The sequence below is a fragment of the Psychroflexus sp. MBR-150 genome, from assembly GCF_053628795.1.
The window spans coordinates 1-57671 of sequence record NZ_JBRJHB010000015.1 but is presented as its reverse complement, the minus strand read 5'-3'; the positions used below and the strand labels follow the sequence as shown (position 1 = coordinate 57671).

The following is a 57671-nucleotide window of genomic DNA, read 5'->3' as shown; positions in this document are numbered from 1 at the left end:
GGGAACGTCTAATGGTACAACAACAGATTTTGATGGTAAATACTCAATCAGTGTAGAGCGAGGAAAAAAACTAATCTTTAGTTATGTAGGATTTAAAACTGAAAGTATCTTAATAGAAGACCAAACCACAATTAATGTATCTCTGGAAGATGATGTTCAATCTTTAGATGAAATAGTTGTAGTTGGTTATGGTGGTCAGAAAAAAGCTGATTTAACTGGAGCTATAACCACTGTAAAGTCTGATGTTATTGAAAAAACACCTGCCAACAATATTATGCAATCCTTACAAGGTAGAGTAGCTGGGCTACAAATTATCAGTAGCGGTTCTCCTGGATCAGGTCCATCAGTTAGAATAAGAGGTGTTAATTCTTTTGCTGCTGGTGGTAGTCCTTTATATGTTGTAGATGGAGTTTTTTATGACAACATAGATTTCCTAGACAGCAGTCAGATAGAGAGTATATCAGTTTTAAAAGATGCATCTTCGATAGCAATCTTTGGTCAAAAAGGAACAAATGGTGTTGTAATTGTAGAAACTAAAGGTGGCAAGACCAACAAAAAACCTACATTTACCTACAGTGGATTCACAGGACTTCAAAATGCTCAAAACATTGTACAAATGGCTAATGCAGAGCAATTTGTTACAATGGCTATGGAATCTGGTTCTCAAGCTGATATTCAATTTGTTGAAAATGCAATCCAAAGATTTGGACGAAGCAGAATAAATCCTAATCTACCTGATGTTAATACAGACTGGTATGATGAAATATTAAGGACTGCTCCTATTCAAAATCATAACATAGGTGTAACAGGAGGCACAGAAAAAACCTCTTATGGAGTAAATGCTAGTTACTTTTCTCAAGAAGGTATTTTAGATATGAAAAATGAATACGAACGTTTCAATATTCAATCAAATATTGATGTAGAAGTATCTGATAGGATAAAAGTAGGAGCTAATGCCTTATTTAGTAATGCTGAAAGATTTATCCCTGAAAATGGAGCTTGGTTTCAGGCTTATTTTGCTGTACCTATTCTACCTGTATTTGACTATCTTAATACTGAGGCAACACCTATTCCTTATTCAGATGCGACATTACTTGGTTATAGAGGTTCTCAAAACCCTTTTCCAGTTATGAGATTTAATGATAATAGAGAAAAACAAAGACGAACATTAACAAGTATATATGCCGAATATTCAATTATTCCAGACAAATTAACTTTTAGAACGTTTTACAGTCACGATTATTCAACATTTTCAGTTCGTAATGTAAGAAAACCTTATTTTATTTCAGAAAACTCACAAAGAGCTGTATCTTCTATTACTAGAGTAGAAAGAAACGTATCCAATCAATATTGGGATAATATTTTAACTTATAATGACTCATTTGGGGAACATGATTTAAAAGTTATAGCTGGCACATCATATCGCGACGAACAGTTTAATGCATTAACAGCAACTGGAGATGATATAACAGGAATAGATTTTGAAACTTCTTGGTTTTTAGATTTTGCAGACCCAAGCTCTTTTGCTAATCAGGTTAATGGCAATGGTGATAGATTATATTCCTTTGCCTATTTGGGAAGAGCAGAATATAGCTTTAAAGATAAATACTTAATTAATGGAACTTATAGATATGAAGGTGATGGAAGATTTCCTAAAGAAATATGGTTAGGAACAGGAAGTGTTGGTTTAGGTTGGGTCATCTCTGAAGAGAATTTTATGGAAAATAACAAAATATTTGATTTTCTTAAACTAAGAGGGAGTTGGGGACAATTGCCAAATGGGGCTCTAACTGGTAGTGCCGGAACTAGAACCATATCTACACTTACAACTGCAATAAACGATATGCTAGTTAATGGTATTATAAGCACAAACAATTTTACAGATTTAGAAAGAGAAATTTTAGAAGAAACTAATGTTGGTATTAGTGCCAAAATGTTTGATAACAAACTTTCTTTAGAATTAGACTATTTTAGAAGAGATACTAAAAAACTGGTCATCCCAGTTATTCAACCCATTGCTGGTAATACTGTATTAGAAAATGCTGGAGAAATGAGAAATACTGGTTTTGAGCTTGCTGCTACATGGTCTCAAGTTATTAATGATAATTGGAATTTTTCAGTAAGTGGTAATATTGGCACATTGGATAATGAAATGACTAAAATAAACAACGGTCTCGGATACATAGATACTGGCTCTGCAGAATTTAGACAGAGGTCTATTTTAGGCGAACCAGTAGAAGCCTTTTTCGGTTTAGAAGTAGCCGGTGTTTACCAAAATGCAGAGCAAATTGCAAATGATCCAATTGCTATTGAAAACAACTTAGAACCTGGAGATTTTATATATAAAGACCAAAATAATGATGGAATTATTGATGACCAGGATAGAACAGTAATAGGTTCCTATTTACCAGATATAACTTATGGTGGAAATTTTCAAGTTTCATACAAAAATTTTGACCTATCGGTAGCATTTGCAGGTCAAGCAGGTAATGAAATTTTGAACCGAAGACGGGGTGAAGTCATATTTACCAATGACACTAATATAGATGCTGATTTTGCTAAAAACAGATGGCATGGTGAAGGCACTACTAATTCTTACCCATCTTCGGCTGGGAGAAGAAAAGGCTGGAATCAAAGACTATCTACGTTTTTTATTGAAGACGGATGGTTTTTTAGAATACAAAATGCACAATTGGCTTACACTCTGAATTCAAAAACTTTCGGAGAAAAAATACCAGAAATAAGACTTACCCTAACAGCTGAAAGACCTTTAACAGTATTTGATTACAATGGGTTTAACCCTGAGCAACCAAATGGAGTAGATAGGCAAACCTTTCCTGTTCCAGCTATATACACTTTTGGAATAAACATTAAAATCTAAAATTTAATAAAATGAGAATTACAAAAAAATTTAAACAACTATTCAAAGCATTATTTGTTTTAGTGATTGTAGTTTGTACAACACTGACATCCTGCGATGATAAATTAGAACAGAATGAAGGACAACTTGCAGCTGATGATTTAGATTTTACCCAATCAGAAGATATGATTTTACCGCTAATAGGTGCATACAGTGTAACTTATTCAAGAGGTTGGGAAGATCCTCTACTTATCGGCGTTAGAGGTGATGATGTTAATGCAGGTGGCTTAGGAGATCAACCCCTTTTTACTGAGACTGACTTATACAATTACGACAGAGGGTTTTGGATGTATAATCAAGTTTGGGAAAATTTCTATGGAGATATTCTTGATATAAACAACACACGCGAGACAATTGAACAATATCAAGAATTTGCAACTGGAGACTTCATTGGATTAGCAGACCAGTATATTGCTGAAACTAAAGTATTGAGTGGTTTTCAACACTTACAAATGTCTAAACTTTGGGGTGATATCTTTATTATTACCTCGACAGACGTTAAGCAAGAAATAGACAACGGTGTATATACCAAAATGGAAGTTATGCAATATGTGTCAGACCTTATGGACGAGGCTATTCCTTTCTTGCCAGACATGAGACCAAACGAAAGAACAGATGTTCCTGGAGGTGTTACAAAATATACTGCTCTGGCAATAAAAGCTATGGCAAACTTAGAAATGGAAAATTATCAAGGTGTTGCAGATGCTACAAAAGAGATAATAGATTCTAACAAATTTATTTTATTTCCAGATTTTTATGAACTATTTAAAAAACCTGGAAAATTAGCTGATGAAAATATTTTTGAATTACAATTTTCAGACTTCAATTCAGCCACTGGACCAGTAAGCAATCATCTATTTGCTCCTTTTGGTCCCTCAAGTTGGGATCCTGTTGTTGAAACAGCTTCTGGAGGCTGGGGATTTTATGAACCTAGTCTTAAATACATAAAATTTATGTTAGACAGAAACGATCAAATAAGACTTGTAACTAGCGTTAATTTTACACCTCGTGGTATAGATAAAATCATGGAGGATCCAAATTATGCAACCCTTCCAAATTATATTTCTAACGTTACTTTAGATGGTGATGTCTTTAATGATTACTCAAGAGCAATGTTTGCTAGTGGTAAACACTATTTACCATCAAATCAGTTAACCCCAGGCAGAAATGACTATGGTTCTGGTAAAAACTTAATTGTTATCAGATATGCTGAAATTTTACTTATGTATGCTGAGGCTTTAACTCGTGGAGCAAGCGGAAGTAATATGACTGCAGATCAAGCCGTTAATATAGTCAGAAGTAGAGTTAATATGCCGGCACTATCAAATGTTACTACTCAAGATGTATTAAATGAAAAATATGCAGAATTGGCAATGGAATGGGGTATCCGATATTTTGACATGATCAGAGTGGACAATTATGACGAATTAAGCTATGGCGGTAGAACTTTTACTGCTGATAAAGAGCTTTTACCTTATCCTCAAGAACAATTAGACCTTTTACCATTAGAATAATTTAATAAAGAAAAATATGAAAACAATAAAAAAATATATATCCTTATTGCTTATATTGCTTTTAGCTACGGCATGTGATGATGGAATAGACCCGATTTCAAGAGTAGATCCAGGTCCAGACGCTGGTGCTCCATTGGTAACTATTGAGAGACCTATAAATGGTTTTTCAATTCAAGTTCCTGAACCAGTTACATCAGTTAATATTAAATTTAGAGCTGAAGATGATATTGAATTGCAATCAGTCAGTGTAAAGATTGACGGGGCTGAAATTGCTTTTTATGATGAATTTATTGACTATAGAGTTTTTATAGAAGAACTTGTTTATGATGAGGTTACAACTGGTAGTCATGTCTTAGAGGTTTCTGCCACAGATTTGTCAGGAAATACAACAATTGCAACTTCTAATTTCAGTAAGGAACCTCCATACACACCACTGTTTCCTGGTGAAACATTCTATATGGATTTTGATGGAAGTTTTACTAATTTAGTAACTGTAACAGACGCCACTGAAGTTGGTAATCCTGGCTTTGCACCTGAAGCTAGAGTCGGAACAGGAGCTTACGCTGGTGCAGCAGATTCTTATCTAACTTTTCCAACGGAGGGCTTGTTGGCAAATGAATTTAGTGCATCATTCTGGTTAAAAGTAAATTCAGTACCCGATAGAGCTGGGATTCTAGTTATTGGTCCACCTGACGAAGATAATCCAGATGCCCAAAATAACAGAACAGGTGGCTTTAGGTTTTTCCGTGAAAATGCAGGTGGTATGCAACGTTTTAAACTCAATGTTGGAACTGGTGATGGCGAGGCATGGTTTGATGGTGGAGCAGCTGCAGATGTAGATCCTTCGGTCGATGAATGGGTTCATTTTGCATTTACAATTTCAGACACAGAAAGCGTTGTTTACATAAACGGAGAGGTCGTTAGCCAAAATTCATTTTCAGGAGTTGATTGGACTGGCTGTGATATTCTTTCTATCATGTCTGGTGCACCTAGATTTACTGGTTGGGATCACTTATCTGATGAGAGTTTTATGGATGAACTTAGACTTTTCAATGTCGCACTTACACAAGAAGAAGTAATTGAGCAAATTGCCAAAGCAGATGAGGTATTCAAATTAGGTTTTAACGGTAGTTATACTGAGAGTTACAGTGATGAAGATGCTACAGTTGTCGGAAATCCTAGTTTTAGTTCTGATGCCGCTGAAGGTACAAGTTCTTATCAAGGTGCAGTAGATTCATATTTGACATTTCCAACGGAGAATATTATAAATAATGATGGATTCTCAGCAGTATTTAAATATAAACTCAACCCTTCTCCAGACAGAGCAGGCATTTTGGTTATTGGTCCACCTGACGAAAACAATCCAGATGCCCAAAATAACAGAACAGGTGGCTTTAGGTTTTTCCGTGAAAATGCGGGTGGTATGCAGCGTTTTAAACTCAATGTAGGAACAGGTGATGGTGAAGCATGGTTTGATGGTGGAGCAGCTGCTGATTTAGACCCTAATAATCCAGATTGGGTTCAAATGGCTTTTACTATCTCAGATACAGAAAGTGTAGTTTATATAAATGGTCAAGTAGTAAGTCAGAATACATTTTCAGGAGTTGACTGGACAGGTTGTGATATCCTTTCAATCATGTCAGGAGCACCAAGATTTACAGGTTGGGATCATTTATCTGATGAAAGCCTTATGGATGACTTAAGAATTTACAAAAAAGCTTTATCTCAAACCGAAATACAATCAATGCTTTAAATACCAATTTTTGATCTCTATTCACCTTTTTAATAATGTGTGAAAAATTTAAGAATTAGTCCTTAACTTTAGCTGTATTAGTTTATTAATACAGCTGAAGTTTATAATAGCTTTTTTTAATGAAATATTTAAAATCAATATTGTTTTTTGTTTGGAGTGCAATTTTATGTATTTCAATTAGCTGTAATAACAATAGCACAAAAAATAAAAATAATCCACCTAATGATAAGCCAAATAAAGGATTGTCAAACCAAGTTGATTTGCTTAATAAGGTTCAAAAGCAAACGATTAATTATTTTTGGGAAGGTGCAGAACCAAATTCTGGCTTAGCTAGAGAGCGTTTGCACATGGATGGTGTATATCCAACCTCTCCAAAAAACACGGTGACTACAGGTGGAAGTGGTTTTGGATTAATGGCTATTTTGGTAGGTGTTGAACGTGGTTGGATTTCAAGAGAAGAGGCATTAAATAGATTTATAAAAATCGTTAATTTTCTTGAAAAAGCAGATCGTTTTCATGGTGCTTGGCCTCATTGGATAGACGGAGAAACTGGAAAAGTATATCCTTTTAGCAAAAAAGACGATGGCGGTGATTTAGTTGAAACTGCATTTCTCATACAAGGTCTTCTGACTGTGGCTGAGTATTACAGAGATGGAAACGAACTTGAAAAAAATCTTGTCAAAAAGATAGAAAAACTTTGGAAAGAAGTAGAATGGAATTGGTACACCAAAGGCAACGAAGATGTCTTATATTGGCATTGGTCGCCTAAATATGGTTGGGATATGAATTTTCCAGTGGGTGGCTATAATGAATGTTTAATCATGTATATACTCGCTGCCGCTTCTCCTTCACATCCAATCTCTAAAGAGGTTTACGATAAAGGTTGGGCCAGAAACGGCAATATAGTTTCACAGGACAGCTTTTATGGTGAAGACTTGGTTCTTGATTATTATCAACACGATGATGCTCAGATTGGACCTCTGTTTTGGGCTCATTATTCCTTCATGGCTCTCAATCCTCATGGTCTTTCAGACCAATATGCAGATTATTGGAAGTTAACCCAAAATCAAGCAAAAATTCATTATAAATATGCTTTGGATAATCCTAAAGAATTCGAAGGATATGGAGATAGTCTATGGGGACTAACCTCTAGCTATTCCATAAACGGATATTATGGACACAGACCAGGAAAAGACATAGGAGTGATTTCTCCAACTGCAGCCTTATCATCATTTCCATATACACCAGAAGCCAGCATGAAATTTTTAAAAAATATTTATAAAAACCACGATTCCTTGGTTGGTAAATATGGTCCTTATGATGCATTTAGCTTCGAGCATAATTGGTATTCACCAAGATACTTAGCTATTGACCAAGGACCAATTCCTGTAATGATAGAAAATTATAGAACAGGATTATTATGGAATTTATTTATGAAAAATAAAGATGTGCAAGCTGGTTTGGATAAGTTAGGTTTTAAAATTGAATAAAAATAATTAAATGAAAAGATTCTATTACGTTTTAATGATAGCTGTTTTTACCAGTTGTGGTGGTGATGAAACCTCGGACTTACAAGAATCTGAAGACCCAAATGATGATCCCGTTGTGTCATTGACAGATGAGCAATTAATGGATTTAGTTCAACAAGAGACATTTAAATATTTTTGGGACTTCGCTGAAAGTAATTCAGGAGCAGCTCGGGAACGTTATCATCCCAACGATCCGTCTAACAGTGAAAATGTAGTGACAACTGGTGGAAGTGGTTTCAGTCTTATGGCTATTATTGTAGGTATTGAACGCGGTTACATTTCCCGTGCTGAAGGCGTAGGAAGATTAAATCAAATTCTTGATTTTTTTGAAAATGCAGATCGTTTTCATGGTGCTTGGCCACACTGGATAGATGGAACTTCAGGAAATGTTTTACCTTTTAGCACTCAAGACAATGGAGGTGATATAGTAGAAACTGCACTATTTGTTCAAGGTCTTATTTGTGTTAAAGAATATTTAAAAAACGGTACCCAAGAAGAACAGAACATTGCAAATCAAGCTGATATGCTTTGGAAAGACGTAGAATGGAATTGGTACACCAATGGACAAAATAAAATGATATGGCACTGGAGTCCTAATCATGGGTTTGCAATAAATTTAGAATTAAAAGGCTATAATGAAACGCTAATTACATTTATTTTAGGGGCAGCATCTCCAGACTATGCAATATCTACAGAAGTTTATAACCAAGGCTGGGCAAACAATGGTGCTATTGTGTCATCAGCGGTTCAGTTTGGTATCCCATTAATTTTAGATCATGTTGGTTCTGGCACAGGACCTTTGTTTTGGTCGCACTATTCATATCTAGGTCTAAACCCTACTAATCTTAGCGATCAGTATGCCAATTATTGGGATCTCAATGTCAACCACACCAATATTAATTATCAGCATTGTGTGAATAATCCCAATAATTACGAAGGTTATGGTCCAGATTGTTGGGGATTAACAGCAAGCTATACTAGAAATGCTGATGGTTCCGTTGGCTATACTGCTCATGATCCTGAAAATGATACTGGTGTCATCTCGCCGACTGCTGCCATTAGTTCTATCAATTATACTCCTGAGAAGTCTTTAGCAGCAATGCGTCATTTTTATGATAATAATCTCATGGGATCTGCTGGTTTCTACGATGCTTTTAGTCCACATTTCAACAATTGGGTAACGGAACGTTATTTGGCCATCGATCAAGGTCCACAAATTATAATGATCGAAAATTATAGAACAGGACTGTTGTGGGATTTATTTATGCAGAATGATGATGTCCAAAATGGATTAGATACTTTAGGATTTACGTATTAGAAGATAATTATGAAACATTTAAAATCAGTTTTGGTACTTGTGTCTGTTATTTGTTGCTCTGTTACAATGGCTCAAAATGAATTGTATGAAGAAGAGTTTTATATATTAGACAGTGATACGCTGCAATATAGAATCATGTATCCCAACAATTTTTCAGAAGATCAGAAATATCCTGTCGTTCTATTTTTACACGGTGCAGGAGAACGAGGAAGTGATAACAAGAAACAATTAATGCACGGCAGTAAATTATTCTCAGATAAAACCAATCGTGGAGCATTTCCAGCAATCGTAATTTTTCCTCAATGTCCCAAAAACAGTTATTGGTCTAATGCGGAAGTTGATAGAAGTAGTTTTCCGATACGCTTAGTATTTCCAAAAGATAAGGAAGCCACTAAACCAATGCAATTAGTTGTTGATTTGATGAAAGATTTGACTTCAAAGCCTTATGTGAATACTAATAAAGTTTACGTTGGAGGCTTATCTATGGGCGGTATGGGAACATTTGAAATCCTTTCTAGACAGCCCAATATGTTTGCGGCTGCATTTGCCATTTGTGGAGATGGTAATGCAGAATTGACTAAAAATTATGCTGATAAAGTGGATATGTGGATTTTTCATGGTGCTCAGGATAATGTTGTAAACCCTAAAGGTTCGTTAAAAATGGTTGAGGCAATTTTAGAAAATGGTGGTAAACCAAACTTTACTCTATATTCAGATGCAAATCACAACAGTTGGGATTCTGCTTTTGCAGAACCAAATTTATTAACTTGGCTTTTTTCTAAATCTAAAAAATAAGGAATGTATAAACTTGAAATAAAATTGATACTTACAGTAATTGTTGCAACTATGATGTCTTCTTGTGAAACAAAAGACAGCAAAATATTATCAGATAAAACTAACAGTATTTATAGTGAAAAAGTAGATTCCATAATCAGTTTAATGACATTGGATGAAAAAATCGGTCAATTAAATCTTCCAGCAACTGGTCCTATTACTACTGGTTCTTCAAAAAGTACAGATGTTGTTGAAAAAATAAAAGAAGGTAAAATTGGAGGCCTTTTCAATTTGAAAGATCCAAAAAACATATATGAAGTTCAAAAAATTGCTGTAGAAAAAAGCCGATTAGGTATTCCTTTAATTTTTGGCATGGATGTGATTCATGGTTTTAAAACAACATTTCCGATTCCATTGGGATTGTCTTGCTCTTGGGATTTAGAGATGATTGAAAAAACTGCCAAAATAGCAGCATCAGAAGCAAGTGCAAATGGTATTAATTGGACGTTTTCACCTATGGTTGACATATCTCGTGATCCACGCTGGGGAAGAGTTTCAGAAGGAAATGGCGAAGACCCATATCTGGGAAGTGAAATTGCACGTGCTATGGTACGCGGTTATCAACAAAATGATTTAAGTGCAAATAACACATTAATGGCTTGTGTGAAACACTTTGCTCTCTACGGTGCAGTAGAAGCTGGTAGAGATTATAACACGGTAGATATGAGCCGTATAAGAATGTACAACGAATATTTACCTCCTTACAAAGCTGCTATAGAAGAAGGTGTTGGTTCTGTGATGGCTGCGTTCAATGAAATTGATGGTGTGCCAGCTACTGGCAATAAATGGTTGCTGACCGATTTATTACGTGATGATTGGGGATTTGATGGTTTTGTAGTGTCTGATTACACGGGAATTTATGAAATGATGGAGCACGGAATGGGAGACGAATATATGGTGACGTCTCTGGCATTAAAAGCTGGATTAGATATGGATATGGCAGGTGACTCGCCTCATATTGACGCTGCTTATATCAAACAACTTAAGGGAGCTTTGGATCAAGGAAAAATTTCAATGGAGCATATCGATAGAGCTGTAGGTCGCGTACTCAAAGCAAAATTCCAGTTGGGATTATTTGATGATCCATACAAATATTGCAGTCTTGAAAGGGCTAAACAAGAAACATATACTCAAAAAAACAGAGATTATGCTCGACTCGTAGGTGCAGAATCTATGGTTTTACTTAAAAATAAAAATCAACTGCTGCCTCTAAAAAAATCTGGGACAATTTCAGTTATAGGACCTTTAGCTAAAGCCAGCAATAATATGCCTGGAACATGGAGTGTTTCTACAGATCACGAAAAAGCCATTTCGGTTTGGGATGGTCTAAAAGAGTCTGTTGGCGATCAAGTTAATTTATTATATGCCAAAGGAAGTAACATCACTAAAGACTTAGATTTAGAAAAACGGGTTACGATGTTTGGCAAAGATATTCCAAGAGATGGTAGAACAGATCAACAACTTTTAAATGAAGCTATAGCTGTTGCCAATAAATCAGACGTTATTATTGCGACTATAGGTGAGTCTTCAGAATTTAGTGGTGAAAGTAGCAGTAGAACAAATTTAAAAATACCTGATGTGCAAAAAGATTTACTAAACGCACTGCTTAAAACTGGTAAACCAGTTGTATTGGTACTTTTTACTGGCAGACCCCTAAATATAGTAGAAGAAAATAAAAAAGTACCAGCAATTTTAAACGCTTGGTTTCCAGGTAGTGAAGCTGGCTTATCGATTTCTGATGTGCTGTTTGGGGATGTTAATCCATCGGGAAAACTAACAATGACATTCCCAAGAAATGTCGGTCAAGTACCATTATTTTACAATCACAAAAATACAGGACGACCTTTGGGTAATTCGGAAGGGAAGTTCGAAAAATTTAAATCTAATTACTTAGATGTTCGTAACGAACCTTTATATCCTTTTGGATATGGTTTAAGTTACACAACATTTAAATATGGGGATTTAACTTTAGATAAAACATCGATTACAAAAAACGACGAATTAAAAGTATCAGTAGATATTACAAATACTGGAGATTATGATGGCAAGGAAATCGCACAACTTTACATTAGAGATGTTGTAGGCACGGTCACTAGACCCGTTAGAGAGCTTAAAGGCTTCCAAAAAATATTTATAAAAAAAGGTGAAACTGTAACGGTTACCTTTAATATTTCGGTTGAAGATTTAAAATTCTACAACTCTAATTTAGATTTTGTTGCTGAACCTGGAGTATTCCAAGTAGCTATAGCACCGAGTTCAGATTTTGAATTTAAGAAATCCTTCGAACTAATAGATTAAATATAATTAGGGAATTCTCATCCTACTATAAGCTGATATTTCAGTAAAATTTTAATTGAAAAACTAAATGAAATTTGTAATAAACATATTTGTATTCTTGTTTGTGTTATCCCTTTCAGCACAAAACAAAGCCACATACACCTATGCCATAAAAGGAAAAGACACCTTAAAATTAGATGTTTACACACCAGAAAATATCAAAAAAACAGACACTTTACCTGTTTTGCTTTGGATGCACGGTGGCGGATTTGCTGTTGGTCATAGAGATTACATAGACGATAAAAATTTAGTAAAATATGTAGCCAAAGAGCAGAATTATATTGGTATTTCCATTTCATACAGATTACTAAGAAAAGGCACAAAGACAGGTTTTGGTTGCGATTGTAGCAAAGATGAAAAGTTAGAAACTTTTAAACAAGCAGCTATCGATTATATGGATGCTGCTAAATATGTGGTAGAACACGCTAATGAACTTCAAGTCGATACAACTAAAATCATTGCTGGTGGTAGTAGTGCTGGTGCCGAAGGCATCCTTAATGCAGTTTTTATGCGTGAGTATTTTATAGATAATGCTGAGGCGTATAGCAACGTAAAATTTGCAGCTGCTTTTTCTTGTGCTGGTGCCATTGTAGATGCTAGTTATATAACGCCAGACAATGCAGTACCAACAGTGTTGTATCACGGCACAAAAGACCAGCTGGTACCATACGGAAATGCACCACATCATTATTGTGCACCAACAAAAGATGGCTACCTAATGTTAGATGGTTCTAAGATTATTGCCGATAAATTAGAGGATTTTGAAACATCTTTCTATTTTAATATTGTGAAAGACGCAGGTCACGAAATTTCCAGAATTCCGTATGAAGAATTAGACATTGTGTTCAATTTTTTTGAACGTACAGTGCTTAATGATGAAGTGATTCAAACTATAATCATAAAAACTAAACAGTAATGCGATATTTTTTTTTCATACTAATCACATTTTTAACGCTTCAATCTTGTAAAGATACTAAGTCAGAAGCTGTGAGTTTGAGTGAAGTTGAGAGCTCAAAACGACCAAATATCATTTACATAATGGCAGACGATCACGCAGCACAAGCCATTAGTGCGTATGGTCATCCTATTGGGCAATTAGCACCAACGCCAAACATAGATAGATTAGCTACAAACGGTGCAATCTTTAAAAACAATTTTTGCACCAATTCTATTTGTGGGCCAAGTCGTGCTGTGGTTTTAACAGGAAAGCATAGCCATATTAACGGTTTCAGAATGAATGGCGAGCGTTTTGATGGCTCACAACAAACGCTTCCGAAATTGCTAAAAGAAGCTAATTACAACACTGCAATTGTGGGTAAATGGCATTTGCACGGTTATCCTGAAGGATTTGACCATTGGAATATTTTAAACGACCAAGGACACTATTACAACCCACAGTTTATCAAAATTCAGGATACGGTTCATATCAACAAAAAACACATTGATACCACAGCACATTGGACGACAAAATTGCCAGATACAACCGTTGTAAAAGGTTACGTAACCGACTTAATCACAGAATATGCAATAGATTATATTGATGAAAAGAAAAACAGTGACCAACCATTCTTTTTAATGGTACATCACAAAGCACCACATCGTAATTGGATGCCAGCATTGCGTCACATCAATAAGTACGATTCGGTTCAATTTCCATTACCAGACACCTATTTTACAACCCACGACAATTCTACAGCATCAAAAGAGCAATTACAAACTATATATCGTGATATGTACGAAGGTCACGACCTAAAAATGACCAAAAAGAAAGGTAGTCCAGAATTGGCTTGGAATCCTTGGAAAACTGATTTTGAACGAATGACACCAAAACAACGTGCCGCTTGGGATAAAGCCTATCAGCCAAAAAATGATGCCTTTCACAAAGCCAACTTATCTGGTAAAGCACTAGCTCAATGGAAAGGTCAGCGCTATTTACAAGAATATTTATCAACCATTGCATCTGTAGACGAAGGTGTTGGTGTGCTTTTAGATTATTTGGAAGCTAACGGATTAACCGAAAATACAATTGTAGTATACACTTCAGATCAAGGATTTTATCTAGGCGAAAAAGGCTGGTTTGACAAACGATTTATGTACGAAGAGTCTTTAAAAATGCCATTATTAATACAATATCCTGAAAAAATTAAACCAGGAACTGTAGTTGATGGTTTAACTCAAAATCTTGATTTTGCCGAAACGTTTTTAGATTTTGCAGGTGTCGAAATTCCAAACGATATGCAAGGTAAATCTTTTGTAGGCTTATTAGATGGATCAGAAAATGACGACGATTTTAGAGATGCGATTTACTATCATTATTACGATTATCCTGCATTCCATATGGTAAAAAAAATGTATGGTGTGCGTACCAAACGTTATAAGCTTATACACGTCTACGACGATATTGACGAATGGGAATTATACGATTTGCAAACCGACCCAAAAGAATTAACTAATCTTATTGATGACGCAAGTTACGACGAGATTGAAACAAAACTAAGAACACGTTTAGCCGAATTGCAACATCAATATAAGGTTACCGAAAAAGAGTTTGAAAAAGCACCTAAAGAAAAAATAGATAGAGCCTACAAGCAATTTGAAAAATTAAGAGGCAACACAGGTTCAGAATATCATCATCACTAAAATTGTAAATATGAAATATTTTAAAATCATCTTAATCATTTTACTTTTCATATCCTGCAAAGACACTTCTGATAGTGGCTTAGCTCATCAAGAGCAATCAGTTAAAACTGAGAAACGAAATTATAAAACCTATTGCAATCCTGTTGATATAGACTATTCATACATGTCGCACTACAGAGCTAAAAACAAGGTTTCCTATCGTTCTGGTGCAGACCCGGCAGTTGTAAATTTTAAAGGAAGATACTATATGTTCGTGACACGTTCTCATGGCTATTGGTCTTCTGATGATATGCTAAACTGGACCTTTATTAGACCACAAAGTTGGTATTTTAAAGGGAGTAACGCCCCAGCAGCCGCTGTAAAAGATGGAAAAATAATTGTCTATGGTGATCCCTCTGGTCGTGGGCCAATTATAGAAACAGACAATCCCGAATTAGGCGATTGGAAAACTAATTTCGCAGTGCTAAATCCACCTGGTGGCATTCAAGATCCCGACTTGTTTGTAGATGATGACGGGAAGGTGTACTTGTATGAAGAGTCTTCAAACAAATGGCCAATTCGGGTCGTAGAACTCGATCCAGACAATTATTATGTGCCTATGGGCGAGCAGAAAGATCTATTCACTCTTCATCCCGATAAGTATGGCTGGGAACGTTTTGGACAAAATCATAAATCAGATTTAGAGCCCTATTTAGAAGGACCTTGGATGGTAAAACATAAGGACACTTATTATTTGGAATATGGCGCACCAGGCACGCAATGGAATGTGTACGCCGATGGGGTTAGAACTAGTAAAAGTCCGTTTGGACCCTTTGAATATGCACCTTACAATCCAATTTCTTATAAGCCAGGCGGATTTTTAAAAGGTTCGGGGCACGGCAGTACAGTAAAAGACAACCAAGGTAATTATTGGCATTACGCTACTATGGCTATTTCGGTAAATTATAAGTTTGAACGCAGAATCGGTATGTACCCCGCAGGCTTTGAGGAGAACGGTCAGATGTATGTGAACACCGCTTATGGAGATTATCCACATTTTTTACCAGACACCAAAGTAGATAATCATAAAGAACGTTTTACAGGCTGGATGCTGCTATCGTACAATAAACCCGTAAAAACCAATTCGCCTTTAGTCACTAAAGAAATTAACGTGGTAGATGAAAGTGATAGCGGCTACATGTTGGAACAAATTAAAGAATTTGACATTGCTAAAATTAATGACGAAGAAATCCGATCTTATTGGGTGTCTGAAGCCAATAATGATTCTATCTACGTTAAAGTTGATTTAGAACAAAAAATGAAGGTAAAAGCCATTCAAATTAACTTTCAAGATTTTAATAGTGATATCTATGGAAGACCAGACGATTTAAAACAACAGTTTGTCATTGAAAGTTCTTTAGATGGAAAAGCTTGGGGCATCATTTCAGATTATTCTGAAAATACTCGCGATATGCCTCATGGTTATATTGAGTTGAAAAATCCGGTGGATGCGAGATATATCAGATACAACCATGTGTATTGTACCAACAAATATTTGTCTATTTCAGAATTTAGAATTTTTGGAAATGGTTATGAAGCGAAACCTGAAACACCTTCAAATTTTGCTGTGAAGCGACAAGCCGATCGAAGAAATGCCAATTTAACCTGGGATAAAGTTGAAAATGCTACGGGCTATGTGATTTATTGGGGTATTTCAAAAGATAAACTTAATCTTTCGGCCTTAATGTATGATACCCCAAATTACGAGCTTAGAGCACTAACGGCTGACCAATCCTATTATTACCAAGTTGAAGCCTTCAATGAAAATGGAATTTCAACAAAAAGCGACATTTTATACACCGAATAAAACTAATATCATGAAACATCTATTTATCATCTGTTTTGCCATTTCCAGTTTTGGATTTGCTCAAAATTATTCGATAATGTCTTACAACATTAAGTTAGATTATCCTAAAGAAGGTAAAGACAGTTGGACAAACCGCAAGCCTTTTATGACTAATCAAATTAAATTTTATGAACCAGATGTTTTAGGTGTTCAAGAAGCTCTGCCTAACCAAATGAAAGATTTAGATAGTTTATTAACTGACTATAGTTTTGTTGGTGTGGGTAGAGATGATGGGAAAGAAGAAGGTGAATTTTCGGCTATATTTTATAAAAATGATAAATTACAAGTTATAGAGTCTTCAACATTTTGGTTATCACAAACACCTAATCAGGTTAGTATGGGCTGGGACGCCGTTTGTAATCGTGTGTGTACTTATGCTTTGTTTCAACATAAAAAAACAAAAGAAAAATTCTGGGTTTTTAATACACATTTTGATCACGTTGGAAAAGAAGCTCGTTCAAAAAGTGCTATTTTGATTCTTAAAAAAATAAAAACCTTTAATAAAGAAAGCTTCCCTGTATTTTTAACTGGTGATTTTAATATGGAGCCAAATCACGAAAGTATTGATTATATCACTCAAACTTTAAAGGATTCTAAAACAATTTCCAAAATAGACTTTGGTCCAGAAGGTACCTTTAATGGTTTTAATTTTGACCAACCCGTAACTAAAAGAATTGATTATGTTTTCGTTTCAGATGACGTTAAAGTAAATAAATACGCAGCGTTAAGTGATAATTGGAATTTACAATATCCATCAGATCATCTGCCAGTTTATATAGAAGTTACCCTAACTAAACATCTGAATGGTGAATAAAAAATGCTTATAATTGAGGCATTTTTGCCATTATTCAATAGGAATTTTCCTGTTGGATAATTCGGGTTAATCTTAATCAGTCAAAATGTACTATCCTAAAGTAACTTTGATTTGTTTGATGCGTTTTTCGTCTATGACTTCGGCTACAAAACGAAAAGTTTCAAACTTAATTTCCTGATTTTTCTTCGGAAAGCCTTTTGTGATTTCTAACAAAAACCCAGCTATAGTTTCAGCATCGCCGCGTTTCTCTTCAAACATTTCAATTGTTTCTTCGCTTAATTTCAAAATTTGATAAAAGTCTTTCATCGAGGTCTTTCCTTCAAAGACATAAGTTTTGCTGTCAATTTTAGAATAAATAATGTCTTCATCATCAAACTCATCACTGATATCGCCGACAATTTCTTCAATGATATCTTCAAGCGTGATTAAGCCACTTGTCCCGCCGTATTCATCAACAACTATGGCAAGGTGATTTTTTTGTGCTTTGAACTCGTTGAGCAAGTCGTCTAACTTTTTGTTTTCAGGGACAAAATAAGGTTCGCGTAATAAGCTTTGCCATTTAAAAGAAGATTTGTCAAGGTAAGGCAGCAAATCTTTGATATATAAAATCCCGATGACATTATCTATATCGTCTTTATAAACTGGAATTCTAGAATAACCTTGGTCATTAATAAGTGCTATGATGTCTTTAAAACTTTCTTCATAATTTAAAGCAAAAATATCTAAACGCGGTTTCATCACTTCTTTGGCATCTATGTTTCCAAAAGAAACAATCCCTTTTAAAATCTTTTTTTCATCCGTTGAGGTTTCACTTTCTCTGGTAAGTTCTAACGCGTGAGAAAGCTGATCAACACTCAAATTGGGCTTTTGCTGACTTAATTTAGATTGAATGAGGTTGCTAAAACTGCGTAAAGGCAAACTTGCAGGACTTAAAATTTTGTCTAAAACCAAAAGCGGATACGCCATGAAATGAGAAAATTTTACACGATTTCGATTGGCATATACCTTTGGAAAAATTTCACCAAATAGCAATAATAAAAAAGTAACGATTACAATGTCTATTATAAACACTAAACTTACACCTGCAATATACAAATCATTTGACGGTCTAAATAAATGGCTTATAGAACTGTAAAGCAGAACAATAGCTATATTGATAAAGTTATTAGCAATGAGAATAGTGGCCAATAATTTTTTGGGCTTGTCAAGTAATTTGACTAAAATCTTTTCTTGACTGCTCATTTTGTTTTCGTCAACTTCAAAATCTGAAGGTTTTAGCGAAAACAAAGCCACTTCAGAACCTGAAATCAATGCTGAACATAAAAGTAATACTATGATTAGAACTATTCCTGTGATTTCAGGTAAGGTCAATTGAACGAAAAGTATTGAACTAAAGGGTTCGGATTCCAACAATTTGGATTTTAGAAATTAAAAGGGCAAATCATCATCCTGATTTTCATCAGGTTCAGCCACTTGTTGTGGATCTTTAGCTTGCGGTTTGGGTTGAGTAGCTTGCGTAGTGGTAGATTGCCCTGATTTATCTTTTGGGGTTAAAAAAGTAAAATCTGTGCATTGTATCTCAGTAGAATATCTGTCAATACCTTTGTCATCTGTCCATTTACGGGTTTTTATTCGCCCTTCAATATAAACTTTATCACCTTTTTTGAGATATTTTTCGCAAATTTCGGCGGCTTTATTACGCACAACGATATTGTGCCATTCAGTATTGCTTACACGCTCGTTGGTGTTTTTGTTGACATATTCTTCGTTAGTAGCCACTGGAAAACGACCTATACAATTGTTGTCATCAAAATAATGCATTTTCACATCATCACCTGTGTGTCCAATCAACATAACTTTGTTTAAGGTTCCTGTAGCCATAATATTTTATTTTAAGTAGTAAAAGTAATAAAATTTTAGTTTTCTAAAATATGTTCATTTAGAAATTTATCAATCAAAATTGATACAGCAAATTTACGAATAGATTTAGAATTGACCGCTTTATAATGTTTAAGATTAAATTTATCAAACTTCTCAGGGCATTTAATTAACCAAAAATCAGCATAAATATCTCGGTGGGTCAATATGTGTTTGTAGGTTTTTTGATTGATTTTTATCGGTTTGATTTGAGTAGAAATATTTAACCTTTCAAATAATTGGTGATTCAAAACGGCTTTAGAATTGGCTTTGTTTTGTGTTTCTACTAAGGGAAATTCATAAAGTTTTTGCCAAATATCATTACCCAAACGCTGATTGATTAATATTTCGCCGTCGGGAGATTGAAAAATGATATAGTTCAAATAACGCTTCCGACGTTTTAGTTTTTTAAGTTTTACGGGTAAGGATTTGATTTTTTTTTGCTGAAAAGCCACGCAAGATAAATTCAAACGGCAAAACATACAATCTGGCGACTTAGATTTGCAAACCATAGCTCCATATTCCATTATAGCTTGATTGTGTTGTGCTGGTTTTTTTTGGTCTAAAACTTCATTAGCTTTAGATTTAAATATCTTAATGCCTTCTGTTGAATTTACAGGGGTTTCTATACCAAAATATCTTGACAAAACCCGATAAACATTTCCGTCCAAAACCGCAACGGGTTCATCGTAAGCAAAAGAGGCAATAGCAGCGGCGGTATATTCACCAACACCTTTTAGTTTTAATAATTCTTTATAAATTTTAGGAAATTTGCCATCGCATTCATTTGAAATATATTTTGCTGTAAAATGAAGATTTCTAGCCCTAGAATAATAACCCAAACCTTGCCACATTTTCATAACAACATCTTCATCAGCTTCAGCCAATTGATGCACATTAGGGAATGTTTTTATAAACCTTTGGTAGTATGGCAAGCCTTGTTTGACTTGTGTTTGCTGTAAAATGATTTCACTCAACCAAATTTTATAAGGATCTTTTGTATTTCGCCACGGCAAATCACGTTTATGCTCTTGATACCAAAAGGTGATGGCTTCCGAAAAAAACTGATTTAAAGAAATAATACCACATTTAAAACTTATTATGCAAACATAATAAACTATTCAGTTGAATAATTGAATATTAAATGATTATATTTGCATCCTTAATTTTTTAAACAAAACACCTGAGTTATGACAAAAGCAGATTTAGTAAACACCATTTCGGAGAGATTAGGTTTAGAAAAAAATGAAGTTCAATCTACTATAGAAGCCTTTATGGACGAAGTAAAAGGTTCTCTCAAAAGCGGTGAAAACGTTTATTTAAGAGGTTTTGGAAGCTTTATTATCAAAACAAGAGCCGAAAAAACAGGTCGAAATATTTCAAAAAACACCAGTATCATTATTCCAGCGCACAACATTCCAGCGTTTAAACCCGCTAAAACATTTGTTGATAGTGTAAAAGAAAACGTAAAAGTTAAGTAAAAACGAATTAAAAAAAATTATTTATGCCAAGCGGAAAAAAAAGAAAAAGAGCAAAGGTTGCTAACCACAAAAGAAAAAAACGCAGCCGTGCCAACAGACATAAGAAAAAATAAATCTTATCAATTACAAGTTCTTTGACAACGATGCTATGTTAGTAAAACATTAAGCATCTTCATCCCGTTATGACTTATTAAAACTAAGTATAACAAAAAGTTTAACAAATTCTCAAACCATTTTGAGAGCTAAATCCAATACGCATGAACAAAGAATTAATTATTCAATCCAGTTCTAATGCTGTAGATTTTGCCTTACTCAAAGATGGCAAACTTGTTGAATTACATAAAGAAAACGAAGACACAAAATTTCTTGTTGGCGACATTTTTTTAGCTGATGTAAGAAAAGCCCTCGGTGGTCTCAACGCTGCATTTGTCAACGTAGGCTACGAAAAAGACGGTTTCTTACACTATCACGATTTAGGACCGCAAATCAAAACCATGATTCAATTTACCAAAAAATTAAAATCTGGTAAATTACGCAACTACGACCTAAGTGATTTTCACAACGAAAAAAATATCGACAAAAACGGAAGCATTACCGATGTTATTCACCCCAATCAATCTATATTAGTGCAAGTTACTAAAGAGCCTATATCAACAAAAGGGCCGAGATTGAGCAGTGAACTTTCTCTCGCTGGACGCTATATTGTGCTTGTTCCTTTTTCAGAACGTATTTCTATTTCTCAAAAAATAGAAAGTGCAGAAGAAAAAGACAGACTCAAGCGACTCATAAAAAGTATCAGACCTAAAGGCTTTGGTATCATAGTCAGAACAGTAGCCGACGGCAAGAAAGTAGCCGATATCGATAATGATTTACAAAATTTGATGAACCGCTGGAAAGCCATGTGCAAAAAAGTCAGTAGAGTTCAAAAACTTCCGTCAAAAGTTCTGGGAGAACTCAACAAAACTTCATCTCTTTTAAGAGATATTTTCAATGACTCATTCACCTCAATTTGTATTGACGATGAAGCCCTTTACACCCAAGTCAAAGATTATGTCGGTGAAGTTGCCCCAGACAAAGAATCTATCGTAACACTTTATAATTCTAAAGTTCCCATTTTTGAAAAGTATAATATTGAGCGTCAAATCAAAACCTCTTTTGGCAAAACGGTTACCATGACCAAAGGTGCCTATCTCGTCATAGAACACACAGAAGCTATGCACGTCATAGACGTCAACAGTGGCAACCGAAGCAATAAAGCCAAAAGTCAAGAAGACACCGCTTTGCAAGTTAACCTCATCAGTGCAGTAGAAATCGCCAGACAACTTCGCCTCAGAGATATGGGCGGTATCATAGTGGTCGATTTTATAGACATGCACGATGCCGAAAACCGCAAAAAATTATACAACACATTGGTAGATGAAATGAGTGACGACAGAGCAAAACACAAAATTTTGCCACCAACCAAATTCGGTTTGGTACAAATCACTCGCCAACGTGTAAGACCCGAGTTAGACATCAAAACCCGCGAAAAAAATCCTAATGACAATGGAGAAGTCGAAGCTCCAGTAGTTGTCCTCAACAAACTACAAACCGACCTTCAAAAACTCATTAAGAAAAATCACAAAAACCTCACCCTTTCGGCACATCCTTTTATAGCAGCTTATCTCACAAAAGGATTACCATCGCCGAGAAGCAAATGGTTTTTTGATTATAAACGCTGGGTCAAAATTCAACCTCGAGACGCTTACACTTATCTGGAATACCATTTTCACGATAAAGACGGCAACATCATCAATGCCTAAATCTACATACAAACCCTGTTCTACACAGAACGGGGTTTTTTTATGCCCAACTTTCAACCTGATTTCAAAAAAGCATCAGTATTTATTTGATTAGTCAAAATTGTGTTTCATACTGACCCAGCCGCACAAACAGCACATTTGGTTTTTGCCAACACTGAAAAACCAAAAGAGCTGTTTTTTGTCAACGCTCGAAAAAGAAAATATGGAAAAAATATTGTAATAAATTAGTGGAAAATAAATTTAAACTTCTAAATTTGACAAAAAACGACAAAATATGTTGGATACATTTGTTTCAATTGGCGATACTTTAAAGGAAATAAGGGAAACGAAAGGTTTTCATCTTCAAGATGTTGCTAAAAACACGTCTATAAATTACACGATATTAAGCCGAATTGAAACAGGAAAAAGACTTCCGACTAAACCGCAAGTACAAAATTTGGCGACTTTCTATAATTACAGCGAAGAAGAATTAATTAAACACCTTATTAGCGACAAAATATTGTATGAAGTTCAAAATGAAGATTTTGGACTTGAAGGTTTTCATCTTGCCGAACAAAAAATAAAATACGGATTATCACTTTTCAACGATTATAAACACCTAGAAAAGTTCGAGTTACACAGTCGAAGATATATCGGGAATAAAGCAAAATTAACTGATTGGATAATGGAAATTATTCAAAAAGAAACCACAGGAAACGATACTTTTATTGATATCTTTTCGGGAACGGCAATTGTTGCAAAAGAAGCAATGAAATCTTATAAAAATGTTATCTTAAACGATATTTTATATTCAAATAACATTGCTTATCAAGCGTTTTTTGAAAACAAAAAATGGGATTCAAAAAAGCTAATTGATATTGTAAATGAATACAATGTTTTAAAACCAAAAGACATTCAAGAAAATTACTTTTCTAAAAATTTTGGAGGCAAATTTTATGAAAAAGACATTTCAAAAATAATCGGACATATTCGCCAAGATATAGAAAATCGAAAAGACGAATTAAACTCAAAAGAATATGCAATCCTATTAACTTCGTTAATTTACACCATTGACCGACTTGCCAATACTGTTGGACATTTTGACGCATACATTAAAAAACCGATTACAAAAAGACCTTTGAATTTTCGCTTAATCCAAACCGAAGATTTTACAGGTGCAAAAATTTATTGTGAAGATTCCAACAATTTGGTTAAAAAACTAAAAGGCGACATTGCCTATATTGACCCACCGTACAATTCAAGACAATACAGTAGATTTTATCATATCTACGAAAATTTAGTACAATGGAAAAAACCAAAGTTGTATGGAGTTGCACTAAAACCTGAACCCGAAAATATGAGTAAGTATTGTACGGTAAAAGCAAAAGATGCTTTCAAGGATTTAGTTGAGAATTTGGACGTAAAATATTTAGCAGTTTCATATAACAACACGTATAAATCAAAAAGTAAATCTTCTAAAAATAAAATCAAATATGAGGAAATAATCGAGATTTTAAATAAAGTTGGAAAAACCAAGATTTTTGAACAATCACATAAATATTTCAACACAGGAAAAACCGATTTTAATGACCATAAAGAATTTTTATTTCTAACAAAAAAATATGAATAAACATAACAAAACATATCGTTCGCCATTATTTTACGTTGGAGATAAATACAAACTCTACCCAAAAATCAGTAAATACTTCCCTAAAACGATAAATCGTTTTATTGAGCCTTTTACAGGTGGTGGTTCAGTTTTTTTAAACATAAAAGCCAATGAATATTTATTGAATGACATCGACTCAAATGTTATTGATATTCACAATTTTTTGATTGACCAAGCTGAAAACCCAAAAGCATTTTTTGATGAAGTTTTTGAATTAATTAAAAAATACAATTTATCTCACTCTTACATCAAAGACGTTGTCCCACAGGAATTAAAAGACAAGTGGATAAAAACATATTACGCAAAATTTAACAAGCAAGGCTTTAACCAACTAAAAACCGACTACAATTCAAGCAAAGAAAAAAAAGTGTTACACCTTTACTTATTGTTGATATACGGCTTTAATCGTATGCTTCGCTTTAATTCAAAAGGTGAATACAATTTGCCTGTCGGTAATGTTGATTTCAATAAAAACACAGAAATAGCCTTAAATGATTATTTCCGTTTAACAAAACAAAAGAATATACAGTTTTACAATTTAGACTTTTTAGACTTCTTCAAACAAATAGAATTTCAAGAAGACGATTTTGTTTACCTTGATCCACCCTATTTAATCACATTTAGTGAATACAATAAACTTTGGAACGAAGAAACAGAAAAACGATTACTTGATTTTCTTGAATATTTAGATGCTCAAAATGTGAAATTTGCAGTTTCAAATGTTTCACATTACAAAGGGAAAATAAATCGTCAATTTTTGGAGTGGAGTGCACAACATAATTCTTTTGATATAAAAAGTAATTACATTAGTTATCACGACAATTCAAATAAGGAGTTTAAGGAAGTTTTGATTACAAATTATGAACCTGAAATTTTAACACCAACTCAAAAAACAATCAACTTTAAAGAATTTGAAACTGTAGAATAAATGGCAAAAAAAGAAGCAAAACCAAAGCACCTTTACTTCGATACAACAATAAGAAACCCTGTTAGAAATAAACATTTTTTAAGGATAGCTTATAAATATAGTGGCTCTATTTTAACTAATGAGCTTTGTGAAACAATGATAAAAGATTTGGTTAAAGAAAAAGTTTTTTATCCTCAAGAAGCATTAAAAATTATTGATGATAAATCTCTTACTGATAAATTCAAAAATGATGATTCAATTACTGAAAAAGAAGCTATAAAAATAATTAATGCTTGGAAACCTACACACGCAGAACCAGGTTTTAGAGCTTCAAAAAAAGATCCTCATTGGGCGGCAAGATGGTTTAATTATTATAAATTGAGTAGAACTTTTGGCTTAATTGATTTTACAGCTCCAGGTAAAGTCATTAGAGGTAAAGATTACACAAATAAGTTAGCTAAAAAGTTTCAAATAACAGAATTAGGCAAATTATTAATTGACTCCATTCCAGAAAATGATGATCCAAGAGAATCCGAATTTACAGCAAAAGAAAATATTATTTATGCTCATTGTTTAGCTAAATATAAATCTTCAAATCCTTTTATGAGGAGAAGTATTATTAATTCTCCACTTCCTTTACTCTTAAAAACATTACAGTTAATAGAAGCTGACTCTGAAATGAAATCATTCATTAGAATTAGAGAAATCCCTATTATTTTATTGTGGGACAATAATAATCCGAATGAATTACATAAATATATCAAAAAATTTAGAGAAGAAATACCTGAAAACGCATCACACGATAAAATTGAACAATATATTTTAAAGAGAACCAAATTTGAAAGTTGGACTGACGAAAAAACTATAAGAAGTATTACTGACGAATATTATAGAAAAATTTCTGCAACAGGTTTGATAGAGACTACTGTTTATTCTATAAAATTAAATAAACAACAAGAGGAATTGATTAATTACATAGTAAACTCTTATTTAAATTCGCCTACAGATATTTACTCCGATGAAGCCACGTATTTTTCATACGCTTCTAAAATTGATGAGAATATTTTAAAATTCGAAAGAGAAGAAATTTATGCAAGTGATAATCAATTGAATAATATCAATTCATTATTAACTTGGGATATAATAAAAGATGAATTATTAAAAGCATCATCAGGTAAAAAATCGATTCTTCCTTCGATTAAAGACGTAAAAGCATCAATCAGATATGAATTTTTTTGTGCTTTAGGTGTAAAGAAACAATTTAAAAACACAAAAGTGCAAGCTAATTGTAGAACAGACAGTATTGGTTGGCCAATTGGACACGCCAGAGGTCAAAGTGGTTCAAATACAGGAGCTGATATTGAATGTTTTGAAACGAATTTCAATTTTATTGTTGAGCCCACTTTAAGGAGAGATTCTTCAGGACAAATCAATGAAGGAGTTGCTATTTCAGATCATAGAAACGTAATGATAACAAGATTTGGAAAGGAAACTAAAATTATTTTTGTGGCTCCAAGAATTCATCAAAGAATGATAGAATTTGAAAAGTTTCTAAAATTTGAAAATGATAGTGTAAAGATAATGTACAATCAAAATACAAAGGAATACTTATCAAATTTAGAAATACTGAACTCTTTTGAAGAATTAATTGAAGATCCCTCCGCATAAAGCCATACACATTTGCAATTCGCACCAGCCGACACACAAGCCAAAAATTGCAAAAGAGTATGCCTTTGCCAACGCTACAAACAGGACGGAAAAAAGTACGAAAACACAACAACGTATATAAAAAATAGCGGTTTTAGTGCTTAATCAAAAATGAATTTTATAAATTTTATCTAATCAAAAGTGACATTATATGAGTTAGAATAGAAAAAAATGGATCTACAATAATTTATCATAAGATTTATATGCATAGCTTTTTTGTTGAAGCCTGTCCTGAGCACAGTTGAAGGGTTTTGGGCGATGCAAAAAAGAAAAGAATGAACCTTGTAATTATTTAAAAATGTGTATATTATAAAAACCGTCATCGGTAGTGTCTCAACATTTATCGTCAGGATGTATTGAGTTGTGGGCTTCCGCTGCTCCAAAGTCGCATCGGCGGGCTTTCGGCAGTCGCTTTGCCACACTTATAGCGTGGCAAGAGCTCCAACAATGCCTCAATCCCTAAGCCAAAGAAAAATCACCAAAAGCAGTGAGATTAGCCCTTAAAATTACCAATATTTTAATAAAGCATAAAGCTCTAAAGATTTTAAGATTGTATTTTTGCAACCACAATGAAAATTAATATGAGTTTATTTCATACCATCCCAATAAAAGCAATAAATCAACAGACCGATAAAGCCATTAAAATTACATTTGATATCCCTGATAACCTAAAATCAGAATTTCAATACAAGCCAGGTCAATACCTTACGCTATCGGCAAACATTGATAACGAAGATATTAGACGTTCATATTCTATCTGTTCAGCACCAAACGAAGACCTGAGTATTGTTGTTAAAGCTATACCTGATGGTGTGTTTTCAAATTATGCTATTAAAAACCTTAACGTTGGCGATAACATTCAGGTAATGCCACCAGAAGGTCATTTTACCCTATCATCTGATGCATCAGCAAATTATTGTGCCTTTGTTGCAGGTAGTGGTATCACGCCTGTGATGTCTATCTTAAAAAGCGTGCTACAAACTCAAAATGATTCTAAATTTCTTTTAGTTTACGGAAACAAATCACCTCAAGAAACTATTTTCTTTAATGAAATACTCGACCTTAAAAAAGACTATCCCGAACAATTTTTTGTAGAAAATATCTACAGCCAAACCCGTGAAGACGATGCTCATTTCGGTCGAATAGAAAAGCCAACAATCAATTATGCTTTAAAGAATAAATATAGCGGAATTGACTTTTCTGAATACTTTTTATGTGGTCCAGAACCTATGATTGAACACGTTCAAGAAGTTTTAAAAGAAAACGGCATCAAAGATCAGCAAATCAAATACGAATTGTTTTATTCAGAAAAAGAAGCCGAAACAATCGCTCATTCCGAAGGCAAAACTAAACTCAAAATCATCGTTGACGATGAAGAATACGAATTGGTAATGAATCAAGACGACGTGATTCTTGACGCAATATTAGAGCAAGATATAGACGTACCATATTCTTGTCAAGGTGGCATTTGTAGCTCGTGTCTTGCCAAAATCAAAACAGGTAAAGCACAGATGCGTAAAAACCAAATCTTAACCGACGACGAAGTCGCTCAAGGTCTTGTTTTGACCTGTCAAGCTCAACCTCAAACTCCAGAAGTGGTTGTGGACTATGATGATATTTGAAAATTTATAGTTACTTTTACAAAAAAGAAAATTTATGATTAGAAGTTTTTGGGACGAAGAATGGAAAACCATTGAATTTGACGATGATATAGCCGATGATGAACATTTTAAAATCTCTAATTATGGTAGGATTATCAATTGTAAAGGGAAAGAAGAAATATTGGTTAAAAGATCTTATATCAACGGTTATGAAAATTTAAGAGTCAAGCTAAAACGCAACGGCAAAAAATCAGGTCGGTATGTGCACAAGCTTGTCGCTCAACATTTTTTAGAGCAAGGTGATGGTGTTTATGTTATACATCTGAATTATGACAAAACAGACAATCACGTTAGAAATCTAAAATGGGCTACCAAAGAAGAAAAAGAAAATCACCAGTTTAGCAATCCCGAGCATAAGAAAAGACCTATATCTAAAAAAATAAGAAACTCAAAACTTACCGAAACCCAAGTTATCCGACTTAAACGAAAAATTCACGACCCCAACCGACGTACCAGAATTAAACTGATAGCTAAAGAATTTGGTATTTCAGATATGCAGCTTTACAGAATTAAAAATGGTGAAAACTGGGGTCATGTTGATTATTAGTCTAAAACAAAAATTATTGGTAATCCATACAGCACATTGACATTTTTGCCACCAACTTGTCCAGGTATCATTTGTGGTATGCTTTTGATAACGCGTATAGCTTCTTCTTCAAGTTTTTGGTGTGGTGCTCTAGCTCTTACATTTACTATTTTACCCGTTTTATCAATGGTAAACTGAACGCTCACTCGTTGCTTGCCAGATAGACCAAGTTCTTTGCCTAAACCTTTGTCAAAGTTGGTATTGACATGAGTTGCGATAAATTCACTGACACATTCTTTTAATGCTTTATTGGTTTTACCACTACAGGATGACGGATGTGGAACTTTGTCTAACGAGGCGAATGGGACTTTTGAGCTTTCTCCACCAAGCTCTTGAACCTCAGTTCGCTTTTCAATTCTACTATTTCTCATGATGTCTTCAAGTGTTAAAGCCACTTTTTTTAAACCCTCAGATTGATTAATTTCTTGATCAATGGCTTTTTGATAGTCACCATCTTCTTTATATTCTGAAGATAGTTTTAACATACCTATGATTAAAGCAACTTGGGCTTCTTCATCTTCAGTATATTCATCTTTAATGTCTAAATCGTAAGAATTAAGCAAACTATTCAAATCAGGTTTATCATCCAATTTATCAAATAAGTTAGGTTCTCCTTTAAAAACTTTATCAAAAAACTCTTGTTGATTTTTGTTTGAAATTTCTGACTCTAACATTTTATCTTGAGTGCAAGAAAAAATAACAGCAAGACAAATAACTGGAAGAATAAAAAGATACTTTATTCGTTTTGACTGGGTTTTGTGTAACATTTTGATACGATTTTTGAGATTAGAAGAATGGTTAAATGAATTGACAAATGAAATATTTTGACAACCAAAATTTTGATTGAGTAAAGCATTAATGTACTTTGTTTTTGAAGTATTTTGGGTAACTAAACAATCGGCTTCAAACTCGTGAATTTGTCTGAGTTGTTTTTTATAAATATAAATTAATGGATTAAACCATAGAACAAATTGCATCAGCTCAAGTGCAATTATATCCCATGAGTGTTTTAGTCTTAAATGTTGAAATTCGTGCTCTAAAACCACATTGCGTTGAGATTCTGACATTTGATCGCCTAAATAAATACGATTCCAAAACGAAAAGGCTAATGTTGAGTTTTGCAAAATCACGACTTTCTTACCTTTATAAGATGACTGACTTTGGGTCTGTAAATATTTAAAAAAATCTCTGTTTCTTATGAGAAACCATATGCTGTAAAAGATAAGTCCTAGGCTATAGAATAAAAAGTAATAACTCCACCTAAAACCTGATGATGTTGATAAATCAGACGTTAGTGCCTCAGTATTCTCAGAGCTTTGAATGCTTATATTGATAGGTTGTAGCCACTGCACATATATTTTGTTGATGTCAATTGGATAGATATTTCCAAAACTTAACAATGGTAAAACCAAAGAAACTCCCAAACTCATCAGTAAATACAAACGGTTGATTTTAAACAGAGGTTCTGACTTCAACAGCTGATATAAACCGATAAATAACAGCTGATAAACAAACATTTCGATGCAGTAATTAATCATTGTTTTGAGATTTTAGTTCTTTTAAAATAGCTTCTAATTCTCTGGTACTTAAGTCGTTTTTTTGCACAAAAAACGAGACCATGTTTTTAAACGATCCTTCAAAATAGGTGTTGGCTAAACGCTGAGTAGTAGAAGTTTTGTAATTATCTTCGCTCACTTTTGGAAAATAAATATGACCTCGCCCCTGTTTTTTATAATCTACAAAACCCTTCTGCTCAAGTATCCGAACAATAGTCGAAACTGTATTGTAAGCGGGTTTTGGCTCTGGCATATGGTCTATAATAGACGATACATTTGCCTCTTGTAGTTGCCATAGAATACGCATAATTTCACTTTCAGCTTTAGTTAGTGGTTTCATTTGACATATGATTTTAGATTACAAATATAACTAAATATTTAGTTTAAACTAATAAATTAGTTATAATTTTTAAAATTTTAAGAAATCGCACTACCTACTTTGGGGTTTTTTCTTGAGTCATCTGTTTTTACCATAGGAAAACCAATAAAAATCATATCGAGATGTTATCTTTGAATCCATAATGTCAAACACAAAAACTTATACTCAACTCATCAAAGCTGAAGCCAAGCGTTTGGGATTTTTGTCCTGTGGTATGAGTAAAGCTGAATTTTTAGAAGAAGAAGCTCCACGTCTTGAGCATTGGCTCAACAACAATATGCATGGCGAAATGCAATATATGGAAAATCATTTTGACAAACGCCTTGACCCAACTAAATTGGTAGAAGGCTCAAAAAGTGTCGTTTCATTATTGTTTAATTATTATCCTGAAAAACAGCAAAAGGGAGATACTTATAAAATCAGCAAATACGCTTATGGAGAAGACTATCACTTCGTTATCAAACGCAAACTCAAATCTCTTTTAAAGTATATTCAAGCAGAAATTGGCGAGGTTCATGGTCGTGCTTTTGTTGATTCAGCACCCGTTTTAGACAAAGCTTGGGCAGTGAGAAGCGGTTTAGGATGGATGGGAAAACACAGCAATGTATTAACCAAATCTAAGGGTTCATTTTACTTTATCGCCGAGTTGATTATTGATTTAGAATTAGAATACGACACGCCTGTAACAGAACATTGCGGGAGTTGCACCGCTTGTATTGATGCTTGTCCAACAGACGCTATTGTCGAGCCTTATGTGGTTGATGGCAGTAAATGTATTTCGTATTTTACCATTGAACTTAAAGACGATTTACCAACAAGTTACAAAGGACAATTTGACGATTGGATGTTTGGCTGTGATGTGTGTCAAGATGTTTGTCCGTGGAATAAGTTTAGCAAAAGCCATAACGAACCACTTTTCAATCCTGATGATCGCCTTTTGAATTTCGATAAGCAAGATTGGGAAGACATAACTGAAGAAGTCTTTCAAGATATTTTCAAAAAATCTGCCGTTAAGCGAACGAAATATTCGGGATTGAAGCGCAATATTGAGTTTTTAGATAAAAAGCTCAAAAAGGAATAAACATTTATAATACTTTAACTATCAAATTAAATGATTATAATATCTATTAAACAAAAAAATCAAAGTCAATATGTTAATAAAGAAATATTGTTCATAAATAATACACCCATCAAAATTAATTAATCTCAGATAATTTTTGCTTTAGTTCTTTTATCTCGATTTCCAGCTTTTCAATATATTTGCGTTGGCTCTCTAGTATATATTCGGGTTTGGTGTAAATATTATTGGTGCCATTAATAAGACCAACAGCTTGATCTTTACAAATAAAAACCTGTTTTCTATCATCTTCATAGATATCTTCGAGAGGAATTTGAAGAAAATCTGCTATTTTAACCCATTCTTCGTCTCTAATCCCTAAAACTCCTTTTTCTTTACGGCTATAATTAGAAACGCCCATACATAAGACATCAGCGATTTCTTTTTGAGTAGCACCTTTTTCTTTTCTAGCTTTAATGAGCTTTTGTTTTATCATAATTGATGATATTTGCACAAATATGCAAATTATTTGCAAATAAATTACAGTGATTTTAGGTTAAAGATAATTTGATTTGTAATAAACTTTTTATTAACCTTAAAATTTTAAACCATGAGTAAATTAAGTTTAGACGCCTTAGCGCAAAGAGCAGACCAAATTGCCTCTGAGGATTTGTTAAATTCGATTAATGGAGGTACTGAGAATGATTGTCATGATAATAATTCAAATGATAATACAACTGAAACAAGAGAAGTTCAAGTTGATAATACTGAAGTAGCTAAGCCCCATTACAAGCATGATTCAGGGCCACAGTAAACTGTTATGTAATAGTAATATTGAAGTAATGAGTTTCATCACTTCAATATTACTATATTTAAATTTTCTAATAGAATTATGATCAAAATTTTTAAATATGTATTATTATCATCATTGTTCATATTCATAACTGATGATTTTGACTCCTGTCCTAGTTCGCAAGATGAAAAGATAGTATTATCAATAGATTACCAAGTTTATAATCAATTGAACACTTACAAAGAATTAGAAGGTTTAAAAAATTTTCTTGAAGAATATTTTAATGCTGAAAGCTACGAAGAGATAAAGAGTTTCTGGATAACTAAAGATACGGATAAAATCAGCTATCAACACGATATAATTAATAAAAATCTTCAAAAACACTATCCATATTATAAGCCAACTTTATATGCCATTGAAAAACTAAAGAAAAATAATTTTTTATTGAAAATTTCTCTCATTGGAAATCCAGAAGGCTTCAACTCAATATTGGCGTCTCATAATCTTAGGATTAGGCACACTGAAGATAACTGCTTTAAATTAGTCAACATACCAAATGAGAAATTGAAAAAAATGAATAAATTTTCATATGGAAATGTTACTTTTTATACACCAAATAAAGAATCAGACCATGATGACATAAGCAAACATGTAAAATTTGAGCACAAGCTAGTTGATTTTTTTGAAGTTGAATTAGAAAATTACAGTATAGTTAAATTTAAAAATACTAAAGAGTTGTACAACTTTTTAGGTTTTGACTACCATGATGCTATGTATCTAAACGAAAGTTATGGTGGGATGTATATACCATATGATAAAATTCTTTTAAATGGTAATAATTCAGTTTTTTACCCACATGAGTTAACACATTTATATTCAAGTAAAAAAATTAAAGTAAAAAATAATTTAATTGACGAGGGTTTCGCAACATTTATAGGTGGTTCTTTAGGGTTTGATTATACATATCATATTAAAAATTTACAGAAATATTTTACAAGTAAAGATGACAAATTAATGGACTTTATCTTGGATCAAGAACTTTATAATAAATTAATAGGCAAAAGTTCTACAGTAAAATATTCTGTAGGTTCTTTTTTATGTCATGTAATATATAAGCATAAAAATAGAGAAGGTGTTATGAGTCTATTAGAGACTGGAAAATCCCCGGCAGACCTCCATAATAATTTAAAAAATCTGTTAAATTTAAACGAAAATGATTTAGAAAATTTTCTTGAAAGTGAATTAAGAAAATTTACTAAGGGGTTTGACGTTTTAAGTTAATTTATTCTTAACTATTTAATATATTTGCACAATATTCAAATAATCTACAAGTAACTTAAACTAGATTTTAGGTTAAGGATTGTTTAATTTGTACAAAAACTTTTTATTAACCTTTGAAATCTAAAACAATAAGTAAATCAAATTTAGACGCTTTAGCGCAAAGAGCAAACCAAATTACTATTAGGATATATTAAATTCAATTAAATGGAGGTAATGAGAATTGTTGCTATGAAGTTGAGCCGCCGCCTAGGGACACAACAATAGACGATCTTGTATCCAAAAGCTAATTATTTATATATAATATTGCATAATTATGCAAATTATCTGCAAATAAATTACACTGATTTTAGGTTAAAGTATGTTTAATTTGTATGAAACTTTTTATTAACCTTTAAAATTTAAGACAATGAGTAAATTAAGTTTAGACGCCTTAGCGCAAAGAGCAGACCAAATTGCCTCTGAGGATTTGTTAAATTCGATTAATGGAGGTACTGAGAATGATTGTCATGATAACGATAGACCCATTTCTGATGTTGAAAAGGAAGACAGAGAAGATGGGACTGTAATTTGTGATAGAATTTAAATATTATAAAAGCCATTTATGAAATTAAATGGCTTTTTAAATTAAATTATGATTAAAAAATCAATTTTAATAATCTGTTTTTTAGCATCTACGGTTGTTTATTCTATAATCGATCCAAAAATAGATTACTTAAAAACACCAGCAGACTACAATATACAATTCACCAACTTCAAAATTAAAACTCAAAAAATTAGTTTGAATAGTTGGCTTTCGGTTTCAGACAAACCTAGCAATAACCTTATAATAGTTGCCTATGGAGACTACGGCAACATGTCATATTATTTGGATTATGTTAATTTTTATATATCACAAGGTTTTGATGTTCTTAGCTTTGATTACAGAGGCTTTGGAAAAAGTAGTGATTTTAATATTGATAAAGACTATTTATATTACAATGAATTTGTGTTGGATTTAGTTAATGTTATCAATTTCTCAAAAAAAAATTACAATTATGATAAAGTCGGAATCTTAGGTTTATCGATGGGTAGCATTATATCCGTGTTAGCAAAAGAAAAAACTAAAGTCGATTTTATGATTATGGACGGGTGTGTTTTAAGCATAGACAATATACTCAAAAGGCTAGATGACGTATCAATTAAAATACCTTGTAGGGATAGCCAAAATCTAGAGGAATATTGGCAAACATATAATAACAAAGTATTGATACATTCTGCCTCTAAAGATTCTATTACTACTAAGGGTGATGCGGTAATATTGTTAGAACAATATAATTCGAAAAGAAGACTATTTGAATATAGTGGTAAACATTTAGCCTTTACCGATAGCAATATAAATTTAAATAGTTATAATAAATTACTAACATGGTTAGTTAATTAGTTTATGGGAGTAAGTCTGAAAAAATTTATACCTGTTTATGTGACTGGAAATAAAATATGTGTCGGATTTGTTTATGATCATACAAAATATTTAGAATTAGAAAACACAAAAGCAAACCGAAAATTTATAAAAAATCTTTTAGAAATTGGTTTTCCAAAATATGATACAAAAGCAAACAAAATTCTTTCCCATTTAGATAGGATGGGTTTTTTAGAAATAATAAACAAAGAGCATAATAATGATAATAGAAATTATTCTTTTTTAGAATATATAACAAATACTAAGCCTGACTTATCACATCTTAGTAAAAGAATATTAATTTTTGGATCTGGTGGTGGTGGTAGTACTTTAGTTTATCAATTGGCACAATTTGGATTTAAAAACATATTTGTTGTTGATGGTGATAATGTTTCTGAAAATGATGTGCTAAGAAATTTCCCCTTTTCTGTTAATGATATTGGAACAAAAAAAGTTGATGCCTTACAAAAAAAAATCTACAGGAATTTTAAAATAAAAATAGGTATAAGTTATGATATGCCAATAGGAAAACATGACTTAGAAAAATATTTTAAAGATTATAATCCTGATTTGGTTGTAAAAGCATGTGATCCTAAAGGATTATTTATCAATAATTTAAATATATTATGTTTTGAAAGAAACCTTCCATTTCTATCTATAGCTTATTCATTTGAAAAACTTAAAATAGGTCCATTTTTTATACCTAAAGTTACTTCTTGTTATAACGCTGTTTCAAAAAAAAATGTAAAAAACTTTGGTAACCACTACAAAGTTGAGCTATTTGAAAGACCTTTCGAAAAATACTTACATCATCCCTCCATTATGTTTAATATCAACATTTTATCTTCATTGGCATTTAAAGAAATCATGTTTTATTGTTTTGAAAAATATGAATACTGTCAAACTTTTGGTAGACTTTTAGTTTTTGACCCTTTAACTTTTCGAACACGAGGTATAAATTATAAGTGTGATGATAGTTGTAATGTATGTAGCCTTCTAAAGTGATATCTTTAATTATATAAATATTTTGATATATAAGGCAGAACATATGATAAATAATAGCAAACCTAATTTAACAAATACTATTAAGTTATTAATCTACAAGGAGAACACTTTATTACTTAAGAAATTAAATCTTGAAGACGATAATATATTCTTAGAACCCTTACTTTTTTCTTATTTTAATGCTAAGGCAGATAATTTGAGCTTAGAGGAAATACTTCAAGGCTATTTTATTGAAAAAGAATCGATTAAAGTTGAAAACTCTTATAATAAAAATGATATAGCCTATATTCCTGAAGTTGGTTACTTTAAAAAAGGACAAAAAACACTCTATGAACCCATTCTAAAAATAGGTGATTTTGAAATTTTAAAAGAAGTACATCCTCTTCAAGAAAAATATTTTGTTGAGTTTTATAAAGGTCATGTTGTTAATGATAATCCAGAACATAATTCTGTTTGGAAAGCACATCATAAAGAGTTATTTCAAGCTATTGGTATCATAAAAAAATATATTCCTAAATATTATGAACAACTACAATTTGCCAACAAAAAAATATACCTACACGATAATCCTAAGATTATAAATTTTACCTCGAAAGAAACTTTGGGTATGCTTTATTTTTATGTGATAGGAAATAATAATATTGTTTATTTTATCGAAGAATTGATACATCAAGGTTCTCACAATTATCTGCACTATATATTACATGACAGAAAGCAGTATTTTAAAATAGATGCAGATCATTCAATAATGCGAGACCTCACAAAAAAACAATGGGATTACAGATCGGTTTTCAGTGCGTTTAATGGCTTGTTCACGGTTACACAGCGTGTAGTTTATTTCGATAAATTATTAGATCAGAATGTTTTTTCAGGTAGAGAAAAGCACGAACTTTTAGGAAGGTTAACAGACCAATTCCCACGTTTTAGAACTGGTTTGCAATATTTAGACCTTAAAACGGTTTACACAGATAAAGGCGCAAAATTTTATAAAGACTTAGACAAAAAGTGTGCTTTTATTCTAAAAAAATATAGAAGACTAAAAGATGAATTTGATTTAAGCAATCGTGATGTAGATTTTAGATACGACGATTTTTGTACCTTAAATCCATATGAAGAATTTTTAGAAAAAGATAAACGAGGATATTACCAATTTTAAAATTTCAATTTTATGAAGAAAAATAAAATGTTGCTATTAATTTTTATGTCTTTTGTTTTAACATGTTATGGTCAAACAGAGCCTAATGCATCTCCAACAAAAGACCGAATAAAAACGGACGTGGTTATAAAAAATGTATCAGTTATACAGATGATAACAGATGAAGTATTAGCTAACCAGGATGTCATCATAAAAAATGGTAAAATATTTTCAATTGAAGATACCCAAAATAGAGCCTATGAAAATATGTTTGTGGTTGATGGTTCAGGTAAATACATTATGCCATCATTGGCTGATGCACATGTGCATTTGCCTAAAGAAAAGGAGGATTTAGATAAATTTCTAAAACTAAATTTAATTAATGGTGTAACCAAACTTCGTTCAATGCGTGGAACATGGAATCATTTAAAATGGAGAGATGAATTCAATGATGAAAATTCAATTTATCCCAAATTGTATTTATCGGCACCACCAATTTATAAGAACTATAGTTTTACAGAAGAAGAGCTTAAAAATTATGTAGATGGTGCTAAAAATTTTGATTTTATAAAAATATTGAGTATAAAAAATCAAGAGCTTTTTAAAAGACTAGATAGCTTATGCAGGCTTAACAACGTAGAAATTGGTGGTCACTTCCCAAACAACATTTCTGATAGCTTAATATTTAATTCTAACTATAGATCTTTTGAACATTTAGGAGGTATTTCAATGTTGACTGAGGTAACAGAAGAAAGAATTCAAGAAATTAAGAAAAAAAATATTTATGTATGCCCTACATTGAGTTGGTATAGTATTGGTTCAGGCAGGTATTCTTATGAAGAATTACGCCAACTACCAGGTATGGAGTATATCCAAAAAGAAACTATTGATAACTGGATAGAAAAAACCAAGCAATACCGCGAAAAGCTTGGTAAAGAGGCATATAAACAGGAAGTGGCTGACGAATTACAAAAACTTCAACAAAAATATCAAGTTATTAAAAGGTTAAGTGAGTTAGGCGTTAGAATGCTTTTAAGCCCGGACAGTTCTTCGAAATATATGGTTACTGGATTTGGCATGCTTGGTGAAATGAAATTATTAAAAAATGCTGAACTAAGCAATTTTGAAATTTTGAAAATGGCGACAGTAAATTATGCTGATTTTTTCAATGAAAATTTTGGTACTATAGAAGTTAATGCAGAAGCAGACTTCATATTATTAAACACCAATCCATTAGAAAGTATAGAAAGTTTAAAAAACATTGAAGCGATATATTTTAATAACAACTATTTAGATAATGGTGATATAAAAAAATTATCTGAGTCTATTTTGCCTAAATAAGCTTTAATGCTTAAGAAAAAATTTCCTTTTTATCGCCAACTCGATAACAAAGACTGTGGTCCAACTTGTTTGAGGATGATTGCCAAATACCATGGCAAAACCTTTTCTAGAGAATTTTTAAGAGATAAAGCAGGTATTACCAGAACAGGTGTAAACATGGGTGGTATTGCAGATGCCGCGGAAGCTATAGAATTACGCACCTTAGGTATGCGTATGTCTTTGGAATCTCTAGTAAAAGAAGCGCCTACACCATTCATTGTGCCATGGCGTCAAAAACATTTTGTGGTCGTTCATAAAACAACTCAGAATAAAATATATGTTGCAGATCCAGCAAATGGCTTTTTAACCTATAAGCATAATGAATTTTTAAACGCATGGACAAATACAACAGATAAAAATGGTTTTGTTTTATTGTTAGAACCTAATGCTAACTTCTACAAGCAAGAAGAACTTGATAAGACCAATAAAAAAGGCTTCTCTTTTCTTTTTCCTTATTTAAAACCCTACAAAAGAATTATCTATCAACTATTTTTAGGATTGTTAGTTGGTTTAGCGATACAATTTACTTTACCTTTTCTTACACAATCTGTTGTAGATGTAGGTGTTAATAATCAAGATATACCATTTATATATCTTATTTTAATAGCTCAACTTGTTTTATTTATTTCTCAAACGCTGGTCAATATTTTTAGGGATTGGATCATGCTCCATATTAATGGAAGATTTCATATCAAAATGGTTTCTGATTTTTTGTTTAAAATGCTCAAGTTACCCATCAACTTTTTTGACACGAGAAATACAGGTGAACACTTACAGCGCATAACAGACCATAGGAGGATTCAAAATTTTATCTCCTCACAAACAGTTACCACCTTATATTCAATATTACTGTTTCTTGTCTTTAGTGGTGTATTAGCATACTATGATTTGACCATTTTTGCGGTGTTTATTGTAAGTGCTTTATTTTACCTAGGCTGGATATTCTTTTTTTTAAAAAAGCGTGCAGAGTTAGACTTCAAAAGATTTGATGAAATGTCACAAAGTCAATCTTCTTTAGTTCAAATTATTAATGGTGTAAGAGAAGTAAAAGTTAATAACTCACAGCGGAAGAACAGATGGAAGTGGGAACAGGTTCAAATCAGCCTTTTTAAAACCTCGATGAGTAGTTTGAGGTTAGCCCATTCACAGACATTAGGATCTAATTTTATAAATGAACTCAAAAATATTATCATTACATTTTTGTCTGCAACTGCTGTGGTTAAAGGAGATATTACCCTTGGTATGATGTTATCTATACAATATATCGTTGGTCAACTTAATGGACCTTTAAGCAATTTTATTGGTTTTATACAATTATGGCAAGATGCAAAAATTAGTTTAGAACGTCTTAATCAAGTGCATTCACTAGAAGATGAAGATGAAAAAACTATTAAAAAAGTGTTTGAACTGCCTTCGGACAAGTCAATTTATATCAAAAACTTAAGCTTTCAATATGGTAGCAAATCTTCTCCAATGGTTTTAAAAAACCTATCGTTTACAATACCCGAAGGCAAAACCACAGCTATTGTGGGAGCAAGCGGTAGTGGTAAGACAACATTGATAAAACTACTATTAAAGTTTTATGACTTAACTACTGGAGTTATCCAAATTGGTAATATCAATTTATCAGACATTAATAATGATTACTGGAGAAAAAGCTGTGGTGCTGTAATGCAGGAAACTTTCATTTTTAATGATACCATTGCTGGTAATATTTCAGAATCTGAACAAGGCGAAATAATTGATAACGATAAATTAAATAATGCGGTATATATATCTAATATAGAGGAGTTTATAAATAAGCTGCCAAATAAACTTAATACAGAACTAGGCACTTCTGGGATTAGATTAAGTGGTGGTCAAGGCCAAAGACTGATGATAGCACGAGCGGTTTATAAAAATCCTGAATACATATTTTTTGATGAGGCTACCAGCTCGTTAGATGCTAATAATGAAAAAATAATTATGGAGAAATTAAATGCGTTCTTAAAAGAGAAAACATCTGTAATTGTGGCACACAGGTTAAGTACTGTAAGAAATGCAGATAATATAATTGTTTTAGAAGATGGTAAAATTGTAGAACAAGGAAATCATTTAGAATTATCAGAAAAAAAGGGCAAGTATTATCAATTAGTAAAAAATCAATTGGAACTTGGTAAGTAATGGAAAATGAAGATAAAATACATGTCTACAGTGAAGAGGTTAGAGATATTCTTTCAGAACCACCTAAAACCATTATAAGTATTGGAAATACCATTGTTTTTGGTTTTATATTGGTTATTTTACTATTAGCTTATGTAATCAAATATCCAGATATTGTAACAGCAGAAGCTACGCTCACAAGCTATAATCCTCCAGATCGCGTTTATGCAAGAACATCAGGACGATTAGATAGTATTATAGTTAAAGATAATGCTATGGTAGAAAAAGGTGACCCATTGGCCATTATAGAAAACACTGCTCGATACTCAGATATCATATATTTAAAATCTATCACAGATACTTTGAACATTAAACAGTTCCAATTTGAATTTCCTTATGAAACTTGTAATAATTTAAAATTAGGAAGTATAGCTATTGACTATGCTAGCTTTGAAAACGATTTACGAAATTATCAGCAACTACTTACTCTAAAACCATATCTAGTAGAATCAGAATTCCAAGAAAGCGAACTTTTTCAGCAACAAAAAAGACTACGAAATTTGAAGGATCAATTGTCAATATCCATAAATGAATTAAAACTCGAAAAAGCTAAACTAGACCGAAATAATAAACTTTTTGAGAAAGGTGTAATTGCACAGCAAACTTTAGAAGAAGTTGAACTGATTTATCTTCAAAAACAAAAAAATCTTTCTACTATTAGAAATCAAATTTCACAAGTAGAAAGTGAAATAATAAATTTAACAACTAATCAAAAGAACACATCTATCAACCAAACTAAAGACGAGTTAAACTTGTATAGAGATTTATTAATTTCATTTAATCAATTAAAACGATCAATTAGAGATTGGGAACTTCAGTATGTCTTAGAAAGTGCTATAGAGGGTAGATTAAGTTATATTAATTACTGGCGTAGTAGACAATTTGTTAACCAAGGAGAACTAGTTTTCTCAGTAATTCCCAAGCATCATGGCAAGTATATCATTCGTGCAAGAACTATGGGGTTAAATACTGGAAAACTAAAAGTAGGTCAAAAAGCACTCATAAGATTATCCAATTATCCTGATCGGGAGTTTGGTGTCTTAGAAGGTGTATTAACAGATATTTCAAAAACTCCAGATACTGATGGGTTTCTTGTACTTGATATAAAATTACCAAACCAATTAGAAACTTCATTTGGCATTGAAATAGAATTTCAACAAGAAATGATAGGCACTGCTGAAATAATAACAGAAGACCTCAGGTTATTGGAACGTTTAATGTACCAGTTTAGAGATTTGTTTAGAAGGTCTGATAATCAATCTATAGACCAGAAAACCTAGCTAGTTTTCCAACGCCGCAACACCAGGCAGCGTTTTCCCTTCAAGCATTTCCAACATGGCACCGCCACCTGTAGAAACGTAGCTAACTTTATCTTCAAATCCATATTGCTTAACAGCTGAGACGCTATCGCCACCACCAACGAGTGAAAAAGCACCTTTTGCTGTAGCATCAGCAATGGCGTTTCCAGCAGCTATTGTGCCTTCTGCAAAGTTTGGCATTTCAAAAACACCAAGAGGACCATTCCACAGAATAATTTTAGAAGCTTGAATCACCTCAGCAAAAGCCGCTTGAGATTTTGGTCCAGCGTCTAATCCCATCCAACCCTCTTCTATATTATCGATAGGCTGAATTTTGGTTTCGCTATCATTTTTGAACTCTTGAGTAACTTTTGAATCTATTGGCAAATGGACTTGAACATTTTTTTGTTCTGCAGCCTTTAAAATTTGTAGTGCAACTTCTTGTTTATCTTCTTCTACTAATGATTCACCAATTTTACCACCTTTAGCTTTAATAAAAGTAAACGCCATGCCACCACCAATAATCAAGTGGTCTATTGCATCAAGAATGTTTTCTATCACAGTTATTTTACTGGAAACTTTTGCACCACCTATAATTGCAGTAACAGGTTTTTCCTTAGAATTTAGAACTTTATCTAAACTGTCAATTTCTTTTTTTAATAAGTAGCCCATCGCTTTTTCTTTAGCGAATTTTGCGGCAACAGTTGTAGAAGCGTGAGCACGGTGTGCAGTACCAAAAGCGTCGTTGATATAGACATCGGCTAAATCTGCCAATTGTTTGGCAAAATCATCATCACCTTGTTTTTCTTCTTGATGAAATCTCAAGTTTTCAAGCAACAAAATTTGACCGTTTTGTAATTCACTTGCAGCTTGTCTAACAGCATCGCCAATGCAGTCATCTACAAAATTGACTTGAACTCCAATAACTTCAGAAACGGTATTCACAATATGTTTAAGAGAATATTTATCTTCAACGCCATTGGGTCTTCCTAAGTGTGACATCAAAATCACTGCACCTCCATCTTCCAAAACTTTTTCAATACTGGGCTTTGCACCTTCTATTCGGCTTTTGTCTGTAACTTCAAAATTGTCGTTTAATGGAACATTAAAATCTACTCTTATGATAACTTTTTTGTCTTTAAAGTTAATGTCATTAATACTTTTCATATTTAAAATGATTTAAACATCAAAGTTAAGTATTATTCGTCAAACTAATTAAGTTGTAATGTGATGTTTTCTATAAAAATTAAATTATTTTTGCGTAAAATCACATTAAATGAAAACACAAAAACCACTTATCTTGGTTACCAATGACGATGGCGTTACGGCTCCAGGCATTAGACACTTGATAAAAATCATGAAAACTATAGGAGATGTGGTGGTTGTAGCTCCAGATAGCCCACAAAGTGGTATGGGACACGCTATCACGACTACTGATAATTTATATTGCGATAGAATCAAAACAGATTCAGATGACTACAAAGAATATAGTTGTTCTGGTACGCCCGTTGATTGCGTTAAAATTGCAACTCAGGAAATTTTAAAACGCAAACCTGATTTGTGTGTCAGTGGGATCAATCACGGTTCTAATTCTTCTATCAACGTTATTTATTCTGGTACTATGAGTGCTGCCGTAGAAGCTGGTACAGAAGGCATACCAGCTATAGGTTTTTCTTTATTAGATTATGCTATGGATGCCGATTTTGAACCAACGACAGAATTTGTCAAAAAAATTACAAATTATGTACTTCAAAATGATCTGCCTCAGGGAACGGTTTTAAATGTAAACTTTCCGAAACTAAAAGCTAAAAATATCAAGGGCATAAAAATTTGCCGACAAGCAAAAGCACATTGGGAAGAAAAATATGACAAAAGACAAACTCCTCAAGGTCGTGATTATTATTGGTTGACAGGAGAGTTTGTTAATGAAGATGCTGGCAAAGATACTGATGAATGGGCTTTGAGTAAAGGTTATGTCTCTGTTGTTCCTGTTCAATTTGATTTAACCGCCTATCAAACAATGAAATCTATTAAGGATCTTGGGTATGAACGTTAAAAAAGAAATATTTATTGGCATATTGTTAGGCCTGATTTGCAATGTTGCTGGGATGTATATTTATATAGCAATTTTTACCAATTATGATTTGATTTATGCTATAAATTATGCGTATCGTGATCATTTCCTCGGCGGTTTAATAGCTATTGGTGCAGTTGCCAATTTTTTACCTTTTTTTGTTTATATTAAAAAAAACAAAATTTATAGAGCACGAGGTGTTTTATTGTTTAGTATTTTAATGGCTGTTCTAATTTTAATTTTAAAATCAAATGAATTATACCAAATCCTTTGAAGTTAGGTGGAGTGATTTAGATGCTAATCGGCATTTGGCTAATTCTGCCTATCAAAATATGATGAGTCATACCCGAATGGCTTTTTTATTTGAAAATGGTTTTAGTCAAGATGAATTAGTCAAACATAATCTTGGTCCTGTAGTGTTTTATGAACATATTTACTATTTCAAAGAAATTCGTCCCGAGGATAAAATAGAAATCACTTTAAAATTGAAAGGTCTATCTAAAGATGGAATGTTTTTTGAATTTCAACATGACTTATATAATGATAAGGGCAAAAACTGTGCTCGTTGCGAAATACTCGGTGCATGGATTGACTTGAAAACTCGAAAACTTGTTGCTCTTCCAAATCACCTTCTCAATCCATTAAATAAACTCAGCAAAACCACAGATTTTAAAACTCTTACTCAAGAAGATACACGTAAATTTAAGGTATATCCAAAAGATAAAAAAAGCATATCATAATAACACACAATATGCTTTTTTTTGATTAAAAATGTATTTAAAGTCATGAGCCACACATCAAGCAGTCGTCACCTTCTGAGGCTTTAGATTGCTGAATTAAAGCTTTTAGCTCTTCGGGTGATAATGATGAATTATCTGGAGCTATGACATTTTTGTTTTTAGATTCGTGTTGCTTCAACTTTTCTGCGTTGGTTTCAGCAACTTTTTCAGTGACTTGTTCTTTAGGTAAGTCTTGTGTTTTCTTTTCTTTAGACAAGGTAAACTTAATGGCATCAACTGCTGATTTGGTTCTCAAGTAATACATACCTGTTTTTAAGCCACTTTTCCACGCATAAAAATGCATAGAAGTTAATTTAGCTAAAGTTGCACCTTCCATAAAGAGATTGAGCGACTGCGATTGATCAATAAAATAACCACGCTGACGACTCATATCAATGATATCTTTCATAGACATTTCCCAAACCGTTTTGTAAAGTTCTTTGATGTCATCTGGAATAATATCGATGTTTTGTACTGAACCATTAGCTCGCATAATAGCATCTTTGACTTCATCTGTCCACAAATCTCTGTTAACTAAATCTTTGAGCAAATGTTTATTAACAACAATAAATTCACCTGAAAGTACTCTACGGGTATAAATATTTGAAGTATAAGGCTCAAAAGCCTCGTTGTTACCAAGTATTTGAGACGTTGAAGCTGTTGGCATTGGTGCTAAAAGCAATGAATTTCTGACGCCGTTTTCTTTGACTCGCTCTCTGAGTTCTTTCCAATTCCAACGACCGCTTAAATCTTCATCTTTTAAGCCCCATAGGTTATATTGAAACTCACCTTGACTGATTGGCGAACCTTCATAGGAAGAATATGGCCCTTCAATTTTTGCCAATTCCATGGAAGCTTCAACTGAGGCAAAATATAAAGTTTCAAATATTTCTTGGTTGAGCTTTTTAGCTTTATCAGAAGTAAATGGCAGTCTAAGCAAAATAAATGCATCAGCCAAACCTTGAATACCCAAACCAACTGGTCTGTGACGCATATTTGAATTTTTAGCTTCTTTGACTGGATAGTAATTTCTATCTATAACTTTATTCAAGTTTTTGATAACGCGTTTGGTGATTTTATATAATTCTTTATGGTCAAATTCGCCGTCTTTTACAAACATTGGCAACGCGATAGAAGCTAAATTACAAACGGCCACTTCGTCTGGACTGGTGTATTCAATAATTTCAGTACATAAGTTTGACGAACGAATGGTTCCCAAATTCTTTTGATTTGATTTTCTATTGGCCGCATCTTTATACAACATATAAGGCGTACCCGTTTCGATTTGAGATTCTAAAATCTTTTCCCAAAGTTCACGTGCTTTGATGGTTTTGCGACCACGTCCTTCTTTTTCGTATTTTTCATATAAAGCTTCAAACTCTTCGCTATGACTGTCAAAAAGATTTGGGCATTCGTTAGGACACATCAAAGTCCATTCGCCATTTTCTTCCACGCGTTTCATAAACAAATCTGGGATCCACATGGCATAAAATAAATCTCTGGCACGCATTTCTTCTGCTCCGTGGTTTTTCTTTAAATCAAGAAAATTCATAATATCGGCGTGCCAAGGTTCAATATAGATAGCAAACGAGCCTTTTCGTTTTCCACCACCTTGGTCAACATATCTTGCCGTATCATTGAATACGCGAAGCATTGGCACAATACCATTTGATGTCCCATTAGTTCCAGCGATATAAGAACCTGTGGCTCTAATGTTGTGAATAGATAAGCCTATGCCACCAGCCGATTGAGAAATTTTGGCGGTTTGCTTTAGCGTGTCGTAAATACCGTCAATACTGTCATCTTGTGTTGTCAAAAGAAAACAAGAAGACATTTGCGGTTTAGGCGTTCCTGAATTGAAAAGGGTTGGTGTAGCGTGAGTAAAATATTTTTTAGACATCAACTCATAGGTTTCTAAAGCGGCTTCAATATCATCTATATGAATACCAATAGAAACCCTCATTAACATATGTTGCGGACGTTCTGCTATTTTACCATCAAGTTTTAAAAGATAAGAACGCTCTAAAGTTTTAAACCCAAAATAGTCATAATTAAAATCACGGCTGTAAATGATACGTGAATCTAATGTATCCTTATGCTCTTGAATAACCTGATAAACTTCATCTGAAAGTAAAGGAGCTTTTTTACCTGTATGTGGGTTGACATATTCATATAAATCGGTCATAACCTCACTAAAGGTTTTTTTGGTGTTTTTATGCAAATTAGAAACAGACACTCTTGCGGCAAGTTGAGCATAATCTGGGTGTGTTGTGGTCATCGTTGCGGCCACTTCGGCAGCAAGGTTGTCAAGTTCACTTGTGGTTACGCCATCGTATAAGCCTTCAATGACACGCATAGCAACTTTAGTCGGTTCAACAAGTGGGCTCAAGCCGTAGCAGAGTTTTTTGATACGAGCTGTAATTTTATCAAACATTACAGGTTCTTTTTGTCCGTTTCTTTTTATGACATACATGGTAAAATGGGTTTTATTAGATTAATGGGTTCTATGGTTCCTATGGTCTCTATGGTTTCTATGGTTTCTATGGTTCCTATGGTTTCTATGGTTTCTATGGTATAAATTGATTAGAATTTTTTGTTATCTTTTTCAATCACTTGTAAGAAATTATTAATTTTTATACCTAATCTTTGAATACGTTCATGTAGGTTTTCATACAAAACATTGTCTTTTAAAGAACCTGTTTCAAATAAAGTTTCTAAGTGATCTACAGTTTCGTCATTAGATGATAAAGCGTATATGATAAATCGTATGTAATCATTTTTATATCGCCTTCTGCCATAACCTTCAACTATGTTAGACCTTACAGATTTCATAGATCGTCTGAATTGGCTACCTTCCTCATAAATTTCAAACTTGGGTAATTGCAGGGTCATTTTGTGTATTTCAACACTCAAGTCTCTTGCTTTTTGGCAAATTTCGAGTTTTCTGTAGCTCATGTTTTTTTGGTTTTAAGTTAACATTGCTTCTTCTGTTGTTTCTATGGCTTCTGTTGTTACTATTGTTTCTATTGTTTCTTATTAACAATAGCATCCAAAGTGACCGTAGCATCTACAGTAACTATGGCGTCCATAGCATCCTCAGCATTGATTTAAGAAAAACTAAAACTCCTCATCAAAACTAATCTTGTTGTCTTTTTCTTTGTCTTTAGACATCACACCAGCTTTTTGATATTCGCCAACGCGTTTTTCAAAAAAGTTGGTTTTACCTTGAAGGTTTATCATATCCATAAAATCAAATGGATTAGACACGTTATAAACCTTTTCACACTCCAATTCTACCAAGAGACGGTCAGTTACAAATTCTAAATATTGTGTCATCAATTTAGAATTCATTCCTATTAAGCTTGCGGGTAAAGATTCAGTAATAAATTCACGCTCAATATCTAAAGCATCTATAATAATTTCTTTAATCCGTTCTTTAGAAACTTTATTAACCAAGTGATTGTTATGCAGATGAACAGCGAAATCACAATGCACGCCTTCATCTCTTGAAATCAATTCGTTGGAAAAAGTCAAGCCTGGCATTAATCCGCGTTTTTTAAGCCAAAAAATCGAGCAAAACGCACCCGAAAAGAAAATCCCTTCAACCGCTGCAAAGGCGATTAAACGCTCTGCAAAACTTGGGCTTTCAATCCATTTCAATGCCCAATCGGCTTTTTTCTTAATGGCGGGAAAATTTTCAATCGCTTTAAATAGTTTATCTTTTTCAGCTTCATCTTTGACGTAAGTATCAATGAGCAAAGAATAAGTTTCTGAATGGATGTTCTCCATCATGATTTGAAAACCATAGAAAAATTTAGCTTCGGTGTATTGAACTTCATTGACGAAATTTTCAGCCAAGTTTTCATTCACAATACCATCAGAAGCGGCAAAAAAGGCTAAAATATGTTTGATAAAATATTGTTCATCAGCGTTGAGTTTGCTTTGCCAATCAGAAATATCTTGGTGCAAGTCGATTTCTTCTGCTGTCCAAAAACTCGCTTCACATTTTTTATACCATTCCCAAATATCGTGGTGTTTGATAGGAAATACGACAAAACGGTCTTTGTTTTCTTGCAAAATCGGTTCTACTTGCGCCATGATTTATGAGTTTTATATGTTAAATTTTAATTATTTCAGCACCAACAAATATCTAAAATAAATCGAGTTTTATATGTAAAATGCATCTAAGGTTTTCAACAAGTTTTCAACATTTAGCTAAGTCAGCTGATTGTGAAGAAGTTATTTAAAATTCTGAATATCAGTATTATATTATGTTTCGTTAACTGTTTTCGTTGTATTTTTAAGGGTTTAATAGTTATGCATGATTTTTATTGTTTTCTTAAAAAAACTATTTTGACAGTTAGTGTCAGTCCTGTAAAATAATAACTTGATTTTTTTTAAATAGATTATTGGCTTTATTTAACTTTGTAAAAATTTTTAAATAAATATTATGTCTGGACAACGCACATTTACTATGATAAAACCCGATGCGGTTAAAAAAGGTTATACGGGAGCAATTTTGCATCAGATTTCGGAGGCTGGATTTAGAATTGTAGCCATGAAACAAACCCAAATGACTACAGAAGATGCCGAAACATTTTATGCTATTCATAAAGAACGCCCGTTTTTTGGTGAGTTGGTAGAATATATGACTGGTGGTCCGATTGTAGCTGCTATTCTTGAAAAAGATAATGCTGTTGAAGATTTCAGAGCACTTATCGGTGCTACCAATCCTGATGAAGCTGCAGAAGGCACGATAAGAAAAAAATATGCTGAATCTATTAGTGCCAATGCTATTCACGGTAGTGATAGTGATGATAATGCACAAATAGAAAGTGCATTTCATTTTTCTGGACGCGAGATGTTTTAGCAAAGGTTTTACTTCTTAATGATGCCCAAATGTATTTATGTTTGGGTATTTTTTTTTGTTTAAGGTTTTTATAAATACTTGCCTAACACAGTAACATTAATTAATTTTGAGTTTTCTCGAAAACGTTTGCGAATTTAAACTTTAGTATATGACTGAACCTTATGTAAAACACAGTGTTAATCAACATATTGGAACAATAGAATTTTTTCATCCTGCTCATAATTCTTTACCAAGTGATATTCTTTCAAAATTAGCTGAAACCATCACTGAGCTAGGTCAAAATGATGAGGTTTTGGTTATTGTTTTAAAATCTGGTGGTAATCGGACGTTTTGTGCTGGTGCTAGTTTTAAAGAGCTTATCTCGATAGAAGACGAAGCCACAGGCAAACGGTTTTTTAGCGGGTTTGCCAATGTGATTAATGCTATGCGAAAATGTCCAAAGTTTATCATTGGTCGTGTGCAAGGTAAAACTGTTGGCGGTGGCGTTGGTCTAGCTTCTGCAATGGATTATTGCTTAGCCACCCAATATGCAGCGATAAAACTTAGCGAACTTAATTTGGGCATCGGTCCATTTGTGGTTGGTCCAGCCGTTGAACGCAAAATTGGAGTCAGTAGTATGTCTCAAATTGCTATAGATGCCAATACGTTTTTTAGTCCAGAATGGGCTAAACAAAAAGGCCTTTACGCTGATGTATTTGATACAACCGAAGCCCTTGACGAAGCTGTAGATGCTTTAGCTCAACAGCTTTGTGCTTACAATCCTGAAGCCGTTAAACATATGAAACAAATGTTTTGGCGTGGCACCGAAGATTGGGACGAGCTTTTGATGAAACGCGCAGAAATCAGTGGGCGATTGGTGTTGAGTAAGTTTACGAAGGAGAAGTTAAGTTCCTATCGGAAATAGCTATTAGCTTTTAGCTTTTAGCATAAAATAAAACTGAAATAAAAAATTTTAACTTGGAAATAAAAAGTAAATATCATTTTAAATTTGAGGACTTGATAATATACCAAAAAGCAATAGTTCTGGGTGAATATATTAATAAACTAATTGAGCGATTTCCTAAACACGAAATTTATAAACTATCATCACAATTTAGTAGAGCCTCAGATTCCATTGCTTTCAATATAGCAGAAGGAACTTCAGGTTCAGATGCTAATTTTATTCGTTACCTAATTATATCTCAAGGCAGCACAAATGAGTGTATATCTGCATCTACAAAAGCCAGGCTTAGAGGTTATATATCAGATGAAGAAAATGAAGAAGTAAGAAGACAAATAAGTGAAATATCTAAAATGAACACATCCTTAAGGAAAAAATTAAATTCTAATAGCTAACGACTAAAAGCTAATTACTAATAAATGGCAATATACAAATTCAAAAATCATATCCCAGTCATTCACTCATCCAGCTTTGTGCATCCACAAGCTGCTGTCACTGGTAACGTGATTATCGGTAAAAATTGTTATATCGGACCAGGTGCGGCAATTCGTGGCGATTGGGGTGAAATAATTTTGGAAAATGGCGTCAATGTCCAGGAAAACTGTATCATTCATATGTTCCCAGGTAAAAGTATTCGCTTGAAACAAAGTTCACATATCGGTCACGGAGCAATTATTCACGGAGCAAATCTCGGAGAAAATTGTATGATTGGTATGAATGCCGTCATTATGGATGATGCCGAAATTGGAGATGAATCCATTATCGGTGCAATGACTTTTATAAAAGCGGAAACCAAAATTCCTCATAGAAGTTTAGTGGTTGGTAATCCAGGAAAAATTATTAAAGAAGTTTCAGATGATATGATAGCTTGGAAAACTGCAGGCACAAAGCTTTATCAACAACTGCCTCAAGATTGTCACGAAAGCATAGAAGAAGTTGAACCTTTACGAGAAATCCCTAAAAACCGACCACAACAGGAAGACTTTTACCAGACGTTGAATGAATTTAGGAATAGAAGTGGGTAGAGGGTAGTTGATAGAGGGTAGTCTGTAGAGCATGCTTTTAGTTATTAGAAAGGTTAAAAAAAATTGCAAGTCAGATTTGCTTATATCAGGTTTGCAAGAAATAAATAAGAAAACCTTGTGCACTTTGCGTGAAAATATTAAGAATGGAAAATTTTGCACCTTAGCGACTTTGCGAGAGATATAAAATAGGAGAAAAATCATGAGAGAAAAAAATAAAATAACAGAAAAAGTGGATTTCAAACTCCCCAAAATGGGCGAAAGTATAACCGAAGGCACCATCCTTAATTGGCTAATTGATGAAGGCGATTCGTTTGATGAAGGCGATATTTTAGTCGAAGTCGGTACCGACAAAGTCGATAACGAAGTACCTGCTCCTTTTTCTGGAGTATTGATAGAAAAGAAATATCAACCGAAAGATGTGGTTAAAATAGGAGAAGTTATTGCCATTTTAAAAGAAACTTCAGGAAAACCAAAATCATCAAAATCATCAACTACAGAAAAACCAAGCAATAATTCCAATGAAGAAACCTCTCCCCCAACCTCTCTCCGAAGGAAAGGAAAACAAGAGGTTTCTCCCCTTAGGGGAGACGGAAGAGGGGCTTCGGGGGCCTTTTTCTATTCCCCACTTGTAGAACAAATCGCTAAAGATTACCATATCAGTTATGAAGAATTAGCGAGAATTCCAGCCACAGGTGCTAATGAAAGATTACGAAAATCAGATATTTTTAAATACATTGAAAATGGCAGACCAGCACAGTTTGCACAACCCGTAAATGATCAACCCCAAGGCTTTCAAGTGCCTGATTTAAAATTTGATATCGGTAAAGGTCAACCTGTTGAAATGGATCGCATGCGACAGATGATTGCAGACCATATGGTCTATTCTAAACACGTCTCACCACACGTTACGGCCTATGTGGAAGCTGACATGACTAATCTCGTCAACTGGCGAAATCAGCACAAGGCAGAGTTTCACAAACGCACAGGAGAAAAATTAAGTTTTACACCTTTATTTGTTCAAGCCGTAACCAAAGCCATTCAAGATTTTCCTAAAATCAATTCTTCTCTTGACAATAAAACTATTATTGTTAAAGACGATATTAATATTGGAATGGCAACGGCTTTACCAAATGGAAATCTCATTGTTCCTGTGATAAAAAATACAGACACAAAAGATTTAGATCAACTGGCAAAAGAAGTTAACAATTTAGCGAGAAAGGCCAGAGAAAATAAATTAACAAATGATGAGACCAAAGGTGGAACATTTACTATTTCAAATGTCGGCACTTTTGGCAGTTTAATGGGTACGCCTATTATCAATCAGCCAGAAGCAGCGATTTTGGCGACAGGTATTATTAAAAAACGTGCTGAAGTGATAGAAAAAGATGAAAGCGATACCATTGAAATTCGCTCAATGATGTATTTGTCTTTATCCTTTGATCACCGGATTGTTGATGGGTTTTTAGCAGGAAGTTTTTTAAGACGTATTGCGGATTACTTGGAGGATTATTAAGGTTTCTCGCAAAGACGCAAAGACGCAAAATAATTTTATTATGACTGAAAATGAAATTTCAAAAATTATTGTCAATACCGCATATCAAATTCACGTAGAATTAGGGCCAGGATTGTTAGAGTCTGTGTATGAAGAAATATTGTATAGTGAGTTGATAGCTCAAAATTTAAAAGTAGAAAGACAGAAGGCTATACCTCTCGTTTGGAAAAATAATAAAATGTCACTCGGATTTAGAGCGGACTTAATTGTAAATCAAAAAGTTTTAATTGAATTAAAATCGGTAGAAAAAATAGCTCCAGTTCACCCAAAGCAAGTATTAACCTATTTAAAATTAACTGAAATAAAATTGGGCTTATTGATTAATTTTAATGAAGCCTTAATAAAAAGTGGTATAACTCGAATAGTAAATAATTTATAATCTTAGCGCCTTTGCGTCTTTGCGTGAAACCAAAACCTAAAAAAATGAAAAAAGAAACCATACTCAAAGCATTTAAAAACCTCGTCACAGCCAAATCGATGACAGAATTGTATGAAGATAATTTTAAAATTGTCTCCAAATACGTCCACGCCACCTCACGCGGTCACGAAGTTATTCAAATAGCAGTAGGCATGCAACTCAAACCCGAAGATTATGTCTATCCCTATTACAGAGATGATGCCATGTTACTCTCCATCGGGATGCAACCCAAAGATTTGATGTTGCAACTTCTCGCCAAAAAAGACGATCCTTTTTCTGGCGGACGCACCTATTATTCACATCCGAGTTTAAGAGATGAAGATAAACCCAAAATACCACACCAAAGTTCAGCGACAGGTATGCAAGCTATACCAGCAACTGGAGCAGCCTTAGCTTTAAAGTATGTAGATAAGCAAAACAAAGCCCTTTCCTTTGGAGAGGGTTTGGTAGAGGTCATTCCCCCTTTAGGAGCTATGGGGCAAGGAATAGTCGTCTGTTCTTTGGGCGACGCTTCAATTACCGAGGGTGAAGTTTCAGAGGCTTTTCAAATGGCTGCCTTAAAGCAACTGCCCATTATTTATTTAATCCAAGATAACGACTGGGATATTTCTGCCAATGCAAAAGAAACCCGAGCCCAAAATGCCTACGAATATGCTCAAGGTTTTCACGGACTTGAAGCCATTAGCATTGACGGGACTGATTTTGAAGAATCGTATTCCACTTTAGAAAAAGTCATTGAAACTGTTAGAACAGAACAACGTCCGTTTTTAGTGCACGCCAAATGTCCACTTTTAAATCACCACACTTCTGGCGTTCGTATGGAATTTTATCGAGATGATTTAGAAGAATCTCAACAACGCGATCCTTATCCAAAATTTGTGAAATTGATGAAAGCCAATGGATTTTCTGAAACTGATTTAGACGATATAGAACACGATATCAGAGAAAATGTCAAGTCTGATTATGAAGCAGCTCTCACCTCAGATGACCCCAAACCCGAAGATTTATTTACCCACGACTTTGCCCCAACACCCATTACAGAAGAAGTTGGTGAACGCTCTCCAAAAGGTGCAGAAAAAGTCGTCATGGTCGATTGTGCTTTATTTGCTATTGAAGAACTCATGCAAGACCATCCTGAATGCTTACTTTACGGTCAAGATGTTGGTGGACGATTGGGTGGTGTGTTTCGTGAAGCAGCCACTTTAGCCCAAAAGTTTGGTGACCATCGGGTGTTTAATACATCAATTCAAGAAGCTTTTATAGTAGGCTCAACGGTCGGAATGTCTGCCGTTGGACTCAAACCCATTGTTGAGGTTCAGTTTGCCGATTACATTTGGCCTGGACTAAATCAATTGTTTACAGAAGTCAGCCGAAGCTGTTATCTCTCCGAAGGCAAATGGCCAGTGTCTATGATTTTGCGTGTGCCTATTGGGGCTTATGGCAGTGGCGGACCTTACCATTCCTCTTCGGTAGAAAGTGTGGTCACTAATATTCGTGGACTTAAAATTGCTTACCCAAGCAACGGTGCCGATCTCAAAGGCTTGATGAAAGCAGCCTATCACGACCCCAATCCCGTGGTGATTTTTGAACATAAAGGCTTGTATTGGAGTAAAGTCCCTGGCACGAAAGGTGCCACCAGCGTTGAACCTGCCAAAGACTATATTTTGCCTTTTGGCAAAGCTTGGGTTTTACAAGAAATTTGGCCAAAAGATAATGAAGAAACTTTAAGCATCATCACCTATGGTATGGGCGTGCATTGGGCGGTTAACGCTTCGGCAGAACTCGGACTTCAAGACCAAATCGAAATTGTAGATTTAAGAACCTTGCACCCACTCGACGAAGAAACAATTTTTAAGTCTGTGAAAAAATGTAAAAAATGCCTCGTAGTCACCGAAGAACCATCAGACAACACCTTTGCCAGAGCACTTAGCGGAAAAATTCAAGAGGAATGTTTTCAATATCTCGATGCCCCGGTAATGACCATTGGCTCGGAAAATATGCCAGCGATTCCGCTGAACTCAACTTTAGAAGAAACCATGATTCCGAGTACGGAAAAGGTGAAAGTAAAAATCAAATCACTCTTAAATTATTGAACCAAATTTTAAGACTGGTAAAATAGTCATAAACAATGCTAAATCTATTGGTATTGTTAATGCAAACGATATGAATAATGAAAAGCAATTCACAAAAATAAAATAGACTGCCGAGTGGCAGTCTATTACAGTAGCAAATACAGGACTCGAACCTGCGATCTAAACTTTAAAAGCTTCCCTCTACCAAACTGAAGACATAATTGCTACAATGCAAATATACAACAATTCTAAGAATACGTTTTACCTTCGCCTCTTAAAATTGCTTCAATGGTTCTTGGGGCGAGAAAGAATGTATCAGCAAGATTTTCTACTATAGCGTCATTTCGCCATTGTGGATACTTCTCGGTAAGGCTTCTATAGGTTTGCTTAATTTTTAAGCTGCGTTTTTGAAGGCGTTCTTGCTGACTCATATACAAATGTAAAACTTATAAATTATTTGTGCAAGTTGAAATCTAATGAATGATACGAGATGAAATCTGTCTAAATAGTTCTAAGGCGTTTCAGGGTCTTTTATAACCTTTCTGTCTTCTATAAATAGATAACCGTCTCTGCGCTCTAGCTTTAAGGTGTATTTGCCCATCCTGTCATATTTAGTCCTAAAACTTTCATCAAAAAACTTTTCTACGGCTTTTTTATAAACATTTGGTATAGCATCATCTTTAAATTGATAGCCATACAAGCTACGCTTAACCTCTAAAGTGGTTTCTCTAGTATCTTGACTGGGGTTATCATTATAAGCCCTAAAGACTTCACCACGGGTTTGTTTAGGAGATGTCTGGGCTATGCTTAGCAACGGAAAAATAAGTAGTAGTATGTAGAGTAATGATTTCATATTTATATCAAAAACAAAAACCGTTCCAAAATGAAACGGTTTTTTAATAATTGAGTTTAGTTTTCATTGTTGTCCGATAAAAATCTAAATTACTAAAAAAATCTTTTGTATCGCCTAATTTCACTGTGTAGCTTTAGTATTTTAAAAATAGAACCTCCTTATGGGTCAAAAAGGCTTAATTGACCTATATTTTTTGTTGTAATATCTTCCCATTTTGCTTCTGGATTTTTAAGGAATTTGAACAAATCAATATAGGTCATTAAATGATATCGTATCACGGACATCATATTAGAATATGCCCATTTTCTTTC

50 protein-coding genes (1 of these 50 running past the window's edge) are annotated in these 57671 nt (G+C 33.5%); 38 read left to right on the top strand and 12 right to left on the bottom strand.

Annotated features, from left to right (window positions below; all coding sequences use genetic code 11):
* From ACSSV5_RS09230 to ACSSV5_RS09180, 11 genes are all read left to right on the top strand, one after another.
* On the top strand, positions 1-2881 hold the 3' portion of the coding sequence (locus ACSSV5_RS09230) for a SusC/RagA family TonB-linked outer membrane protein (RefSeq protein WP_454245636.1). Its footprint begins 131 nt before the window's first position; only the last 2881 of its 3012 coding nucleotides appear in the window; its start codon lies beyond the left edge, outside the window; the stop codon is at positions 2879-2881.
* A gap of 11 nt (positions 2882-2892) precedes the next feature.
* On the top strand, positions 2893-4434 hold the full coding sequence (locus ACSSV5_RS09225) for a RagB/SusD family nutrient uptake outer membrane protein (protein ID WP_454245635.1): 1542 nt from the start codon (positions 2893-2895) through the stop codon (positions 4432-4434).
* Between the two features lie 16 nt (positions 4435-4450).
* Complete coding sequence (locus ACSSV5_RS09220; protein WP_454245634.1) at positions 4451-6187, top strand: LamG domain-containing protein; 1737 nt, start codon at positions 4451-4453, stop codon at positions 6185-6187.
* 119 nt (positions 6188-6306) lie between these two features.
* On the top strand, positions 6307-7677 hold the full coding sequence (locus tag ACSSV5_RS09215) for a glucoamylase family protein (RefSeq protein ID WP_454245633.1): 1371 nt from the start codon (positions 6307-6309) through the stop codon (positions 7675-7677).
* 10 nt (positions 7678-7687) lie between these two features.
* Positions 7688-9034 (top strand): glucoamylase family protein, encoded by a 1347-nt coding sequence (locus tag ACSSV5_RS09210; protein WP_454245632.1) that lies wholly within the window; start codon positions 7688-7690, stop codon positions 9032-9034.
* 9 nt (positions 9035-9043) lie between these two features.
* Entirely contained in the window at positions 9044-9829 is a 786-nt protein-coding gene (locus tag ACSSV5_RS09205; protein WP_454245631.1) for a carboxylesterase family protein, read from the top strand.
* A gap of 3 nt (positions 9830-9832) precedes the next feature.
* Positions 9833-12166: a beta-glucosidase BglX gene (gene bglX / locus ACSSV5_RS09200; RefSeq protein ID WP_454245630.1), complete on the top strand. Its 2334-nt coding sequence runs from the start codon at positions 9833-9835 to the stop codon at positions 12164-12166.
* Positions 12167-12233: 67 nt separating this feature from the next.
* Complete coding sequence (locus tag ACSSV5_RS09195) at positions 12234-13121, top strand: alpha/beta hydrolase (protein WP_454245629.1); 888 nt, start codon at positions 12234-12236, stop codon at positions 13119-13121.
* The gene (locus ACSSV5_RS09190; protein ID WP_454245628.1) at positions 13121-14845 is read left to right on the top strand and encodes a sulfatase family protein; all 1725 of its coding nucleotides are present in this window, start codon (positions 13121-13123) and stop codon (positions 14843-14845) included. Before ACSSV5_RS09195 ends, ACSSV5_RS09190 begins: the two co-directional genes overlap by 1 nt.
* A 10-nt stretch (positions 14846-14855) precedes the next feature.
* On the top strand, positions 14856-16691 hold the full coding sequence (locus ACSSV5_RS09185; protein WP_454245627.1) for a family 43 glycosylhydrolase: 1836 nt from the start codon (positions 14856-14858) through the stop codon (positions 16689-16691).
* 10 nt (positions 16692-16701) lie between these two features.
* Positions 16702-17544 carry an endonuclease/exonuclease/phosphatase family protein gene (locus ACSSV5_RS09180; protein WP_454245626.1) on the top strand — a complete coding sequence of 281 codons (843 nt, stop codon included), beginning with the start codon at positions 16702-16704 and terminating at the stop codon, positions 17542-17544.
* 90 nt (positions 17545-17634) lie between these two features.
* On the opposite strand, the gene gldE is transcribed toward ACSSV5_RS09180, so the two are convergent.
* Genes gldE through mutY form a run of 3 tightly spaced genes read right to left on the bottom strand, consistent with a single transcriptional unit; the run spans position 17635 to position 20510 of the window.
* Complete coding sequence (gene gldE, locus ACSSV5_RS09175; protein WP_454245625.1) at positions 17635-18954, bottom strand: gliding motility-associated protein GldE; 1320 nt, start codon at positions 18952-18954, stop codon at positions 17635-17637.
* Positions 18955-18972: 18 nt separating this feature from the next.
* Positions 18973-19425 carry a single-stranded DNA-binding protein gene (locus tag ACSSV5_RS09170; RefSeq protein ID WP_211064913.1) on the bottom strand — a complete coding sequence of 151 codons (453 nt, stop codon included), beginning with the start codon at positions 19423-19425 and terminating at the stop codon, positions 18973-18975.
* A gap of 35 nt (positions 19426-19460) precedes the next feature.
* Positions 19461-20510 (bottom strand): A/G-specific adenine glycosylase, encoded by a 1050-nt coding sequence (gene mutY, locus ACSSV5_RS09165; RefSeq protein WP_454245648.1) that lies wholly within the window; start codon positions 20508-20510, stop codon positions 19461-19463.
* A 141-nt stretch (positions 20511-20651) separates the two neighbouring features.
* Between mutY and ACSSV5_RS09160 the strand changes: the two genes are divergently transcribed.
* The 7 genes from ACSSV5_RS09160 to ACSSV5_RS09130 all read left to right on the top strand — a co-directional run bounded on the left by ACSSV5_RS09160 (position 20652) and on the right by ACSSV5_RS09130 (position 29214).
* Positions 20652-20942 carry an HU family DNA-binding protein gene (locus tag ACSSV5_RS09160; RefSeq protein ID WP_211064914.1) on the top strand — a complete coding sequence of 97 codons (291 nt, stop codon included), beginning with the start codon at positions 20652-20654 and terminating at the stop codon, positions 20940-20942.
* 257 nt (positions 20943-21199) lie between these two features.
* Positions 21200-22744, top strand: coding sequence for an Rne/Rng family ribonuclease (locus ACSSV5_RS09155; RefSeq protein ID WP_454245624.1), 1545 nt, complete (start codon positions 21200-21202; stop codon positions 22742-22744).
* A 274-nt stretch (positions 22745-23018) separates the two neighbouring features.
* Positions 23019-24353: a DNA adenine methylase gene (locus ACSSV5_RS09150; protein ID WP_454245623.1), complete on the top strand. Its 1335-nt coding sequence runs from the start codon at positions 23019-23021 to the stop codon at positions 24351-24353.
* Positions 24346-25320: a DNA adenine methylase gene (locus ACSSV5_RS09145; protein ID WP_454245622.1), complete on the top strand. Its 975-nt coding sequence runs from the start codon at positions 24346-24348 to the stop codon at positions 25318-25320. The genes ACSSV5_RS09150 and ACSSV5_RS09145 overlap by 8 nt, the downstream gene beginning before the upstream one ends.
* On the top strand, positions 25321-26967 hold the full coding sequence (locus tag ACSSV5_RS09140; RefSeq protein WP_454245621.1) for a hypothetical protein: 1647 nt from the start codon (positions 25321-25323) through the stop codon (positions 26965-26967).
* Between the two features lie 620 nt (positions 26968-27587).
* Positions 27588-28628, top strand: coding sequence for a 2Fe-2S iron-sulfur cluster-binding protein (locus ACSSV5_RS09135; RefSeq protein ID WP_454245620.1), 1041 nt, complete (start codon positions 27588-27590; stop codon positions 28626-28628).
* Positions 28629-28662: 34 nt separating this feature from the next.
* Positions 28663-29214: an NUMOD4 domain-containing protein gene (locus tag ACSSV5_RS09130; RefSeq protein WP_454245619.1), complete on the top strand. Its 552-nt coding sequence runs from the start codon at positions 28663-28665 to the stop codon at positions 29212-29214.
* Here ACSSV5_RS09130 and ACSSV5_RS09125 read toward each other — a convergent pair.
* Positions 29211-30791: a M56 family metallopeptidase gene (locus ACSSV5_RS09125; protein ID WP_454245618.1), complete on the bottom strand. Its 1581-nt coding sequence runs from the start codon at positions 30789-30791 to the stop codon at positions 29211-29213. The genes ACSSV5_RS09130 and ACSSV5_RS09125 overlap by 4 nt on opposite strands.
* On the bottom strand, positions 30784-31149 hold the full coding sequence (locus tag ACSSV5_RS09120; RefSeq protein WP_211064919.1) for a BlaI/MecI/CopY family transcriptional regulator: 366 nt from the start codon (positions 31147-31149) through the stop codon (positions 30784-30786). Before ACSSV5_RS09120 ends, ACSSV5_RS09125 begins: the two co-directional genes overlap by 8 nt.
* 181 nt (positions 31150-31330) lie before the next feature.
* Here ACSSV5_RS09120 and queG point away from each other — a divergent pair, with 181 nt between their 5' ends.
* Positions 31331-32269, top strand: coding sequence for a tRNA epoxyqueuosine(34) reductase QueG (gene queG / locus ACSSV5_RS09115; protein WP_211064920.1), 939 nt, complete (start codon positions 31331-31333; stop codon positions 32267-32269).
* 115 nt (positions 32270-32384) lie between these two features.
* Here queG and ACSSV5_RS09110 read toward each other — a convergent pair whose 3' ends face one another.
* The gene (locus tag ACSSV5_RS09110; RefSeq protein WP_211064921.1) at positions 32385-32741 is read right to left on the bottom strand and encodes a helix-turn-helix transcriptional regulator; all 357 of its coding nucleotides are present in this window, start codon (positions 32739-32741) and stop codon (positions 32385-32387) included.
* A gap of 114 nt (positions 32742-32855) precedes the next feature.
* On the opposite strand from ACSSV5_RS09110, the gene ACSSV5_RS09105 reads away from it, so the two are divergent.
* From ACSSV5_RS09105 to ACSSV5_RS09065, 9 genes are all read left to right on the top strand, one after another.
* Entirely contained in the window at positions 32856-33059 is a 204-nt protein-coding gene (locus ACSSV5_RS09105) for a hypothetical protein (protein ID WP_211064922.1), read from the top strand.
* A gap of 78 nt (positions 33060-33137) precedes the next feature.
* Complete coding sequence (locus ACSSV5_RS09100; RefSeq protein ID WP_211064923.1) at positions 33138-34319, top strand: hypothetical protein; 1182 nt, start codon at positions 33138-33140, stop codon at positions 34317-34319.
* A 406-nt stretch (positions 34320-34725) separates the two neighbouring features.
* Complete coding sequence (locus ACSSV5_RS09095; protein WP_211064924.1) at positions 34726-34902, top strand: hypothetical protein; 177 nt, start codon at positions 34726-34728, stop codon at positions 34900-34902.
* Positions 34903-34950: 48 nt separating this feature from the next.
* Positions 34951-35739, top strand: a complete 789-nt coding sequence (locus ACSSV5_RS09090) for an alpha/beta fold hydrolase (RefSeq protein ID WP_211064925.1) — start codon at positions 34951-34953, stop codon at positions 35737-35739.
* 3 nt (positions 35740-35742) lie between these two features.
* Positions 35743-36762 (top strand): ThiF family adenylyltransferase, encoded by a 1020-nt coding sequence (locus ACSSV5_RS09085; RefSeq protein WP_211064926.1) that lies wholly within the window; start codon positions 35743-35745, stop codon positions 36760-36762.
* 43 nt (positions 36763-36805) lie between these two features.
* Entirely contained in the window at positions 36806-37918 is a 1113-nt protein-coding gene (locus ACSSV5_RS09080) for a hypothetical protein (RefSeq protein WP_211064927.1), read from the top strand.
* A 12-nt stretch (positions 37919-37930) separates the two neighbouring features.
* Positions 37931-39238 (top strand): amidohydrolase family protein, encoded by a 1308-nt coding sequence (locus tag ACSSV5_RS09075; protein WP_211064928.1) that lies wholly within the window; start codon positions 37931-37933, stop codon positions 39236-39238.
* Between the two features lie 6 nt (positions 39239-39244).
* Positions 39245-41440, top strand: a complete 2196-nt coding sequence (locus ACSSV5_RS09070) for a peptidase domain-containing ABC transporter (RefSeq protein WP_454245617.1) — start codon at positions 39245-39247, stop codon at positions 41438-41440.
* Positions 41440-42759 carry an HlyD family secretion protein gene (locus ACSSV5_RS09065; protein ID WP_211064930.1) on the top strand — a complete coding sequence of 440 codons (1320 nt, stop codon included), beginning with the start codon at positions 41440-41442 and terminating at the stop codon, positions 42757-42759. The genes ACSSV5_RS09070 and ACSSV5_RS09065 overlap by 1 nt, the downstream gene beginning before the upstream one ends.
* Here ACSSV5_RS09065 and ACSSV5_RS09060 read toward each other — a convergent pair whose 3' ends face one another.
* Positions 42760-43944 carry a phosphoglycerate kinase gene (locus ACSSV5_RS09060; RefSeq protein ID WP_454245616.1) on the bottom strand — a complete coding sequence of 395 codons (1185 nt, stop codon included), beginning with the start codon at positions 43942-43944 and terminating at the stop codon, positions 42760-42762.
* A gap of 109 nt (positions 43945-44053) precedes the next feature.
* On the opposite strand from ACSSV5_RS09060, the gene surE reads away from it, so the two are divergent.
* From surE to ACSSV5_RS09045, 3 genes are read left to right on the top strand one after another with little or no spacing between them, the layout of a single operon-like run.
* On the top strand, positions 44054-44833 hold the full coding sequence (surE, locus tag ACSSV5_RS09055) for a 5'/3'-nucleotidase SurE (protein ID WP_454245615.1): 780 nt from the start codon (positions 44054-44056) through the stop codon (positions 44831-44833).
* The gene (locus ACSSV5_RS09050) at positions 44823-45125 is read left to right on the top strand and encodes a hypothetical protein (RefSeq protein WP_211064939.1); all 303 of its coding nucleotides are present in this window, start codon (positions 44823-44825) and stop codon (positions 45123-45125) included. The genes surE and ACSSV5_RS09050 overlap by 11 nt, the downstream gene beginning before the upstream one ends.
* A complete protein-coding gene (locus ACSSV5_RS09045; protein ID WP_211064940.1) occupies positions 45103-45591 on the top strand; it encodes an acyl-CoA thioesterase in 489 nt (162 codons plus the stop codon). The genes ACSSV5_RS09050 and ACSSV5_RS09045 overlap by 23 nt, the downstream gene beginning before the upstream one ends.
* Positions 45592-45634: 43 nt before the next feature.
* Here the strand turns inward: ACSSV5_RS09045 and ACSSV5_RS09040 are convergent, their stop codons facing one another.
* The 3 genes from ACSSV5_RS09040 to ACSSV5_RS09030 form a co-directional block, all read right to left on the bottom strand.
* On the bottom strand, positions 45635-48103 hold the full coding sequence (locus ACSSV5_RS09040) for a ribonucleoside-diphosphate reductase subunit alpha (protein ID WP_454245614.1): 2469 nt from the start codon (positions 48101-48103) through the stop codon (positions 45635-45637).
* 110 nt (positions 48104-48213) lie between these two features.
* Positions 48214-48585 (bottom strand): four helix bundle protein, encoded by a 372-nt coding sequence (locus ACSSV5_RS09035; RefSeq protein ID WP_454245613.1) that lies wholly within the window; start codon positions 48583-48585, stop codon positions 48214-48216.
* 162 nt (positions 48586-48747) lie between these two features.
* A complete protein-coding gene (locus ACSSV5_RS09030; RefSeq protein ID WP_211064943.1) occupies positions 48748-49728 on the bottom strand; it encodes a ribonucleotide-diphosphate reductase subunit beta in 981 nt (326 codons plus the stop codon).
* 352 nt (positions 49729-50080) lie between these two features.
* Between ACSSV5_RS09030 and ACSSV5_RS09025 the strand changes: the two genes are divergently transcribed.
* The 7 genes from ACSSV5_RS09025 (at position 50081) to ACSSV5_RS08995 (ending at position 56528) form a co-directional block, all read left to right on the top strand.
* The gene (locus ACSSV5_RS09025; protein ID WP_454245612.1) at positions 50081-50500 is read left to right on the top strand and encodes a nucleoside-diphosphate kinase; all 420 of its coding nucleotides are present in this window, start codon (positions 50081-50083) and stop codon (positions 50498-50500) included.
* A 148-nt stretch (positions 50501-50648) separates the two neighbouring features.
* Positions 50649-51404: an enoyl-CoA hydratase/isomerase family protein gene (locus ACSSV5_RS09020; protein ID WP_454245611.1), complete on the top strand. Its 756-nt coding sequence runs from the start codon at positions 50649-50651 to the stop codon at positions 51402-51404.
* A 53-nt stretch (positions 51405-51457) separates the two neighbouring features.
* Positions 51458-51835, top strand: coding sequence for a four helix bundle protein (locus ACSSV5_RS09015; RefSeq protein WP_454245610.1), 378 nt, complete (start codon positions 51458-51460; stop codon positions 51833-51835).
* A 24-nt stretch (positions 51836-51859) separates the two neighbouring features.
* Complete coding sequence (locus ACSSV5_RS09010) at positions 51860-52465, top strand: acyltransferase (protein WP_454245609.1); 606 nt, start codon at positions 51860-51862, stop codon at positions 52463-52465.
* 199 nt (positions 52466-52664) lie between these two features.
* Entirely contained in the window at positions 52665-53978 is a 1314-nt protein-coding gene (locus ACSSV5_RS09005) for a dihydrolipoamide acetyltransferase family protein (RefSeq protein WP_454245608.1), read from the top strand.
* Between the two features lie 40 nt (positions 53979-54018).
* Entirely contained in the window at positions 54019-54396 is a 378-nt protein-coding gene (locus tag ACSSV5_RS09000; RefSeq protein ID WP_454245607.1) for a GxxExxY protein, read from the top strand.
* A 44-nt stretch (positions 54397-54440) separates the two neighbouring features.
* A complete protein-coding gene (locus ACSSV5_RS08995) occupies positions 54441-56528 on the top strand; it encodes an alpha-ketoacid dehydrogenase subunit alpha/beta (protein WP_454245606.1) in 2088 nt (695 codons plus the stop codon).
* Positions 56529-56755: 227 nt separating this feature from the next.
* On the opposite strand, the gene ACSSV5_RS08990 is transcribed toward ACSSV5_RS08995, so the two are convergent.
* Positions 56756-56938, bottom strand: a complete 183-nt coding sequence (locus tag ACSSV5_RS08990) for a hypothetical protein (RefSeq protein ID WP_454245605.1) — start codon at positions 56936-56938, stop codon at positions 56756-56758.
* An 80-nt stretch (positions 56939-57018) separates the two neighbouring features.
* Positions 57019-57360, bottom strand: a complete 342-nt coding sequence (locus ACSSV5_RS08985) for a hypothetical protein (protein ID WP_454245604.1) — start codon at positions 57358-57360, stop codon at positions 57019-57021.
* Between the last annotated feature and the right edge of the window lie 311 nt (positions 57361-57671).

Excerpts from the sequence above, each read along its gene's own strand:
- ACSSV5_RS09120 (WP_211064919.1), bottom strand. The coding sequence starts at position 31,149 with ATGAAACCACTAACTAAAGCTGAAAGTGAAATTATGCGTATTCTATGG.
- ACSSV5_RS09205 (WP_454245631.1), top strand. The coding sequence starts at position 9,044 with ATGAAACATTTAAAATCAGTTTTGGTACTTGTGTCTGTTATTTGTTGC.
- ACSSV5_RS09080 (WP_211064927.1), top strand. The coding sequence starts at position 36,806 with ATGATAAATAATAGCAAACCTAATTTAACAAATACTATTAAGTTATTA.
- ACSSV5_RS09110 (WP_211064921.1), bottom strand. The coding sequence starts at position 32,741 with ATGATAAAACAAAAGCTCATTAAAGCTAGAAAAGAAAAAGGTGCTACT.
- ACSSV5_RS09155 (WP_454245624.1), top strand. The coding sequence starts at position 21,200 with ATGAACAAAGAATTAATTATTCAATCCAGTTCTAATGCTGTAGATTTT.
- ACSSV5_RS09185 (WP_454245627.1), top strand. The coding sequence starts at position 14,856 with ATGAAATATTTTAAAATCATCTTAATCATTTTACTTTTCATATCCTGC.
- ACSSV5_RS09035 (WP_454245613.1), bottom strand. The coding sequence starts at position 48,585 with ATGAGCTACAGAAAACTCGAAATTTGCCAAAAAGCAAGAGACTTGAGT.
- ACSSV5_RS09130 (WP_454245619.1), top strand. The coding sequence starts at position 28,663 with ATGATTAGAAGTTTTTGGGACGAAGAATGGAAAACCATTGAATTTGAC.
- ACSSV5_RS09220 (WP_454245634.1), top strand. The coding sequence starts at position 4,451 with ATGAAAACAATAAAAAAATATATATCCTTATTGCTTATATTGCTTTTA.
- ACSSV5_RS09095 (WP_211064924.1), top strand. The coding sequence starts at position 34,726 with ATGAGTAAATTAAGTTTAGACGCCTTAGCGCAAAGAGCAGACCAAATT.
- queG (WP_211064920.1), top strand. The coding sequence starts at position 31,331 with ATGTCAAACACAAAAACTTATACTCAACTCATCAAAGCTGAAGCCAAG.
- ACSSV5_RS09150 (WP_454245623.1), top strand. The coding sequence starts at position 23,019 with ATGTTGGATACATTTGTTTCAATTGGCGATACTTTAAAGGAAATAAGG.
- ACSSV5_RS09100 (WP_211064923.1), top strand. The coding sequence starts at position 33,138 with ATGATCAAAATTTTTAAATATGTATTATTATCATCATTGTTCATATTC.
- ACSSV5_RS09020 (WP_454245611.1), top strand. The coding sequence starts at position 50,649 with ATGACTGAACCTTATGTAAAACACAGTGTTAATCAACATATTGGAACA.
- ACSSV5_RS09210 (WP_454245632.1), top strand. The coding sequence starts at position 7,688 with ATGAAAAGATTCTATTACGTTTTAATGATAGCTGTTTTTACCAGTTGT.
- ACSSV5_RS08985 (WP_454245604.1), bottom strand. The coding sequence starts at position 57,360 with ATGAAATCATTACTCTACATACTACTACTTATTTTTCCGTTGCTAAGC.
- ACSSV5_RS09225 (WP_454245635.1), top strand. The coding sequence starts at position 2,893 with ATGAGAATTACAAAAAAATTTAAACAACTATTCAAAGCATTATTTGTT.
- ACSSV5_RS08995 (WP_454245606.1), top strand. The coding sequence starts at position 54,441 with ATGAAAAAAGAAACCATACTCAAAGCATTTAAAAACCTCGTCACAGCC.
- ACSSV5_RS09065 (WP_211064930.1), top strand. The coding sequence starts at position 41,440 with ATGGAAAATGAAGATAAAATACATGTCTACAGTGAAGAGGTTAGAGAT.
- ACSSV5_RS09040 (WP_454245614.1), bottom strand. The coding sequence starts at position 48,103 with ATGTATGTCATAAAAAGAAACGGACAAAAAGAACCTGTAATGTTTGAT.
- ACSSV5_RS09010 (WP_454245609.1), top strand. The coding sequence starts at position 51,860 with ATGGCAATATACAAATTCAAAAATCATATCCCAGTCATTCACTCATCC.
- ACSSV5_RS09140 (WP_454245621.1), top strand. The coding sequence starts at position 25,321 with ATGGCAAAAAAAGAAGCAAAACCAAAGCACCTTTACTTCGATACAACA.
- ACSSV5_RS09045 (WP_211064940.1), top strand. The coding sequence starts at position 45,103 with ATGAATTATACCAAATCCTTTGAAGTTAGGTGGAGTGATTTAGATGCT.
- ACSSV5_RS09190 (WP_454245628.1), top strand. The coding sequence starts at position 13,121 with ATGCGATATTTTTTTTTCATACTAATCACATTTTTAACGCTTCAATCT.
- ACSSV5_RS09180 (WP_454245626.1), top strand. The coding sequence starts at position 16,702 with ATGAAACATCTATTTATCATCTGTTTTGCCATTTCCAGTTTTGGATTT.
- bglX (WP_454245630.1), top strand. The coding sequence starts at position 9,833 with ATGTATAAACTTGAAATAAAATTGATACTTACAGTAATTGTTGCAACT.
- ACSSV5_RS09060 (WP_454245616.1), bottom strand. The coding sequence starts at position 43,944 with ATGAAAAGTATTAATGACATTAACTTTAAAGACAAAAAAGTTATCATA.
- ACSSV5_RS09050 (WP_211064939.1), top strand. The coding sequence starts at position 44,823 with ATGAACGTTAAAAAAGAAATATTTATTGGCATATTGTTAGGCCTGATT.
- ACSSV5_RS09105 (WP_211064922.1), top strand. The coding sequence starts at position 32,856 with ATGAGTAAATTAAGTTTAGACGCCTTAGCGCAAAGAGCAGACCAAATT.
- ACSSV5_RS09215 (WP_454245633.1), top strand. The coding sequence starts at position 6,307 with ATGAAATATTTAAAATCAATATTGTTTTTTGTTTGGAGTGCAATTTTA.
- ACSSV5_RS09000 (WP_454245607.1), top strand. The coding sequence starts at position 54,019 with ATGACTGAAAATGAAATTTCAAAAATTATTGTCAATACCGCATATCAA.
- ACSSV5_RS09125 (WP_454245618.1), bottom strand. The coding sequence starts at position 30,791 with ATGATTAATTACTGCATCGAAATGTTTGTTTATCAGCTGTTATTTATC.
- ACSSV5_RS09030 (WP_211064943.1), bottom strand. The coding sequence starts at position 49,728 with ATGGCGCAAGTAGAACCGATTTTGCAAGAAAACAAAGACCGTTTTGTC.
- ACSSV5_RS09070 (WP_454245617.1), top strand. The coding sequence starts at position 39,245 with ATGCTTAAGAAAAAATTTCCTTTTTATCGCCAACTCGATAACAAAGAC.
- ACSSV5_RS09005 (WP_454245608.1), top strand. The coding sequence starts at position 52,665 with ATGAGAGAAAAAAATAAAATAACAGAAAAAGTGGATTTCAAACTCCCC.
- ACSSV5_RS09075 (WP_211064928.1), top strand. The coding sequence starts at position 37,931 with ATGAAGAAAAATAAAATGTTGCTATTAATTTTTATGTCTTTTGTTTTA.
- ACSSV5_RS09085 (WP_211064926.1), top strand. The coding sequence starts at position 35,743 with ATGGGAGTAAGTCTGAAAAAATTTATACCTGTTTATGTGACTGGAAAT.
- ACSSV5_RS09135 (WP_454245620.1), top strand. The coding sequence starts at position 27,588 with ATGAGTTTATTTCATACCATCCCAATAAAAGCAATAAATCAACAGACC.
- ACSSV5_RS09195 (WP_454245629.1), top strand. The coding sequence starts at position 12,234 with ATGAAATTTGTAATAAACATATTTGTATTCTTGTTTGTGTTATCCCTT.
- ACSSV5_RS09025 (WP_454245612.1), top strand. The coding sequence starts at position 50,081 with ATGTCTGGACAACGCACATTTACTATGATAAAACCCGATGCGGTTAAA.
- ACSSV5_RS09160 (WP_211064914.1), top strand. The coding sequence starts at position 20,652 with ATGACAAAAGCAGATTTAGTAAACACCATTTCGGAGAGATTAGGTTTA.
- ACSSV5_RS09090 (WP_211064925.1), top strand. The coding sequence starts at position 34,951 with ATGATTAAAAAATCAATTTTAATAATCTGTTTTTTAGCATCTACGGTT.
- ACSSV5_RS09170 (WP_211064913.1), bottom strand. The coding sequence starts at position 19,425 with ATGGCTACAGGAACCTTAAACAAAGTTATGTTGATTGGACACACAGGT.
- surE (WP_454245615.1), top strand. The coding sequence starts at position 44,054 with ATGAAAACACAAAAACCACTTATCTTGGTTACCAATGACGATGGCGTT.
- ACSSV5_RS08990 (WP_454245605.1), bottom strand. The coding sequence starts at position 56,938 with ATGAGTCAGCAAGAACGCCTTCAAAAACGCAGCTTAAAAATTAAGCAA.
- ACSSV5_RS09145 (WP_454245622.1), top strand. The coding sequence starts at position 24,346 with ATGAATAAACATAACAAAACATATCGTTCGCCATTATTTTACGTTGGA.